The organism is Lysinibacillus sp. ZYM-1 (genome assembly GCF_001308875.1).
Taxonomy (GTDB): Bacteria; Bacillota; Bacilli; order Bacillales_A; family Planococcaceae; genus Lysinibacillus.
The window spans coordinates 1-57,671 of sequence record NZ_KQ465121.1 but is presented as its reverse complement, the minus strand read 5'-3'; the positions used below and the strand labels follow the sequence as shown (position 1 = coordinate 57,671).

Here is a 57,671-nt window from a genome sequence, read left to right as displayed (position 1 = left end):
GAAGCTCGCCAAATTGAAGTATTTGGTAAGATGGCAGAAAAAGGCTATATCTATAAAGGGTTAAAGCCAGTGTATTGGTCACCGTCTTCTGAATCTGCTCTTGCTGAAGCAGAAATTGAATATAAAGATATTAAATCGCCATCCATTTATGTAAGCTTTGCTATTAAAGATGCAAAGGGTGTCGTACCAACAGATGCTAAATTTATCATTTGGACAACAACTCCTTGGACATTACCAGCAAACTTAGGGATCTCATTAAATCCAGAATTTATCTATGTTGTCGTTGCAGTAGCAAATAAAAAATTCATCATTGCAAAAGATTTATTAGAAACAGTGGCAACTGCTCTTGAATGGGAAGCGTTTGAGGTCATTCAAGAAGTGAAGGGTGAGGCATTAGATCGTATTGTCGCTCAGCATCCTTTCTATGATCGTGAATCTCTTGTGATGATAGGGGAACACGTTACTGCTGACGCAGGTACTGGCTGTGTTCACACAGCTCCTGGACACGGGGAAGACGATTATCATATTAGTAAACAATATGGCTTAGATATTCTTAGCCCACTTGATAATAGTGGCTGCTATACGGATGAAGCACCTGGGTTTGAGGGCGTATTTTATAATGATGCCAATAAACTAGTAACAGAAAAGCTAAAAGAAGTAGGCGCATTAGAAAGCCTTGGTTTCATTACGCACTCTTACCCACATGATTGGCGTACAAAAAAACCAGTTATTTATCGTGCAACACCACAATGGTTTGCATCTGTTGAAGCGTTCCGTGGTGAATTACTTGAGGCTGTTAAAGCGACTGCATTCACACCAGCTTGGGGCGAAACACGCCTTTACAATATGATTCGTGACCGTGGAGACTGGGTAATATCTCGTCAACGTGCTTGGGGTGTGCCAATTCCGATTTTCTACGCTGAAAATGGTGAACCAATTATTACACCTGAAACAATTAGCCATATCTCAGCATTATTCCGTGAGCATGGCTCAAATATTTGGTTCCAAAAAACAGCAAAAGAGTTGTTACCAGAAGGCTTTACACATCCGGGTAGCCCGAACGGAGAATTTACAAAAGAAAATGACATTATGGACGTATGGTTTGACTCAGGTTCTTCACACCAAGGTGTACTTGTAGAGCGTGGCATGAAATACCCAGCTGATCTATATTTAGAAGGCTCTGACCAACACCGTGGTTGGTTTAACTCTTCTCTTATTACATCTGTAGCTATTAACGGCTTTGCTCCATACAAAGGGCTTTTAACACATGGTTTCGTTCTTGATGGTGATGGTCGTAAAATGAGTAAATCATTAGGGAATGTAATCATTCCACAAAAGGTAATGGATCAATATGGGGCAGATATTCTTCGTCTATGGGTTGCATCTGTAGACTACACAGCTGATGTGCGAATTTCTATGGATATGTTGAAGCAGGTATCAGAAGTATATCGTAAAATTCGTAATACATTCCGTTTCTTACACGGCAATATTGCTGATTTCGATCCAAAGAAAGATCGAGTAGCCTATGCAGACCTTCGTGAAATGGATCAATATGTGTATATGCGCTTACAGGATGTTTTGAAGACTGTGCGTGCTGCATATGATCGTTATGATTTCGCTGCTGTATACCATGTAGTGAATAATTTTGTAGCAGTAGAGTTATCTTCATTCTATTTAGATATTGCAAAAGATATTGTTTACATCGAAGGTACTGACAATAAAGATCGTCGCGCGATGCAAACTGTCATTTATGATACATTAATGACTTTAGTTAAAATTATGACGCCAATTATCCCTCATACTACAGACGAAATGTGGTCTTACTTACATGCTCAAGGTACTGTAGAGGAAGCTTCTGTTCAATTAACGGACTTCCCAGAGGTAGATGTACAAGCGAATTTTGAAAGTCTTCGTGCAAAATGGGAAAAAATCATTGATGTGCGTGACGATATTTTAAAAGCTTTAGAAGAGGCTCGTAATGCTAAAACGATTGGTAAATCTCTTGAAGCAAAAGTGACAGTGTATGCAAAAGAAGATGTTGTGGCATTATTGAACGATGCGAACATTGACTTTGCACAACTATCCATCGTTTCTGCATTTGAGATAGCTACAATCGAGGAAGCACCAACTAATGCTTTAGTACTTGAACATGTATCTATTGTTGTTGAGAAGGCAACAGGTGAGAAGTGTGATCGTTGTTGGTCCATTTCAGAAACAGTTGGTGCTAATGAGGCACATCCAACAGTTTGTACTCGCTGTGCAGAAGTGGTAGAAAAATATTACATTTAAGTGGAATCAATGAATAATAAGAATCTGCATTCTATGTAGCATATAAGCAAGTCTCCTTTATGGGGCTTGCTTTTTTCATAAGGTTTTTGCAGATTCTTTAAAGATTAGCAACCTATTTAAATAAAATTTCTTTCGTATTACGGTAGTCTGTTGGCGAAATCCCAACATATTTTTTAAAGGTTAGACTGTAGTAATTGGGCGTATTGAACCCACAGGTAGAGGAAATTTTTTCAACTGTATAATCGAACTTTCGTAAAAAGGGTAAAGTTTTGATAATACGCGTAAAGGCAACATAGTCCACAAAATTACGACCCGTCTCTTTTTTAAATAGCCGGCTAAAATGTGTTGGACTAAAGCTTATAGATTTAGCAACATCACTTATTGTAAGTTGTTCATCAAAATGCTCTTCTATAAATTGAATGGCTTTTTGAAGCTGTTGATGTTTGGTTAAATCTTCGTAATAACGTATATGAATGTTATCGATAGGCGGTTTTCTTCGTGCTTTTCGTGCCTGACTATAGGATTCCTTCACTTGCATAGCATCCTGAAATACACCTCCAACTCCCATAAAAAGATGGATACAATGGTCCTTCTTTAGTGTCTCGATGACCTCTAATAAAGATGCTTTGCCTTCTGGCCAATGTTTAAATGAGTTATAGTCATTAGGAATTCGCAGTAGAAGAAGTAAATAGCGTTCAAAATGTAAAAAAGACAATGGCGCTTTATCAGCAAATTTCTGGCGAATAACAGTTGTAATGATACTACATGCATCATGTGGAATAGCTTTCTTTTCATTTACATCAACATAGCCCTGTATTAAGAACACAATATTAGGAATACAGTTTGTTGATAAAAAGGATGCAGATTGTATGATTTCTTGCTCGTCATCGATTTCCCCCCGTATTAGACGTTTTAAAAATGCTTCTCGGAAGGGAGAAGTATGGTGCAGAGATATTTGTTGTGATAGTTCGAGCATTGTAAGTGTACTAGCCTTTTTATCCTGATATGACGTGTACAGCTTTTTTACAATACGTAAAAATTTTGATTTTTGTAATGGTTTTATGAGAAGTGCAGGTAAAACTAATTCAATTGCTATACCAGTCGAGTAGGTGAGGTGTTCTGTAACAATCGGGACAATTATACTATTAGGATAATTTCTTTTTAGTCGATTAATTTTTACCCAATCAAATAACCGATTGACTTCATAGACAATAATGGCCTCATCTATTGGCTTTGGCTCTTTACATTCCTCTAAAGCGTTTGGCAAAACCTCTTCTAACCAATCACTCATTTGTTGCTTGTCAAATGAGCTTTCCATAAACCATACCACCTTTAAAATGCTACCAGCCCCCTAAGAATAAAAAAGATAGAAATATTTTAACTTAAAATAGCAATTTTTTGTACTAATACAGCAATATTTTATATCTATATTGCTGTTGAAATAGAATAGAATAATTGTAGTAAATAATAATTTGAAATTTCAGATAATTATTTACTGATACAGAAAAGGGGGAGTTTGCAATGGCGGAAGTAGGGAGTCATGATTATGAATACGTGGAGGCAGGGACCATTGATGTAAAGGATCTTCCACCTCTAGATGCAGCAACAAATAAAATTATGAAAGATGAATTTACAACAGGTTTAGCTTTATCGGTATTTTACTTTATTTTGATTTTTAGTATCCCTGTTATGAATTGGTTTGCTCCAGCGTTTGCCTTTAAGAAAGTTTGGGGTGGAATAACAGTTACATGGTTTGTGACAACTGTTGTGATGATGGCAATGGCATTTATTATTGCTTATGTGCATACTGCCATGTACGAGAAGCGCCTAAAAAAATACGATATAGCCAATAAGTAGTTGAATCAAAGGGGGAAATGTTGAATGATGGAAGCTCTTTTAGAACCAAAGATGTTAATGACTATTGCATTAATGGGAACGATTGTATACATTACGTATTTAACAAAAAGAAATGCAACAGCATCGGATTTCTTTGTAGGAGGACGAAGCTTTGGCTGGTTTACGAATGGTTCTGCAATTGGTGGGGATTATTTAAGTGCAGCAACATTCCTTGGTATCGCTGGTTTAACATTCCAACTAGGGTATGATGGGGCCTATTATGCTTTTTGTTTCTCAATCGGTTTAACTTTATTAGCTATTTTCGTAGCCGGTCCTTTGAGACGTTTTGGAGCATTTACGGTAGCTGATTTTTTGGCCTATCGATTTCATAGTAAACGAGCACGACTTGTAGCGGTTGCTGTAGTTTTAGCAATCTCAGGCTTTTATGCGGCTCCCCAATTACTAGGTGCTGCTCAAATTTTAAGTATGTTTTTCGGTACTTCCTATGAATTTGGCATTATCTTTACCTGTGTAGTAATGATTTTTTATGTAGGTATTGGTGGAATGAAAGGAACAACCATCAACCAAGCTTTAGAGCTATGGATTCGACTTGGGGCTTTTATTGTAATGTTAGTGGCAGCAGTATATAGTGGCTTGCATTACGATAAAATTCTTGCGGCCATCAATTCCTTTAGCGGTCCTATTACAGGAACTTCACCATATGCATTAGATGGAAATGATGTCAATTTTGATGGTGCGGCATGGACAGGGACAGGCTTTTATTTCCCTACATTCTGGCAAACTATTAGCATGACTATTGGTTTAGCCTTAGGAACTATTGGACTTCCTCATATTTTATTGCGTTTTTATACAAATCCAAGTGCCAAAGCAGCTCGTAAATCTGCCCTGATGGCTATCGGGATCGCTAGTACGTTCTTTTTATTAGCTGTTTATTTAGGGGTTGTTGGTCGATCAATTTTCATCTCAGGAACAGCTAGTGAAGAGGTTATGCGCGATCTAGTGCTTGGCGGGAACAATATGGTGATACCTACTACAGCACTTGCCCTAGGTGGAAAATGGTTACTGGGCTTAGTTATAGCGGGTGCATTTGCTGCTATTTTCTCCAATCTTTCAGGGCTCTTTATTACAAGCTCTGGGGCACTCGCTCATGATTTATATGCTAACATTATGAAGAAGGACATTACGCAAAAACAGCGTGTCATAGCTGGAAAAGTAGCCATTGTATTATTAGGTATTTTATATGGGGCACTTGGACTCCTTGTAAAGGATGCATCCATCGGTCATTTAGTAGCGCTAGCCTTTACAGTAGCAGCAAGTACATTTACGCCAATATTCATTCTAGGTATTTGGTGGAGAGGCATGACAGAGAAGGGTGCCATTGCAGGATTACTTATTGGGCTTGGTGTGTCCATGTGGATGATCTTTTTACCAGGAACTTTACCGAGTTTCTTACAATTTAAAATTCCAGGAATTGTGACTGTTCCTGTAGGCTTCTTATCAGTTATTATTGTGTCTCTATTAGATCGAAAGGTACCTGCTGATGTCAATGAGTTTATGAAGCGGGTCCATTCAAAGGAATCTGAAACAGTATAATACAATAAGTTATGGCTATTTCTATTACTTGAAAAGTGATTGGAATAGCTTTTTTGTATTTGCAAGAGATTTCGAATCCGCCATATTTTGATGAGATATTAGTTATTGTGAATGGTGCTGATATGGTAGAATAGGTTAGATGTTGAGCGAACGGAGGAATGTTTGTGTATAAATATTACGGATTAGCTGCTTTTGTCATATTATTGGATCAATGGACAAAGTGGCTAATTGTGAAAAATATGGAGTATGGTGAACGTATCGCTGTTTTAGACCCATGGTTTGGCATTTTATCTCATCGAAATAGAGGTGCAGCCTGGGGGATGCTAGAGGGGCAAATGTGGTTGTTTAGTATTGTGACGGTTGTCGTCATTTGTGCCATTCTCTATTTTTATCATAAAGAAGCCAAAGGGAAGCCGATTTTTCAAGTGGGCTTAATGCTTTTACTTGGTGGAGCAATAGGGAATTTTATCGATCGTTTATTTAGAGGTGAAGTGGTCGATTTTGTAGATGTTTTGATTCCGATTATTAATTATGATTTCCCGATTTTTAATGTGGCAGATGCTGCATTAACAATTGCTGTTGTTATATTAATGATTGGATTAATTATGGAAGATAAAAAAGAGAAGAAACAGGTGAAACAATGACGCAAGTAACATATACAATCGAAGAACAGCAGCAAGGAGAGCGCATTGATAAAGCACTTTCTAGTTTACAATCAGAGTGGTCACGCTCACAAATTGGTAACTGGATTAGTGAGGGGAATATCAAGGTAAATGGTGATGCTGTGAAAGCAAAATATAAAGTAAAAATTGGGGACATTATTGCTATAGATGTACCTGAAGCCGAACCCCTTGATGTCGTTGCAGAAAATTTAGCGCTTGATATTGTCTATGAGGATGCTGATGTTCTTGTTGTGAATAAACCAAAGGGTATGGTCGTTCATCCGGCACCAGGGCATATGACAGGGACGCTGGTTAATGGGTTGATGTATCAATGTAAAGATTTATCTGGCATCAATGGTATTTTGCGTCCGGGTATTGTCCATCGTATTGATAAAGATACATCAGGCTTATTAATGGTTGCCAAAAACGATGCAGCTCATGAATCGTTAGTGAATCAGTTAGTCAATAAAACGGTTACTCGTAAATATATTGCTCTTGTACACGGGCATATTGCACACGATAAAGGGACTATCGATGCGCCAATCGGTCGTGACCAGAAAGATCGCCAAAAACAGGCTATTGTTGATAAGGGTAAGCATGCTGTTACACACTTCCAAGTGGTAGAGCGCTTCGGTGACTATACGCTTGTAGAGTGTCGCTTAGAAACAGGACGAACACATCAAATTCGTGTTCATATGAATTATATCGGCTTCCCACTTGTAGGGGATCCAAAGTATGGACCGAAAAAGACAATTGATTTTGGTGGACAAGTTCTTCATGCAGCAACGCTTGGCTTCGATCATCCTTCATCAGGTGAATACTTGGAGTTTGAAACACCACTTCCTGCTGATTATGAGCAATTATTAAATGAATTACGAAATAAGCATTGACGGATACGTTAAGAAAGTCTATACTAACGACAGTGAATGAACAACCTAATTAAATATTCACCTTTAATAGCAGTCCAGAGAGGCTGAGAAGGGACATGTGATAATGTTGTAAAAAATTTGTGCTGCAAATTTTTCAACATGCTTTTTAAACACGTATACAACCCTCTCAGGCTATTCGCCTCGAGAGGTTTTTTTATGGACACATGACCACAATAGATGGAAGAGAGGAGGAAACGAATTTGGCACAAAATGAATTATTAGATAGCCCATCAATGGCACGAGCATTAACGCGTATTGCCCATGAAATTATTGAACGCAATAAAGGAATCGATGAATGTATTTTAGTCGGCATTAAAACACGAGGTGCCTTTCTAGCCAAACGCTTAGCACAAAGAATTGAAAAAATCGAAGGCAAACCGATTCGTACAGGGGAGCTTGATATTACTCTTTACCGAGATGATTTAACAACTAAACATGAAAATGAACAAGCACATGTTGAGCAAGTGGATATTGAGTATGTAGTAAAAAACCAAAAAATTATTTTAGTCGATGATGTTCTTTATACAGGACGAACAGTTCGTGCAGCACTTGATGCTATCATGGATTTAGGGAGACCTGCTCAAATTCAACTAGCCGTATTAGTAGATAGAGGCCATCGAGAGTTACCAATCCGAGCAGACTATGTAGGGAAAAACGTTCCGACTTCTGGCTCTGAGCGCATCATTGTCAATTTACAAGATGTAGATGGGGAAGATTGCGTCATTATTTATAAAGAAGACGAACAATAAAGTGAGGAAACAGTATGTCAAATGCAGTTTTAGATATTAAGGATAAACCAACCCCAATTCAGCTAGTGACATTAAGTTTCCAGCATATGTTTGCGATGTTTGGATCAACGATCTTAGTGCCACAGTTAGTAGGTCTTAGTCCGGCGATTGCTCTTTTAACGAGCGGGATTGCTACATTATTCTTCCTATTAATTACGAAATTTCAGGTACCGGCTTACTTAGGATCATCCTTCGCCTTTATTGCTCCAATATTATTGGCAGCTGGCGGTTTAAATCAGGATGGCTCCAGTGTAAACCCAGGAAACGCCATGATTGGCGCCATGGCTGTCGGGATCACGTACGGCATTGTATCTTTAATCATTTGGAAAAGTGGTTATAAGTGGATAATGAAAATTTTACCACCGATCGTAGTTGGACCAGTAATCATGGTTATTGGACTAGGTCTATCGGGTACAGCCGTGAATATGGCGATGAACGTCAATGGAGAGTATAGCTTTTTACATTTCTCAGCAGCTTTAGTCACAGTCTTTACAGCGATTATTTTCACGATTTTCTTTAAAGGAATTTTAAGTACAATGCCAATTTTAATGGGTTTAGTAGTAGGGTACATTTACTCCATGATTGTCGACATTGTTGATTATACACCGATTGCCAAAGCAAATTTCTTCTCTATGCCTGATTTCTTACTACCAGGTGTGCATTATGAGTTTGAAATAACAACAAAAATCCTTCTTATCATGGTGCCAATCGTAATTGTAACGATTTCTGAACATATTGGTCACCAGCTTGTATTAGGGAAAGTAGTCAATCGCGATTACATTAAGGAACCGGGTTTACACCGCTCACTATTAGGTGATGGACTTGGCACATTAGTAAGTGCATTAATCGGAGGTCCTCCAAAAACAACTTACGGTGAAAATATTGGGGTTCTAGCAATTACACGCGTATATAGTGTGTACGTTATTGCAGGTGCTGCAGTTGTAGCCATATTACTATCATTCTTCGGGAAAGCAATGGCAGTGATCGCAACTATCCCAACCGCAGTACTTGGTGGTGTTTCCATCTTGCTCTTCGGTATTATCGCAGCTAGTGGTTTACGTATGCTAGTAGATAATCATATTGATTTTGGGAATAGTCGTAACCTAGTTATAGCTTCAGTGATTTTAGTCATTGGGATCGGCGGGGCAAAATTCGTCATTTCAGAATCATTGAGTATTGAAGGAATGGCACTAGCAGCAATTATCGGTGTCCTATTGAATGCCGTATTGCCAGGTAAGAAAGAAGCCGAAAAACCTGTACCATACAATCAAAATAAAAATTCATAGTAGTACCTTTTAATGAATTGTCCAGAGAGGCAAAAAAAGGGAAGTTGTGGATAAGCTAAGTAGGGATCATTTCCTACTATAGTTTGTCACGCCTCCTTATGCCTCGTTGATGACATCAACGGGGCTTTTACTTTATGAAAAGAACGTCACACATAAATAGACGTTCATGACACACAACCTTATGGAGGTCACATGATGAAGAACTTATTATCGATGGAACATTTAACAACAGAAGAGATTAACCACATCCTAGATCTTGCGCAAGCGTTTGAAAATGGGGAAACATCATCGTTATCTCGGACACACAATGTTGCCAATCTATTTTTTGAACCGAGTACTCGGACAAAATCAAGCTTTGAAATGGCTGAACACAAAATTGGCTGCCATATCATCCCTTTCGATGCTGGATTTTCGAGTGTTACTAAAGGGGAGACATTGTACGATACGGTCAAAACTTTAGAAATGATTGGTTTAGATGCAGTCATTATTCGAGCATCAGAAGATGAATATTATAATGAGCTACTGAACGGTATTAATGTGGCAATCATCAATGCAGGGGACGGTGCAGGTCAGCATCCATCACAATCATTATTGGATCTATATACAATTAAAAAAGAGTTTGGCTATTTTGAAGGGCTGAATATCACGATTGTTGGGGATATTTCACATAGCCGAGTTGCAAAGTCAAATGCCAATGCATTGCAACGCTTAGGGGCTAATGTTCACTTCCTTTGTCCGGAAGAATGGTCAGGAGGGTTTGAAGCGCATCATTCATGGGATGATTTAATCGAAGTAAGTGATGTCATCATGTTACTACGTGTGCAACATGAGCGTCATAAAGTAAATAAAAGCTTTTCGAAAGAAGGCTACCATCAAGAATATGGCTTAACAATTGAACGAGAAAAGCAAATGAAAGAATCAGCTATTATTATGCATCCAGCACCAGTGAATCGTGATGTAGAAATTGCTTCTGAGCTTGTAGAGTGTGAACGCTCTCGGATTTTCGAGCAGGTGCGAAATGGAGTTTACACACGGATGGCAATTGTGGAAACAATTTTAAAGGGGAGAGAATAACATGACAAAAGTACTTCAAAATGTCCAAATGTTAAATGAGCAAGGTGAGCTGCAAACAGTCAATATCGCAATGGCAGAAGGAAAGATTACAGCGATTGGCCAGGATGTAACGGTAGCAGGTGCAGAAATCATTGAAGGTAATGGTTTCATTGTGGCACCAGGTTTTGTCGATGTGCATACACATTTACGTGAGCCAGGCTTTGAGCATAAGGAGACAATTGCAACAGGGTCAGCATCCGCAGCAAAAGGTGGTTTTACAACAATTTGTGCCATGCCAAATACAAAACCGGTACCAGATTCAGTAGAAAACATGCAACTTATTAATGGATTGATTAAAGAAAGTGCTGTTATTCGAGTACTCCCATATGGTTCGCTAACAAAGGATATCTCAGGTGAGGTTCGAACAAACATTGAAGAGCTAAAAGCACATGGAGCTGTAGCATTCTCAGATGATGGCGTAGGCATTCAGCTTGCCTCGACAATGTACGAGCAAATGAAAGAGGCTGCACAACACGATATGGTAGTTGTGGCTCACTGTGAGGATAATTCATTAATTTATGATGGGGTCATGCATGAAGGAAAGCGTAATAAGGAGCTTGGTCTTCCAGGGATCCCTTCCATTTGCGAATCAGTTCAAATTGCACGAGATGTTCTACTAGCTGAAGCAGCCGGTGCCCGCTACCATGTTTGTCACGTATCAACAAAAGAATCTGTTCGTGCCGTAAGAGATGCCAAGGCAGCAGGGATTCGTGTCACAGCAGAAGTTTGTCCCCATCACTTATTACTAGAAGAAATGGATATTCCATCTGATGATGCGAACTGGAAAATGAATCCGCCATTACGTGGGGCTGATGATAAGGATTCACTACATGCCGCACTACTAGATGGAACTATCGATTGTATTGCGACAGACCATGCACCACATACAGTGGAAGAAAAATGCTGCGGTATGGTTGGTGCACCATTCGGCATTGTAGGTTTCGAAACAGCTTTCCCACTGTTATACACACAATTTGTTGAAACAGGAAAATGGACTTTAAAACAATTAATCGACTGGATGTCAGTGAAGGCAGCTGAGATTTTTGATCTACCATATGGCACATTAGAAGTAGGTGCTTCAGCGGATATGAGTTTAATAGATATTCAGAAAGAGCAAACAATAGATGCTGAAGGCTTTGTGTCAAAAGGACGCAATACACCATTCAATGGTTGGGTTGCAAAGGGTTGGCCAGTCCTAACAATTTTTGAAGGAAATATCGTATATCAGGAGGCAGAGTAATGAAAAAACGTTTACTAGTTTTAGAAGATGGCACAGTGTTTACAGGTACAGCATTTGGGAGTGATCGCGCTTCACAAGGTGAGGTCGTATTTACGACAGGTATGACGGGTTATCAAGAAACTATTTCAGACCCTTCATTCTACGGTCAAATTATCACATTGACGTATCCATTGGTAGGAAATTATGGCATTAACCGAGATGATTTTGAATCAATTATGCCGGCTATACGTGGATTTGTTGTACGTGAGCTAGCTAAAACGCCTTCTAACTTCCGTTGCGATTTAACAGTAGATGATTATTTGACATCAAAAGATATCCCAGGTATTGAGGGCATTGATACTCGAAAATTAACGCGTATTATTCGCAGTAAAGGCTCAGTGAAGGCGATTTTGACAGCTGCTGATGAAGAAGTAAATGTGGAAGAGATTGTGGCACAATTGCAAGCGACACCGGCCATTACACATCATGTACGTGAAGTATCGCCAAAAGCAGCCTATCCATCACCTGGACGAGGTAAACGAGTTGTCTTAATTGATTACGGCATGAAACACGGTATCCTTCGAGAATTAAACAAACGTGATTGTGACGTACTAGTAGTCCCTTACAATACGTCAGCTGAGGAAATTTTAGCTTGGCATCCAGATGGCATCATGCTTTCAAACGGGCCAGGGAATCCTGAAGATGTCCAAGAAGGTATAGAAACGGTACGTAACTTAATCGGAAAAGTGCCAATGTTCGGTATTTGCTTAGGGCATCAAATCTTTTCATTAGCGAGTGGAGCAAAATCCTTCAAATTACCGTTTGGACACCGCGGTGGCAATCATCCAGTAAAGGATTTACGCACGGGCCGTACAGATTTAACATCTCAAAATCATGGTTATGCAATTGACATTGAATCATTAAAAGATACTGATTTAGAATTAACACATATCGCATTAAATGACGGTACATGTGAAGGTGTACGTCATAAAAAATATCCGATTTTCACGGTACAATACCACCCAGAAGCATCACCAGGACCAGAAGATTCAAACCACTTATTTGATGAGTTCATCGAAATGATGGAAGTAGAAGCAGGAAAGGGGAAACAACATGCCTAAACGTACAGATATTGAAACAATTTTAGTAATCGGCTCAGGCCCAATCGTCATCGGACAAGCAGCAGAATTTGACTACGCAGGAACACAAGCTTGTTTGTCATTAAAAGAAGAGGGCTACCGTGTTATTTTAATCAACTCAAACCCTGCCACAATCATGACAGATACAGAAATTGCTGACAAAGTTTATATTGAGCCGATTACTCTTGATTTTGTATCTCGTATTCTACGTAAAGAACGTCCAGATGCTATTTTGCCAACACTTGGTGGTCAAACAGGTCTAAATATGGCGATCGAGTTAGACAAATCAGGTATTTTAGATGAGCTTGGTATAGAAATCCTTGGTACAAAACTAGATGCTATTCATAAAGCAGAAGACCGTGATTTATTCCGTAACTTAATGTATGAACTAGGTGCACCAGTTCCAGAATCTGATATTATCCATAACTTAGATGAAGCGAAAAACTTTGTCGCAAAAATCGGTTATCCAGTAATTGTACGTCCTGCATTCACGCTAGGAGGTACAGGCGGCGGTATTTGCTATAATGACCAAGACTTAGAAGAAATTGTGACATCAGGTCTGAAATATTCGCCAGTTACACAATGTTTACTTGAAAAATCAATCGCTGGCTTTAAAGAAATTGAATATGAAGTAATGCGTGATGCGGTAGACAATGCCATCGTTGTTTGTAACATGGAAAATGTGGATCCAGTAGGTATTCATACAGGAGATTCCATTGTAGTAGCACCAACCCAAACACTTTCTGATCGTGAAAACCAAATGCTACGTAATATTTCATTAGATATTATTCGTGCTCTAAAAATTGAAGGTGGCTGTAACGTACAGCTAGCACTAGATCCATATAGCTTTAATTACTATGTGATTGAAGTAAATCCGCGTGTATCACGCTCTTCTGCGTTAGCTTCTAAAGCAACAGGCTATCCTATTGCCAAGCTTGCAGCGAAAATTGCGGTTGGTTTAACATTAGATGAAATTAAAAACCCTGTAACAGGGTCAACATATGCTTGTTTTGAGCCTGCTCTTGACTATATCGTCGCAAAAATCCCACGTTGGCCATTCGATAAATTCGAATCAGCAAAGCGTAATCTTGGCACGCAAATGAAAGCTACTGGTGAAGTTATGGCACTAGGCCGTACATTCGAGGAAGCAATGTTAAAAGCGGTTCGTTCACTTGAGACAGGTCAAGTACACTTAGAGCTAAAACATGCTGAAGAAAACTCCGATTCTTGGATTGAAAAACGTATCCGCAAGGCTGGAGATGAACGCTTATTCTTCATAGGTGAAGCAATACGTCGCGGTGTGACAATTGAGCAAATCCATGAATGGTCAGCCATTGACTTATTTTTCTTAAATAAATTCAAAAACATCGTAGATATGGAACAAACACTTGCTGATCATAAAGATGATAAAGAGGTGCTACGTACGGCAAAACGTTTAGGCTTTGCAGATAAGAAAATAGCTGAGCTTTGGGGCACAACTGAAGAAGCCATCTATGCATATCGTAAAGAGCAGGGAATTATTCCAGTCTATAAAATGGTTGACACATGTGCGGCAGAGTTTGAATCAGAAACCCCATATTTCTATGGCACATATGAGGAAGAAAACGAATCAATTAAGTCAGAAAAACCATCTGTAATAGTACTTGGTTCAGGTCCAATCCGCATCGGTCAAGGGGTAGAATTTGACTATGCCACTGTACACTCAGTATGGGCCATTCAAGAAGCTGGCTATGAAGCAATTATCATCAATTCAAATCCAGAAACGGTGTCTACTGACTTCTCGATTTCAGATAAATTATACTTCGAGCCATTAACAATCGAGGATGTAATGCATATTATCGACTTAGAACAACCAATCGGTGTTGTTGTTCAGTTCGGTGGTCAAACAGCGATTAATCTTGCTGATAAATTAGCTGCAAATGGTGTAAAAATCTTAGGCACTTCTTTAGAGGATATCGACCGCGCTGAAAATCGCGATAAATTTGAGCAAGCTTTACGTGATTTAAACATTCCACAGCCACAGGGTGAAACAGCGGTTTCTACAGATGAAGCAATTGCCATTGGTGAGCGACTAGGCTTCCCAGTTCTTGTTCGTCCTTCTTATGTACTTGGTGGACGTGCAATGGAAATTGTCTATAATCAAGAAGAATTACACCACTATATGGAGAACGCAGTGGAAGCATCACCAGATCATCCGGTATTAGTGGACCGTTATTTAACAGGTCAGGAAATTGAAGTAGATGCTATCTGTGACGGTGAAAGTGTATTAATTCCAGGGATTATGGAGCATATTGAGCGCGCAGGGGTACACTCTGGTGACTCTATCTCGGTTTACCCACCACAAAAATTAACACAGCAACAAAAAGATACATTAGTAGACTATACAACGCGTCTTGCAAAAGGTCTTGGAATCGTTGGCTTAATGAACATTCAATATGTAATTTCTCAAGGCGGGGTATATGTCATTGAGGTGAACCCACGTTCATCACGTACAGTACCATTCTTAAGTAAAATTACAAATATCCCTATGGCAAATATTGCAACGAAAGCAATTCTAGGGAAATCTATTGTAGAGCAAGGCTATCCAACAGGATTAGCACCTGAGCAAAAAGGTGTATTTGTGAAAGTCCCAGTGTTCTCATTTGCCAAACTACGTCGTGTAGATATAACATTAGGCCCTGAAATGAAATCAACTGGAGAAGTAATGGGCAAAGATGCAACATTAGAAAAAGCCCTTTATAAAGGCTTAGTTGCAGCTGGTATGGAAATTCGCACAGAAGGCACAGTATTATTTACAGTATCTGATAAAGATAAAGAAGAAGCGATCGCATTAGCAAAACGTTTCTCAACAGTAGGCTATCGCATTGTAGCGACTGAAGGGACAGCAAAAGCATTTGAAGCTTCAGGAGTGCGCACAGATGTTGTTGGCAAGATTGGTGCGAAGGGACAAACACTGATTGACCTTATCCAAAATGGTGAAGCTCAACTTGTAGTCAACACATTAACAAAAGGTAAGCAACCCGCTCGTGATGGTTTCCGAATTCGTCGTGAGTCTGTAGAAAATGGGGTACCTTGTCTAACATCTTTAGATACGGCAGAAGCAATGGTACGTGTCATTGAATCCATGACATTTACAGCAGAAGAAATGCCAAAAGCGGAGGTAGTACACTAATATGATACGTCAAGAGAAAATGACGGTCGTCTCTCAAAAGCAAATTGCGACAAACATTTTCGAACTGACACTTCATGGTGAACTGGTTCAGGATATGACTCCTGGCCAGTTTGTCCATGTAAAGGTGTCGGATTCATTGGAGCCGCTTTTACGTCGACCAATTAGTATTGCGAATATTGATAAAGACAACAATGAATTTACAATGATTTATCGTGCGGAGGGTCGCGGTACCAAAGTGCTAGCGACAAATCGTGAAGGCCAACAGGTCAATGTCCTTGGACCAATAGGCAATGGCTTCCCTGTAGATGCTATACAAGAGGGGGGCACTGCACTATTAGTAGGCGGTGGAATCGGTGTACCTCCATTACATGAACTAGCCAAACAATTAAATGCTCGTGGAGTGAAAACTATTCATGTATTAGGCTTTCAAACAGAGGATGTCTGCTTCTATGAAGAGGAATTTACTGCACTGGGAGAAACGCATTATGTTACAGTTGATGGCTCGAAAGGAACAAAAGGCTTTGTCACAACTGTATTAGAGTCACGAGCACCTGAATTTGATGTCTTTTATTCCTGTGGCCCATTACCAATGTTAAAAGCATTAGAGGGTTTTTATCCTGAAAAAGAGGGCTATTTATCATTTGAAGAGCGTATGGGCTGCGGTATTGGTGCTTGTTTTGCATGTGTATGCAAAACAACAGATCAAGTAGCAAAAGATTATGTCAAAGTATGCTCTGATGGTCCAGTTTTCCCGAAAGGTACGGTGGCATTATGAGTCGTTTAAACATTCAATTACCAGGTTTAGATTTAAAAAACCCTATTATGCCAGCTTCCGGTTGCTTTGGCTTTGGACGTGAATATGCACAGCTTTATGATCTATCAAAGCTAGGTGCGATTATGATTAAAGCAACGACGGTCGAAACTCGTGCAGGAAATCCAACACCACGAGTGGCTGAAACAGCGGCAGGGATGTTAAATGCAATTGGGTTACAAAATCCTGGCATTGAAAAAGTTATGAATGAGGAATTAAAATTTTTAGAGGGCTATGATGTACCGATCATTGCCAATGTTGCTGGAACAGAGACTGCAGATTATATAGAAGTAGCACGACGTATTTCAACAGCACCAAATGTGAAAGCTTTGGAGCTGAATATTTCATGTCCAAATGTTAAGTGTGGTGGCATTCAATTTGGGACAGATCCAGACACAGCACGTGAGCTTGTCAAGGCGGTAAAAGCAGTATCAACTGTGCCAGTATATGTGAAGCTATCACCAAATGTAACAAATATCGTGGATATTGCTTTAGCTGTGGAAGCTGGCGGAGCAGATGGTATAACAATGATTAACACATTAGTGGGTATGCGTTTAGATGAACGTACAGGGAAGCCCGTCATAGCAAATGGCACAGGTGGCCTATCAGGTCCTGCTGTAAAACCTGTAGCAATCCGTATGGTTTATGAGGTGTACAAGGCTGTCAATATTCCGATAATTGGCATGGGTGGTGTGACAGAAGCACAGGATGTCATCGATTTTATGTCAGCAGGTGCATCAGCTGTAGCAGTAGGAACAGCAAACTTCGTGGATCACTTCGTTTGTCCAAATATTATTGATGAATTACCAGCAAAACTTGACGCATTAGGGGTAGAACAGATAACAGATATTATTGGAAGGAGCCATCGTTGATGAATACTAAACCTATACTAGCATTAGATTTTCCAGGAGAAAAAGAAGTATTCGATTTTTTAAAACACTTCAATGAGCCTCTTTTTGTGAAAATTGGTATGGAATTATATATGCAAGAAGGACCAGATATCGTTCGAAAAGTAAAAGAGTTAGGTCATGATATTTTCCTTGATTTAAAATTGCATGATATCCCAAATACAGTAGGCTCTGCTATGAAGGGTTTAGCAAAACTAGGGGTAAGCCTAGTCAATGTCCATGCAGCAGGCGGTCGTCCAATGATGGAGGCTGCACTAGAAGGGCTAGAAGAGGGAACACCAGCAGGCAAAGAACGTCCAGCATTAATCGCCGTTACACAATTAACATCAACAACAGAAGAACAAATGCAAGCGGAGCAAAAAATTGCTCTATCTTTACAGGAGTCTGTCTTGCATTATGCAACTCTAACAAAACAAGCTGGCTTACAAGGTGTCGTTTGCTCGGTACACGAGGCAAGGGCAATTGCTGAAGTATGTGGAGATGATTTTCTTCGCGTAACACCTGGAATTCGCCTAGCAGGCGGTGCTGCACACGATCAAAAACGTATTGCAACACCCGATGGGGCAAAACGTGATGGTTCATCACTTATCGTAGTTGGACGTGCTGTAACAGGTGCACAGGATCCAGTAGCAGCATATAAAATCGTAAATGAATTATGGGAGGCATAAATTATGACATTACAAAATGAAATTGCACACGCTATGTTAAAGGTTGGTGCTGTAGAATTAAATCCAACAGATTTATTTACATGGGCATCTGGTATTAAATCACCTATATATTGTGACACACGTCTAACAATCTCTGACCCTGTTATTCGTAAACAACTAGCGAATGGCTTAGCAGCTGTTATTAAAGAGAACTTTGGAGCGACAGAAATTGTAGCAGGAACGGCTACAGCAGGTATTCCACATGCAGCATGGGTAAGCGATATTTTGGAATTACCAATGGTTTATGTACGCTCAAAAGCGAAAGAACATGGCCGTGGCAATCAAATCGAAGGAAAATACGCAGCAGGTCAAAAAGTCGTTGTGGTGGAAGACATCGTATCTACAGGTGGTTCTTCGATTACAGCAGTTGAAGCATTGCGTGCAGCAGGTTGTGAAGTACTAGGAGTTGTTTGTGTCTACACTTACAATCTTCCACGAGCTGAACAAGCATTTGATGAGGCTGGCATCCAATATGTATCGTTAACAAACTTCGATTATTTAATTGAAGCAGCAAATGAATCAGGTGCTATCAAAGAAGAAGATATTCCATTCTTAAAAGAGTGGCATGGAAAGTTAAAAGCAGGAGAGCTATAATATTACAGTAATCTTCTTAAAGTAGCCGTGAAAAATAGAGTTACTGGAATATAAAATTAAAAAAATGCATACAAAACAACTATCGATATTTTTGTTGATAGTTGTTTTTTTGTTTTTTTTTACGTCCTGAAAAGAAAATTATATTTGTTAAATGTAAAGAAGTATGGGACGAAGAATAAAGAAATTGTAAAAATAAATTATTTTTTTAATGTAGTATAATGCACTTCATTTATTTAACACTGTAACAGATAAAATTATTCATTAATAATAAATTTGAAAATTTAGAATCATTTTGTTAGTTAGCGAAAAAGATAAAACCCTTTTATATTCATGTTTTCCTAATAAAAGTAAAATTTAGATTGATGCAATAGGAACGTATGTTTATGCTGTTGTTATATTAGTAAAATAAAAAAATGATACTTTAGGTGAATAAAGCTAAAAATGAACAAATGTTCAGTGTAGAAGAAAGAAAAAGAATCAATTTGAATTGGAATAGATGTATGGATTATTTTGTATATAAGATTATAAGAATTGTAAAAATTCACTTGATTAAATGTATTATTTCCAGATAAAATAGCATTACGCCTAATTGTCAGAATATTATATACCAATCCAGTTACTTTTATATTTGGAAAATAGGGTCATTATTATGCGTAAGTAGACAGTCGCTTTAAGATTTAGTGTTTTTTTTACCGAATATAATTTTGAAATAGGTTTAACATCATTTGTCTTTATTTTTCGGAATATTTAATCTTGTGAGAAATCTTAAAGAGCTAATTTCTAGTTACATCTTTTACTTAAAGAATACATTTTAGACATATGATTCTATTACTTACATAAAGGATGTAGTGATTTTTAGTAAAAAAATTAAAGGTGTGATACTAAATGAGCTTAATGTTAGAAGTGAAAAACCTTAAAACCGGATTTGATATAGATGGGGAGATTTATCATGCTGTTGATGATGTTTCTTTTACCGTCAAACCGGGGCAAATTGTGGGGGTAGTCGGTGAATCAGGGTGTGGAAAAAGTGTGATGTCACTTTCAGTCATGCAACTTCTTCCAAAAGGAATTGGTAAAATCACTGGCGGAGAAATAAAATTTCAAGGCAAGAGCATAGAAAAGTATTCAAGTGATGAAATGAATAAGATTAGAGGAAAAGATATTAGTATGATTTTCCAAGAGCCCATGACATCTTTAAATCCAGTTTTTACAATAGGCTCACAAATCGAAGAGATTATTTTAAATCACTCTAATATGTCAAAGGCAGAGGCTAAAAATAGGGCAATTGAATTATTAAAACAAGTCGGTATTCCACGAGCTGATCATATTATCAATGAGTACCCTCACCAATTATCTGGTGGTATGAGACAAAGGGTAATGATTGCTATTGCTATTGCCTGCCACCCTAAATTATTAATTGCTGATGAACCTACAACAGCGCTTGATGTGACGGTACAAGCTCAAATCTTAGAGTTATTGAAAACGATTCAAACAAAAAATGATATGTCCATTGTTCTTATTACACATGATCTAGGTGTTGTAGCAGAAATGTGTGACGAAGTGATCATCATGTATGCTGGGAAAATTGTTGAACGAACAGATGTGGATAGTTTATTCCACAATCCTCAACATCCATATACAAAACTATTAATGGCCTCTATTCCAAGAATCGATGAAGAAGTTGAAAAACTAACAACAATTCAAGGGATTGTGCCTTCTTTAAAAAATATGCCTCAGTTAGGTTGCCGTTTTGTAGACAGATGTCCTTCGGCTATGTCTGAATGCAGCAAGGTAACACCGAAGCTGTCCTTTATAGATGAGGGTCATGAAGTTTCATGTTTACTTTACAAGGGTTGCAATACTAGAGAGGGTGTGAGCTGACAGCATGAATGAAACAGTCGTGAAACAAGACAAAGAAAACTTATTGGAAATTATTGATTTGAAGACATACTACCCCATTAAAGGTGGATTTTTAAGACATACTGTTGGTCATGTAAAGGCAGTTGATAACATCTCTTTTTCGATTAAAAATGGAGAAACGTTAGGGCTAGTGGGTGAATCAGGTTGTGGGAAATCTACAACTGGACGCACTATTTTAAGATTACTAGACGCAACTGATGGGAGAATTATCTTTGATGGTCAAGACATTACAAAACTGAGAGGAAAATCTTTAAGGGATATACGAAAAGATATTCAAATGGTATTTCAGGATCCATATGCATCACTAAACCCGATGCAAATGGTTGGTGATATTGTTGCAGAACCAATTATGAATTTCAGTAACAAATCATTGAAATCATTAAAAGATGAAGTAATAGAGCTATTAAGAAAAGTTGGCTTACCTGAAGATGCTTATTATAAATATGCCCATGAGTTCTCAGGCGGTCAACGTCAGCGTATTGGAATTGCTAGAGCACTAGCACTTAGACCGAAACTTATCATTGCCGATGAACCTGTTTCAGCATTAGATGTATCGGTTCAATCACAAGTTCTGAATCTATTAAAAGAACTACAAGATGAGTTTGATTTAACATTCTTATTTATCGCGCATGATTTAAGCGTGGTCAAGCATATGAGTGATCGAATCGGTGTAATGTATCTAGGAAATATTGTAGAAATAGCAGATAAGGAACATATTTATGATGAGCCATTACATCCTTATACACAGGCATTAATCTCTGCCATACCAGTACCAGATCCAAGAATGAAAAATAGCCGTATTGTTTTAGAGGGAGATATACCAAGTCCTGCTAATCCGCCAAAAGGCTGTCCATTTCACCCAAGATGCCCAAAGGCAATGGCGGAATGTTCATTAACTAAACCAGTCTTAAAGGAGGTGAAGTCAGGGCATAGTGTTGCTTGCCATTTATATTAAGCTAAAAAAGGTGAATATTAGTTCATGACAAAATAAAATTTACGGGGGGATAAGAATGAAGAAATCAGCATTATGGTCATTCATGCTTTTGCTAGTTATGGCATTATTTTTAGCAGCATGTAATAATGACTCATCATCAACAGAAAAAGAAAGTGAAAAGAAACCTAGCGGGGACACAACCGCAACAACAGATACGGCTGCAAAAGGTGGAGTTGTAACATTTGGTACAGATACTGCTCCAGAGGGCGTATATGACCCAGCGTATTCAGGTAGTATTGTAGATAGCTATATTCAAGGTTTTACAATGGAAGGTATTTATGATGTAAATGATGACTTAGAATACGTTCCTAACTTAGCTTCTTGGGAAATCAGTGAGGATAAATTAACGTATACATTTACATTCCAAAAAGGCGTGAAATGGCATAACGGTGAAGAATTAACAGTTGATGACTGGGTATTTGCATTAGAAACTCTTGCGGATCCAGATTATGATGGACCTCGTTACAATTATGCAGAAGGAATTAAAGGTGCAAAAGCTAAAAAAGAAGGTAAGGCTGACAAAATCGAAGGTATTGAAGTTGTTGATCCATACACTGTGAAAATTACGTTTGAACAAGTGAAAATTAATAACTTAGAAAACCTATGGTCAAACCCAATGCCGAAGAAACATTATGAAGGTATTGCTGTAAAAGATTTAGCGGAATCTAAACAGGTTCGTGAAAATCCTGTTGGCTTAGGACCATTTAAAGTGAAAAAGGTTGTAGATGGTGAGTATTCTGAATTAGAGCGTTTTGATGATTACTGGAAAGGCAAACCACAACTAGATGGTGTCATTGTAAAAGTAATTGACCCATCATTAGCAGCAGGTGCGTTCCAAAACGGAGAAATTGACATCATGGCTATTAAACCACAGTCAGTAAAAGAATTAACAGCATTAGATAACGTACGTATTGAAGAAACAAATGGTGTTAGTTATTCATACATTGGTCTTCGTTTTGGTCACCGCGATAAAGCTACGCTAAAAAATGTGGCAGATGTTGATAAATTTAAATCAAAAGAATTACGTCAAGCATTATTATATGCTATTAACCGTCCAGCAATGATCGATGCTTTCTTAGAAGGAAAAGCTGCAGTTGCCAATACAGTGATTCCAACTACTTTCTGGACTGCTGCTCCAGAATCAGATTTAAATCAATATGAATTTAATACTGAAAAAGCAAAAGAGCTATTAACATCTGCAGGCTATGTAGATAAAGATGGTGATGGCTTTGTAGAAGATCCAAATGGTCAACCATTTAAGATTTCATTTGGTCACTATGCTGGTTCAGCAGCATTTGAAGGCCGTTCTCAAGCCATCATCCAATCATGGAATGATATCGGTGTGAAAACAGAACAAGCTACAGGTAGTTTAATTGAGTTTAACTTATACAATGATATGAAAGATAACGATGATGCAGCATTAGAAGCATTCTTCGGGGCATGGAGTACTGGAGCAGATCCAGATCCATCAGGTTTATGGGGCAATGACGCAGAGTGGAACTATGGTCGTTGGGTAGACGCGAAGAACCAAGAATTATTAAATAAAGGCTTAAGTGAAGAAGCATTTGACAAAGACACACGTATGAAAACATATGTTGAATGGCAAAAACATTTCAACGAAGAATTACCTGCCCTTCCATTATGGGAAAACATGGATTTATACGGCATTAATAATCGCTTACAAGGTGTTCATATCAACGCTGTTGGTTTCCAAACAGACGTTTATAAGTGGAATGTCCAAGAATAATTTTTAGACTTATAAAGAAAAGTCTATATTCCTACTACTAAGTCCTCCGTTGAGGACTTAGTTAGTAAATTTGAAGATAAGGAGACGTTACATGCTTCAATATACACTTCGACGACTGCTTGGCATGATCCCATTGTTACTCCTTATTTCGTTGGTGGTATTCTTTTTAGCAAAAATGATGCCAGGAGATGCATTTGCTGGTGAAATTGATCCTTCTAATACGAATCCACAATACATCGAAGAAATGAGAGAAAAATTAGGCTATAACGATCCAATTATCCAGCAATATGGTAGATGGATTGTTAGTTTTGTACAAGGGGATTTTGGCAAATCAACTGTTTATAAAAAACCTGCTGCAGAGATTATTGTACAGCGTATTCCTAATACCATATTCTTAGCATTTACATCATTAGTTATTACCTACATATTTGCATTTATTATGGGCATGTATGCTGGTAGAAAACCTTATACACTTGGTGACAATTTGATTGGAACGTACAATTATCTAGCTTTAGCAATTCCATCATTTGTTGCGGGGATTGTTGCTATTTACTTTTTCTCATTTAAATTGGGATGGTTTCCATTCAATGGTTCTGTAGGTGTGGGTTTAGAGCCAGGAACTTTAGATTACTTTGTAAGTAAACTCCACCATGTTCTCTTACCTGCGCTTATATTGGGATTAATGGGGACAGCTTCCTATACACAATTTTTACGAAATGACATTATCGAAAATAGTAGAAAAGATTTTGTAAGAACTGCAAGAGCAAAGGGAACAAAAGAATCTAAAATTTACAACAAACATATTTTACGTAACTCCATTATTCCACTTATTACGTTCCTTGGTTTTGATATCGCAACATTAATCAGTGGTGCAGTGATAACAGAAACAATCTTTACGTATCCTGGAATAGGTGCTCTCTTCCTAGAATCTGTTGGAAGAAGGGATTATGCAGTCATGATGTCGATCACTATGTTACTTTCGCTTTTGACACTTTTTGGGAATTTGGTTGCGGATTTATTATATGGTGTAGTAGATCCACGAATTAGATTGGATTAAGGAGGGGGAAATATGACATTGGTAACAGATCAAGAAGTTTTAACGCCGAAATCGCCAAAAAAAAGCCCCTCACCATGGGTGATCGCAAGAAGGAAGTTCTTTAAAAATAAATTAGCCATGATTAGTCTTCTATTTTTATTAATTGTAATCATTCTATCGTTCCTTGCACCATACATCACCACGAAAGATATTGTCCGTGTAGATTTTACAAAAATAAGTCAACCGCCATCAAGTGAAAACTGGTTGGGCACAGATACGAATGGACGAGATGTATTTACAAGAATGCTCTATGCTGGTAGATCATCATTAACAGTAGGATTAAGCTGTATGTTATTTATTGTTTTAATTGGAACAACAGTTGGTGCCATTTCAGGGTACTTTGGTGGAAAGATTGACCAAATATTAATGAGATTTACTGACTTTGTATTAATGTTCCCATTTATGGTATTTGTAATTGTATTAAACTCGATTGTGGTTGGAAAAATATCAGGCCTATGGACTTTAATTATTGTTATTTCGCTGTTAGCGTGGGGTGGTGTTGCGAGGGTTGTACGAAGTAGGGTACTTGCTGAAAAGGAAAATGAATATATTTTAGCATCCCAATCAATTGGATGTAAGTCTTCCAAGGTCATTACTAAGCATTTACTACCGAACGTTGCTTCGACGATTATTGTACAAGCAACGTTGATAATGGCAGTAACGATCGTTGCTGAATCTGGTTTAAGCTTCCTAGGATTTGGTGTACCAGCAGATACGCCAAGTTGGGGTAATATGCTGTTCGAAGCTAGAAACTCAGATGTATTAAAGGATAAGCTTTGGATGTGGGTACCGCCTGCCACTGCTATTACGTTAGTGATTTTGTCGATAAACTTTATCGGTGAAGGTTTAAAAGATGCATTAAATCCAAAATCAAGAAGGTAATTGAATATCAAATGAATTGAATGAAGAGACAAGAAAATAGGGCACCTTTAAATGTAAAAATAATTGCATTTAAAGGTGCCGAATTTTATAAAAGTATTATAGTTTAATACATATTAAAGCAGCTAGTTATTCCAGAAAAAATATCAACCCAGAAATATTGTTTGATTAGGTTTAAAATCAATAAAATAAAAGACAGCATTCAGCTGCCTTTTATCAAACATTATGGTCTAATCACACAAGGCTTTGGACTATGACATGGACCTGGATATGCGGACGCAGTTGTTGAACCGATGCTAAATAAAAATATTGTTAAACAACCTGTCGCAAGAATAAGTTTCATATATTTTTTCATTTGAATACACCCCTTTATTCGTATTAACTATATTTTAATATATTCTCTAATATTTTTAAATATATTTTACAAAAATGGTATTTATTTACTATATTTTTCATATAGAATAAAGGAGTGAGGTGAATTCAACGTACCGATAGGTTATGAATTTATTTAGGTTTACATTACTGAGGAACATGGGTAATAAAGAATTAAATTAAAAAACTCCCATCACAGTAATTATACTGTTGATAGGAGTTAAAATTTTTATCGGTTAGAAACCCAAGTTTTTACTAAATCAGCAGTACCATAAACATAGTGTTGATCGCCTACTTCGTGGTAAGAAGCACTTTCATCAACTTCTGTATGCTTGTATTGAATACGTTGACGGCGTTTCTCTGACATTGGATCAGGAAGTGGGATAGCTGATAGTAAAGATTTTGTATACGGATGAACAGGGTGATTGTAAATATCATCTGCTTTACCGATTTCCATGATTTTACCACGGTACATTACAGCAATGCGATCACTGATGTATTTTACCATAGAAAGGTCATGGGCAATGAAAAGATAGGTTAAGCCACGCTCTTTTTGTAATTCTTTTAGTAAGTTAACAACTTGTGCTTGGATAGATACGTCAAGCGCAGAAATTGGCTCATCGGCAATGATAAACTTAGGATCTAAGCTTAGTGCACGGGCAATCCCAATACGTTGACGTTGACCACCAGAGAATTCGTGTGCGTAACGATTCGCGTGCTCTTTGTTTAAACCAACAGCTTCAAGTAACTCTTGAATTTTCTCACGACGTTCCTTTTTATCCTTGTAAAGGCCATGAATATCAAAGGCTTCACCAATGATTTCACCAGCTGTCATACGAGGGTTTAAAGAAGCGTAAGGGTCTTGGAAAATCATTTGCATTTGGCGGTTAAATTTCTTCAAATCGCTTTTTGATTTTTTACCATGGACATTTTCACCGTCGAAAATAATTTCGCCACCTGTAATATCATAAAGACGAATGATCGAGCGACCAGTCGTCGATTTACCACAGCCTGATTCACCAACAAGGCCAAGTGTTTCACCTTCATAGACATCAAAGCTAATGTCGTCAACAGCTTTAATAGGGTTGCTTGGTGAACCGAAATATTGCTTTACGTTTTTAATTTCAAGTATTTTTTTTGCACCCGTTTTAGTCATTGAATTCTGCCTCCTTCGCTAAAAAGCCCTCAATACGTTTAGCAACCGCATCTGGAAGTGGAATTTTTGGCGCGTCAGGATGTAACAACCAAGTTTTTGCAAAATGAGTGTCGCTTACTTGGAACATCGGTGGCTCTTGTTCATAATCAATAGCCATTGCGAACTCGTTACGTGCTGCAAATGCATCACCTTTAGGTGGGTTTGTAAGATCCGGTGGTGAACCAGGAATCGTGCGCAATAACTCATCTGTATCATTATCTAAATCAGGCATTGAACCTAGTAGACCCCATGTGTATGGGTGCTTTGGATTATAGAAAATATCATTGACAGTACCATATTCAACGATTTGACCAGCATACATAACTGCTACACGGTCAGCAACGTTAGCCACAACACCTAAGTCGTGGGTAATGAAGATGATAGATGTTTTCGAACTTTTTTGGATTTCTTTCATTAATTCTAAAATTTGTGCTTGAATCGTAACGTCCAATGCTGTTGTTGGCTCATCGGCAATAAGCAGCTTTGGATCAGCCGCAAGTGCAATGGCGATAACAACGCGTTGACGCATCCCGCCTGAAAATTCATGTGGATATTGTTTATAACGTTTTTCTGGGAAGGGAATGCCTACCTGTGATAAAAGTTCAATTGCACGTTTTTTAGCATCAGCCTTTGAAACTTTTTTATGTTGTAAAATTACTTCGGTTATTTGACGTCCGACCTTCATCGTTGGATTCAAACTTGTCATCGGATCTTGGAAGATCATAGCGATTTCGTTCCCGCGTACTTTTGTCATTTCTTTATCAGTTAGTGGAATTAAATCACGGCCGTTAAATAAAATTTGTCCTGACTCATAAATACCAGGTGGCTGTGGAATTAATTTCATTAAGGCGTTACTCGTAACACTCTTACCAGAACCAGATTCACCCACGATTGCTAGTGTTTCACCTTCTTTTAAATCGAAGTTTACACCACGAACTGCATGGACAAGCCCTGCATATGTTTTAAAGTTAATTTTTAAATCTTTTACTTCTAAAATTGTTTTACTCATTTCGGCCACCTCCTTATTTACGTAGTTTTGGATCTAGTGCGTCACGTAAGCCGTCACCAACTGCGTTAAACGCAAAGATTGTTAGTGAGATAAATACCGCTGGGAAAATCAAGCGCCATGGAGCATTCGCAATGGCTTTATTACCCTCAGAAGCCATTGTACCCCAGGAAGCTGTTGGAGCAGGGACCCCAAGACCAAGGTAACTTAAGAATGATTCAGTGAAAATAGCAGATGGAATTGTTAAAGTCATCGTTACTAAAATGGCACCAAGAGCATTCGGAACTAAGTGTTTAATAATTAAGTGACTTGTACTAGCACCTAATGTACGAGCAGCAAGAACATATTCTTGGTTTTTAATAGATAATACTTCACCACGAACGATACGTGCCATGGTAATCCATCCAGTGATGGACAGGGCAACAATCATAGGGAATAGCCCAGGTTGCATGACAACTAACAGTACGATTACAACTAAAAGGTAAGGTACAGCTGTTAAAACATCGGCAATACGCATCATAATATTATCAACACGACCACCTGATAAACCTGAAATACTTCCCCAAATAACGCCAATAATTAAGTCAATAATCGCTGCAGCAATTCCGATAAATAGGGAAATACGAGCTCCTTCCCAAATACGAACGAAAATATCACGACCTAGATCATCCGTCCCAAACCAAAATTGTGCAGAGGGAGGTGCATTGTAAACACCTAGCTGGTCACTTGATTTATATTGGGAAAACATAGGTGCGAAAATAGCCATTAAAATAACAATGACTAAAATAATTATCCCGATAACGGCCATTTTATTATGAGAGAAACGGAGAAATACTTCTTTCCAAAAGGAGACAGATTTATCAGCTAATTTATCCGTTGCTTCATGATTGCCACCAACAATCTTAAACTTATCTTTTTCAATTTGTTGCTGTGTCATTACTTTTTCGCTCCTTTCAGTTTAATACGCGGATCAATCACACTATATAGAATATCTACGATTAATACTGCAAATAAAAGGATGATGGAATAGAACACCGTCGTACCCATAATTACTGTATAGTCACGGTTTGTAATACTTTGAACGAAGTGTTTGCCAAGTCCTGGAATAGCAAAAATTTGCTCAACAATGAAACTACCTGTTACAACACCAGCAGTTAATGGACCAAGGTACGTTACAACTGGTAGAAGGGCGTTTCGTAATGTATGGCGGAATACGATTGTCCATTTACCAATACCTTTCGCACGAGCCATTTTTACATAATCACTATTGTTTTGCTCAAGCATACTTGAACGTGTTAATTTTGCGATAAAGCCCATGTGCGAGAAAGCGATTGCAAAGGCTGGTAATATACTATAAACAAAGCCCTTCCATCCACCGATAGGGAACCAACCTAGTTTAAAGGCTAAGAAATACTGCATTAAACCTGCCAAAATAAATGAAGGTACTGATATAAATAGCACCGCAAAGGACGTTGCCAAATAATCCGGGAACTTATTATGATATAGCGCGGAAACTACGCCAATTAAAATACCGAATCCAATTGCTAATAGCATAGCTTCAATCCCTAATGTCAAAGAAACAGGGAAACTTTCAGAAATCATATCATTTGTAGAACGCGCTTTATATTTCATTGACTCACCGAAATTGAAAGTGGCCGTATCGATTAAATAATCTTTATATTGTACATACCAAGGGTTATTTAATCCATACGTTTCGTTTAACTTCTCCTCAATTTGAGGTGGGAAATTACGTTCACTCGCAAAAGGACTACCGGGAGCGAGACGCATTAAGAAAAACGTAACCGTTACGATGACGAAAAGCGCGAGAAGTATATACATCAGCCTTTTCAAAATATATTTAATCACATAAAACTCCTCCTTCTATTTGTCAATTTTCAGACAAATATATGCCTTCGTATTTTAAAAAGAGCTGACTCGCGCCGTAGTGGCTACGAGGCAGCTCTTTGCTGTAGAGCTAAAAACCGAAATAAAATAATATGATTAATTATTTTTTTTCTACTACAACCTCTTTAAGTGGAATGTTACCTAGAACATCCGCTTGAATGTTTTTCACGTTATCTTGTACTACAGAAAGATTAGTGTAGTAGTAGATAGGAGCAGCAGGTAATTCATTCATTAGGATTGCCTCTGCTTGTTTTAGAAGATCAAGACGTTTAGCTGGATCTGTTTCTAAATTAGATTGATCTAATAATTTTTTATATTCTGCATTTTCCCAACCAGTATCATTATTACCGTTGTCAGCAGTGTCATAGATTTCTAAGAATGTATATGCGTCGTTATAGTCACCTGTCCAGCCTAGACGTCCAGCTTGGTAATCTAATTGGTTAAGCTTCTCAAGGTAAACTTGCCATTCTGAGTTATCAAGACCTACCTTAATACCAAGGTTTTTTGTCCAGCCCTCTTGTATAAATTGAGCGATTGCAGCATGTCCTTCACTTGTGTTGAAAGAAATGTTAACAGTGATTTCTGATGGATCTTTAATACCAAGTTCTTGCATACCAGCTTCAAGTGCAGCTTTTGCGCCTTCAATATCATTATCCTTATAGTAACCACGGTCCTCTTCAAAACCACTAACAGCGATTGGAACCATACCTAATGCAGGTTTTTGCTCCCCTTTAGTGATATTGTCGATTAAACCTTGACGATTCATTGCTAATGTTAACGCTTTTCGAATGTTAGCGTTTCCAGTAAATTTATCTTTTGTATTTAATTTATAGACATATACAGAAGCTTGGTCAGCAATTTTTAATGAACCATCTGCTTTGAATCCATCAATTACATCAAGTCCAATAGTTTGGTATGGAGCACCAAGATAGTCAATTTCTCCAGCTTTAAACATTGTAGCTGCAGTTGTTTCAGATTCAACCATACCGATATTAACAGTTTCTAAAGAAACTTTATCAGCATCCCAGTATTCTGGGTTTTTCTTTAATACGATTGTATCGTTGTGTCTCCATTCATTTAAAGTGAATGGTCCGTTTGTTACATAGTCATCACCAGCATCAGCGTACCAGTTTTCATTACCCTCAACTACTTTTTGATTTAACGGTGCATATGTTTTGAATGCTGTTAATTCTAAGAAGTAAGGAGTTGGGTTTTCTAAAGTAACTACTAAAGTTTTGTCATCTTCCGCTTTAACACCTACGTCATCAGCAGAACCTTCACCACTGTTGTAAGCAGCAGCGCCTTTAATTGAGTAAAAGATTGAAGCATACTCAGAAAGATTATCTGGGTTTAATGCCCATTTCCATGCGTATTCGAAATCCTTTGCCGTTACTGGATCTCCATTGGACCATTTATTATCACGTAATGTGAACGTGTAAGTTTTTTGGTCATCGCTAATTGTCCAGTCAGAAGCGGCAGCAGCAACTGGTTTAGCATTTTCATCTAGAGATGTTAAATTTTCAAATACGTTTGTAAGAATTGCACTAGAAGTTGTATCTGTTGCTAATCCCGGATGTAATGATGGTGGCTCAGAAGCTACTACTAAGTTTAATTCGCCACCTGATGAAGTTGTTTCAGATGAACCAGCATCTTTACCGTCGTCTTTTGATTTTTCAGACGAATCTCCACCGAAGCCACATGCAGCAAGTACTAATGAAAATACTGCAAGGACTGTTAGTAATAAAAACTTTTTGTTTTTATTCATATGAATCCCCCTTATACAATTTTTAAGCCTTTTGTGAAGCTCCTATTTAATATACCAAAAAAATCATTGTGCACAAAATAAAAAAGATTCAAATTTATATAGTATTATCTGACAGTTAAGAGAATAATAAATTTTTCCGATTTAACACGCTAAAGAAATAGAGCATGTGTATATTAAAAATTTGATAATTACCTATTCTGAATATCAAAAATAGAATAAAAATAAAAAAATGATTTACTATATAGAAAATTCCTATTTTTTAGATAATAATATCAATATTTGAAAAATGATACAAAAGTCATAGATGTAATACCTTGAGGGATTTGCATAGATTTGTAGAAAATCTAAGTAAAACTCAGTGAATTAGTTTCATTTGCAGGTGATTTATTGTAATTAACGATAGCGGAACATGATTATTTCTATCTATTAATGATATATAAGAAACTTGTTTTGTATTTTTCTAGGATTAAACAGTTGTTGATTAGAAAAAGGAATAATAGAGTAAATCTATGAAAAAATGTACCCATACTAAGGAAAAATTGGATTTAATGAAACATCAGTTGTCCCAAATATATTCTTTTGAAATAATTTCCTTGAAATTAGAGTATACATGCATATATGCAAACGTATTAAGTTTTATTCATCAAAGAGCTAGTATATAAAATGCTTGATTCATGTATGTTTTCTTCCAATCTAATCCATTTATTTAGTATTGTTTTTTTGAGGATGTCATTTGTCTTACTGACGAGGATTGATTATGCAAATAATTACTAAAAATCTGATTATTTAACGTTCAAGTCCTGTGCAAATATCTCAATAAAGGGATTTTAATATGTCTTTCAGAAGATCTACATGACAATATGAACAAAAAATAGCGCATTCCCAGTATAGAGAATGCACCATTTGCTTCATTAAAGTTTAAACTGATTAATTTGATGCTGTAAATCTAAGGACTTTTCACTTAGATGTGCGGCAACCTGGTTAACTTGCTGCATCGTGAGTGTTTGTTCTCTGCTAGCTGAGGCTACTATTTGGGTGCTGGTTGAGGTAGTCGAAGCACCGTGAGCAATTTCTGCGACTGAAGCTGCTACTTGTTCTGCGCTAGCTGAAATTTCTTCAGAAGTTGCTGATATATCTTCTATTTGATCTGTCATTGCATTAATGGCTTTTACGATTGCCTCAAATGCTTGACCAGCATGACCAATGATTTTGACACCGTCTGTGACTGAGTGGATGCCATCTAAAACAGCTTTTTCTACATTTTGCGTATCTTCTTGAATCTCCTGCGTTAAGGTAACAATTTGATTAGCAGATTGTTTGGATTCTTCAGCGAGTTTACGGACCTCATCTGCGACAACAGCAAATCCCTTCCCATGCTCTCCAGCACGTGCTGCTTCAATAGCTGCATTGAGTGCCAATAAATTAGTTTGATCGGTGATTGCTGTAATAACAGTAGTAATTTGGCTAATCTCTTCGGATTGTTTACTTAATTTTTGAACAAGGTTGTTGATTATCTGTGTTGAGTCATGGATAACACTCATTTGTTGTTGAGCATCTTCTACTGTGCTGTTCCCATTTGTTGCTAATTTAGAGGTTGTTACAGCATTATGATGAAGTTGTTGTGTTGCTTCGGCTATACGTTGGACGCCAACCGCTGTTTCATCCATTGCATGAGCACTTTCGTTGGCTGCGATTGTAGCAGTTTCAGCTGCAATGGCTGTTTCGTTAATACGCACTGTTATCTCGTCGGCTGAGGCAGTAATATCTTCTGTAGAAGCCGAAAGTTCTTCTACAGAGGCAGTTAAATGCTCAGTATTGTCTTGAATATGTGTCAATAAGGTTTTCAGGTTGCCCTTCATCGAATTAAAGGCCGTTGAAAGTTGACCAATTTCATCTTTAGCATGGTAAGTTACATCTTGATGATATAATTCCCCGTTTGCAATATGGTTTGCCGCATGGACTACCGTTTTTAATGGTCGCGAAATAGTTCGCTGTATATAAACCATTAGGAAAATACCAAGGACGACACCAATAATTATGGCGATAATTGAGATAATTTGAGAGCTAAAAACTGCTTGTTTAGATTCTTGTGTAACCTTTTCAAGTTGTCCCTTTTGATAGTTCGCAATTTTATCTGATACATCTTGGATGGCTTTATTAGCTCGCTGTACTTCACCATTGACCTTTTGTAAAGCTCCTTCCAAGTTACCTGCTTCAAAAAGTGTGAGTGCATCATTAGCCGATTTATTAAAAGCATCATTATACGTATTTAATTCATTTGCATATGTATCCATTTCAGATGAATTTGATTTTTCTTTGATTTCAGCTACATACTTATCAAGTAAATTTGCATGTTCTATGAAGCTCTCTTTATTAGCAGGATTGTCTTCAATGAAAATTGAGCGAATAAAAAGACCTTGCATGGCCATCTCAAATTGAATATCATCTGCTAATTCCACAAGGGCTACGTGACCGTCCAATGCATTTTCAATCTTCTTTTCGATGTGTGAAAATAGCATGAACATAATCATTAATGAAATGATTAACGTGAGAATAATGGTAAAGAATCCGAAACTTAATTTTTTGCCTACAGACATATTGATACGCCCTTTCCAAAATGCTATTCAATCTTTTATATTTTGATTTTGCTTTGCTAAAAGGTAGAAGTCAATAACTGTAGTAAGAAACAGTTCAGATGATTCATATGTTTTTTAATCATTATTATAATAAGGAAGATTGTCTGTAAGAATCAATCAAGATGTGGCTGTTTTCATCGTTTTATAGTACTGATTACGTGCTAACAAATGAAAAAAAGAAAAAACCGAGAAAATCCATCTCGGTTTCTATCTTTACGACTGCTTTTTTAGTTGTAAAATGACAGCTTCATCAGGATCGATATACAAAGTTTTTTGTTCGAAGTAAATCACAAAACCAGGTTTGGCCCCATTTGGTTTCTTGACCTGGCGAATTTCTGTGTAATCCACTGGAACAGAAGAAGAGTCTCTTGCTTTTGAAAAATAGGCAGCTAATGTGGCTGCTTCACGCAAAGTTGTTTCATCAGGTTCACTAGAATGGATCACAACATGGGAACCTGGAATATCCTTCGTGTGTAACCAGATATCTGTACGTTTGGCTATTTTAAATGTCAGCATATCATTTTGCTTGTTGTTCTTGCCTACAGAGATGCCCATTCCTGTAGAGGAAACATAGTGTTCGGGCTCCGGTTTTACGGGCTTTTTCTTTTTCTTTGAATGGCGTAGTTTCAAGTAGCCTTGCTCAGCAAGTTCTTCACGAATTTCTTCAATATCCCCAGGGGAGGCTTGTTGAACTTGTTGTGCCAGCATTTCAAAGTAAGATATTTCTTCTTTTGTTTTTTCAAGTTGTTCTTGCACCATGATTAATGCATTTTTTGCTTTCGTATATTTCGTATAATAGCTTTGAGCATTTTCTATAGGCGTTTTACGCTCACTGACCTGAATGGTAATCTCTTCACTATCTTCACTGTAATAATTTGTGACTGTTACTTCTTTGACCCCTTTTTCAAAAGCATAAATATTGGCCATTAATAGCTCACCATATAGCTGGAATTGATCGAGCTTTGAGGCGCGCTCAAAATCCTTTGTCAGTTTTTTCGTTTTTAAAGACAGTTTATCAATTTCATTTTGTAGCCATCTTTCTAAATCACCTGCTTGCTGCTTGACGCGGTCCCGCTCCGCACGTGCAAAGAATACACGATCAAGAAGTTCATGAACATTCGGATAAACTGTAACATCCCCATGTAAGTGGGTTAACTCTATTGGTGAGAAGTAAGTTTTGTGATTAGCCCATACATACATAGGACTCGTACCGCCATTTGCAAAAGCAGCTATAAAGTCTTTGAAACATTGTACTCGATTCGATGTTGATGACATGCGGTACAATAATTCCTCAGCATGAAGAGGTGAAAAACCAGTAAATTGTGTCACGACTTCTTTGGCAGTTTTGGTTTCCGAAAAAAATGTTGATAACTCTTCGTCTGTAACTAGTAAGGGATTCCATTTATTTTGTGTTGGTGGAGCTAGATAAGGTTGACCAGGTAATACCGTACGAAAACTATTTACAGATGGAGGTAAGTGCTTTAAACTATCAACAATTTTATCTTGCTCTTTATCAATTAAAAGTAGATTACTATGTCTACCCATAATTTCAGCATGCAGTTCTCTGACAATAGGGTCACCAATTTCATTTTTACTTTCGATTTCTACTATTATAATACGATCAAAACCAAGCTGTTTAATGGAGGAAATAAAACCACCCTCTAAATGCTTGCGCAACAGCATACAAAACATAGGAGGTTCTGCAGGGTTATCAATCGTTTGCTCTGTAAGATGCACTCGTGCATAAGAAGAATGAATAGAAAAAAGCAATTTATGATTTTTTCCGTTAGCACGAACTTGGAAAACAACCTCTTGAGCGTTAGGTTGATGTATTTTTGTAATCCGACCTGTCACTAGTTGTTGTAGGTCGGCTGTTATTGAATAAGTAAATAAGCCGTCAAATGCCATATGAATTCCTCTTTCCAATGATAACAAGCATCTTGGTACTTTCGTATTTTTTTCTGAATGCATTTAATTTATGTCAATTAGCTTCTGCAAATGCATTAATTGTATGTTTATCATAGCATTTTTTAGGTGAATATTAAAATATAGCTTCAATTGTGGTAGAATTAGCTTTTATTCGATTCAATTTTTTTTGGAGAGTCGTCATATTCGATTAAAGCTTATGTTATAATATTCCCAGTATGCAAAGAAAGGTGTGACGAACCTTGGTGCGTAGTATGACTGGTTTTGGCAGAGGTGTCACAACAACTAGAGACTTTCAATTAACCGTAGAAATGCGCTCGGTCAACCATCGCTTTTTAGAAATTAATGCTAAATTTCCGAAGGAATGGCTTGAGGCGGAAATTTTTGCAAAGAAACTTATTTCTCAAGCTTTGTCACGCGGCAAAATTGATGTGATGGTATATGTGAAGGACTTAGATAATGTAGAGCAATCTATTGAGATTAATTGGTCATTAATTGAAGCGTATCGTAAGGCAAAAGAGCAATTAGCAAGTAAGGTACCACTAGAAGAAAAATGGACGATGCAGGAGCTTTTATCGTTAGAGCAAGCACTCGTACAGCAAAAACCACAACTGACACCAGAGGATTTGCTTAGTGCCGTTGAACAAGCGATTTCACATGCGATTGAACAACTCGTTCTTATGCGTGAGCGTGAGGGGCAAGAATTGCAGGAAGTTGTTGTACAATATAAGGAACAGTTAAAGGAACAGGTGAATCAAATACGTTCATGCTCATCTCTTGCTGTTGAAAAATATCGTACACGATTAGTAGATCGAATTGCAGAAGTAGCAGATGGAACTTTGTTAGATGACCGTTTACTAGCAGAAGTAGCGATTTTTGCAGAACGTGTTGACATCTCCGAAGAATTAGACAGATTAGATAGTCATTTTAATCAACTGGAAGAAACTTTACTTGAAACGATTTCAGTCGGCCGGAAATTAGACTTTTTAATGCAGGAAATTCATCGAGAGATCAATACAATTGGTTCAAAAAATCAATCTACAGAAGCAGCGGTTGCTGTTGTTCAGGCGAAAACAATTTTAGAAAAGATGCGTGAGCAAGTTCAAAATATCGAATAACTTGCGCGTGTCTGTTATAAATTAAGGGAGATATAGAGAATAAATGATAAAAGAACGTGGATTATTAATTGTTCTGTCTGGCCCATCCGGTGTAGGTAAAGGGACAGTGCGAAAAGAATTATTTTCTCAGCCGAATACGAATTATGAGTATTCCATCTCGATGACGACACGAAATCCTCGCGAAGGTGAAATAGATGGTGTAGACTATTTTTTCAAGACACGTGAAGACTTTGAAACGTTAATTGAACAGGGCGGCTTATTAGAGCATGCTGAATTTGTAGGGAACTACTATGGTACACCACTGGCCTATGTGAATGAAACATTGGATGCAGGTCGTGATGTGTTTTTAGAAATCGAAGTGCAGGGTGCAGCACAAATTCGTAAAAAAGCACCAGATGCCTTATTTATTTTCTTAGCCCCTCCAAGTTTAACTGAATTAAAAGATCGTTTAGTTGGACGTGGGACGGAAACAGAGGACATCATAGCGAAACGCATTGCTACAGCAAGTGAAGAGCTTGAAATGATGAGCTTATATGATTACGTTGTAGAGAATGATGAAGTAACAAATGCCTGCGATCGTATTAATGCGATTATTAAAGCAGAGCATTGCCGTAGAGAACGTGTTGAAAAAAGATATTTGTCAATGTTGAGAGGAGAATAAACAATGTTATACCCATCAGTAGATGCTTTAAAAAAGGAAATCGATTCAAAATATTCATTAGTGAGCCTTGCTTCAAAACGTGCTCGTCAAATGCAAGAAGAGCAAAATACGGAACGTTTACACAAGTATGTTTCCTATAAATATGTAGGAAAAGCACTTGAAGAAGTAGCAGCAGGTGTACTTACAAAAGTAACACAGGATGAGTCAACTGTGTACGAAGACGAAATCTAACTTTAATGTTAGTCAGCAGTAGATTTGATTATACAGTATGCCGAGAGCTCCCAGGGAATCCTCCTTTGGGAGCTTATCATTTGAAGGGAAGACACCTAGCATGAATAAAAATATTTTACTATGTGTTTCAGGCGGGATTGCCGTATATAAAGCTGTTGCTCTTGTTAGCAAGCTATCACAAGCAGGGGCAAACGTAAAAGTTATTATGACTGCCTCTGCTAGACAGTTTGTGAATCCATTAAGCTTTCAAGTGATGTCCAAAAATGATGTTTATTTTGACACGTTTGATGAAAAAGATTCAAGTGTGATTGCCCATATTGACTTAGCGGATTGGGCTGATTTGATTTTAGTTGCCCCTGCAACTGCCAATGTTATTGGAAAAATGGCTAATGGTATTGCAGATGATATGGCAACAACAACCTTACTTGCAACTACTGCTCCTGTATGGATAGCTCCAGCAATGAATGTACACATGTATGACCATCCAGCAGTAAAGCGTAATTTAGATAGATTAGCAGCAGATGGCTATCAATTTATAGAGCCTTCAGAAGGGTTTTTAGCATGTGGTTATGTCGGTAAGGGACGTTTAGAAGAACCAGAAAAAATAACGGCTATTGTTAAGGATTTTTTTTCAGAGAAAACCCAACCACTTACAGATAAAACGGTAGTAGTGACAGTTGGTGGCTTGCATGTACCTTTGGATGAACAGCATATTATTAGTCCACAAGCGAATGGTGTCATTGGACAGGCTTTAGCTAATGAGGCGAGGGCACTAGGAGCACGTGTTATACAAATAGAAAATGGTAGTTTGAATGATTTTATACAGCAGCTTGAAGACTATAAGGATCAAGATCCACAAGTACTCTTGATACATGCAGCGAATGTACCGACAATGGAGAAAACGCCACTTGTTTCGGTAGACGGAATCAAGGCTGTCACATTTGGTCAAAAAGTGCTTGGTGAACCAATGCTCAACATTCAATCGGAACGTTGGATTGACTTCAGTGAGAAAGCACAGCTAAATGGGCAGATAATTGCTACGACTAACCCACAGCAATTTGCCCGAACATTATGGTCTCATATTCTAAAGGGTGAGGAGCAATGAGCTTATTGATAGCGGAAGTCATTGTAGACGTCTCGACTTACCATGTCGACCGTCCTTTCGATTATCAAGTACCTCCTGAATGGGTAAACGTAATAGAAAAGGGCTGTCGTGTAAAAGTTCCGTTTGGTCCTAGAAATGTTTTAGGCTTTGTAGTGGGATTAAAAACCGAAACAGCCGTACCACTCAATAAATTAAAATCAATCACTCAAATTTTAGATATGGAGCCAGTATTAACTGCAGAATTGCTGCAAATGGCGAAGTGGTTGAAGAATCACACGATTTGCTATGAAATAGATGCTTTACAAGTAATGTTACCTTCAGCATTACGTGCAAAATATGAAAAAATTATAAAAATACATGAAGCTCAAGATCTACCGAATGAAGTGCAAGTGATTTTTGGTAAGCGACAACAAATTAATTTTAAAGAATTTGAACGGGCAGATTTACTCCCATTATTAAAGCAATTAGTTGCCGAAAATAAGGTGACCATTGAAAATGTTGTGAAACAACAGGGCCAAGTTAAAGAAATACGTATGGTGAAAATTATAGAAGAGCCTAAAGTGATTGAAAAAGCATTAGAGCAATCAACTAGAGCTGTAAAACAACGTCTACTACTAGAATGGATGGGTCAGCATTTAGGGGAAGTTTTGTCACCACAACAAATTTGTGAGGAAGCAGGAATTTCTTCATCAGTTTTAGAAGGTGTTATTGACAAAGGCGCTGCACAATTTATTCAAGAGGAAGTGTATCGTGATCCATTTACAAAGGAAGTTGCACGTACGCATGCTTTACAATTAACTGATGAGCAGCAGGTTGCTCTACAGGCCATTATTGCAACGATGGAGCAGCAACAAGCGCAAACATTTTTGTTGCATGGTGTAACAGGGAGCGGTAAGACAGAGGTTTATTTACAAGCTATACAAAAGGTACTTGACGAAGGCAAAGAAGCTATTATGCTCGTACCTGAAATCTCTTTAACCCCTCAAATGACAGAGCGTTTCCGCAGTCGTTTTGGCGAGATGGTTGCGGTTATGCATAGCGGACTGTCTGTTGGCGAAAAGTATGATGAATGGCGCAAAATCCAGCAAGGGAAAGTGAGCGTAGTAGTTGGTGCTCGTTCAGCTATTTTTGCACCCTTTACGAATATTGGACTCATAATTTTGGATGAAGAGCATGAATCTACTTATAAACAAGAAGACTCACCACGTTACCATGCAAGAGATGTGGCCATTTGGCGTAGTGAGTATTATAATTGTCCTGTTATTTTGGGCAGTGCTACACCAGGATTAGAATCATTTGCAAGAGCTAAAAAAGGTGTTTATACGCTACTTTCATTAAAGCTGAGAGCATTACATCAATCCTTACCAACCGTTTTTATTGCAGACATGCGTGAAGAGCTTCGACAAGGAAATCGATCCATGTTTTCGCAATCACTTATTGAAGCCATCCGTTTAAGATTAGAGAAAAAAGAGCAAATGGTGTTATTTTTAAATCGGCGTGGCTACTCGTCTTTTGTGCTATGTCGGGATTGTGGGACAGTTGTACAATGTCCCAATTGTGACATCTCTTTAACCTATCATCGCACAACAGAAAAATTGAAATGCCATTATTGCGGTTATGAGGAACATGTTCCTCAAATCTGTCCGCAATGCCAAAGTGATCATATTCGTTATTTTGGTACAGGTACACAAAAAGTAGAGGAAGAATTATTTAAGCTGTTTCCAGAAGCAAGAGTATTGCGTATGGATGTTGATACAACGAAGCATAAAGGGGCACATGAAGAAATTTTAGGGGTTTTTGGAGAGGGACAAGCAGATATTTTACTTGGTACTCAAATGATTGCGAAAGGGCTTGATTTTCCGAATATTACACTTGTAGGTGTACTCAGCGCCGATACCTCCTTACATTTACCAGATTACCGTGCAGCGGAACGTACATTCCAGCTATTAACACAGGTAAGTGGGAGAGCAGGACGACATGATAAACCTGGAGAGGTAATTATTCAGACCTATACACCTGAGCATTACGCAATCGAATTAGCTAAAACGCAGGATTATGAACCATTTTATGAACGAGAGATGTTTCTACGGCGTCGTTCTAGCTATCCTCCCTATTATTATGTGGCACTCGTGCAAATTTCTCATGAAGATGTGATGATGGCTGCGGAATACGCTGGTCGTATGGCAGATTGGTTACGTGGAAATTTATCGAATCAAGTAGCCATTATTGGCCCGACGACTGCAAGTATTGCTCGACTCCAAAATAGATATCGTTATCAATGTTTGATAAAATATAAAATTGAACCAAATCTAATTCCGGTTTTACAGCGTTTGCTTGCTATGTATCGAGCAGATTGGATCAAACAAGGAATATTAATGACGGTAGATTTAGATCCGTCTACCATATAAGATGAGAGCCGTTTTACTAAAAGGGCATATATCAATTAAATAAACGGTATAGCTCTAGCTTAAAGCAGAAATGAGGATATAATAATGGCAATAAAAAAAGTAGTTGAACATCCAGCGCAAGTACTTTCAACACCGTGTTCAGAAGTGACAGAAATTAATGATGAAATTATTACATTACTGGATGATTTGTATGACACAATGGTGGAATATGATGGTGTTGGGATTGCCGCACCTCAAATTAATATAGGTTTACGAGTAGCGATTGTAGAGCTAGGTGAGGAACGCGATATTTTAGAAATGATAAATCCAACTGTTATTGAAACGGACGGAGCTGAAATAGATATTGAAGGTTGCTTGAGTTTCCCAGAATTATATGGTGAGGTAGAACGCCCTAACTATGTGAAAATTGAAGCATGCGACCGTGAAGGACGTGTCTATGAATTAGAAGCTGGAGGCTTTGATGCTCGTGCAATCTTACATGAAATTGATCATTTAGATGGCGTGCTATTTAATTCAAAAATAAAACGTATTGTAACACAAGAAGAACTTGAAGAAATGTACGCTGAAGAGGAGGAATAAAATGACTTCTATTATTTTTATGGGGACACCTGATTTCTCCGCACCCATTTTGCGTATGCTACATGATGAAGGATACGATATTAAAGCAGTCGTTACGCAACCTGATCGACCAGTGGGGCGTAAACGTGTATTGACACCACCACCTGTAAAGGCAGCAGCTTTGGAGCTAGGCTTACCTATTATACAACCAGAAAAACTACGTGGCTCTGAGGAACTACAACAGATTCTTACCTTACAGCCAGATCTAGTCATTACAGCTGCTTTTGGACAAATTTTGCCAAAAGAACTATTAGATGCTCCTGTACTTGGCTGCATTAATGTCCATGCTTCCTTATTACCAAAATATCGTGGAGGCGCTCCTATTCACCAAGCTATTATGGATGGGGAAAAAGAAACGGGCGTAACAATCATGTATATGGAAGAAAAGCTTGATGCAGGTGATATTATTTCTCAAAGAGCTATCCCTATTGAACAAGATGATTATACGGGTAGATTTTTTGATAAGCTAAGTATTGTTGGCCGTGATTTATTAAAAGAGACACTTCCATCTATTATTAATGGAACAAATAGCCGTACAGTGCAAGATGAAGCGCAAGTTACCTTTGCCAGCAATATTTCGAGAGACCAAGAACGTATTGATTGGACAAAGGATGCCACAACTCTTTACAATCAAGTACGCGGGCTTCATCCATGGCCAGTAGCTTATACTACTTTTGAAGATGGTAATTTTAAAGTTTGGTGGGCGACTATTGGCAATAGCAAGCATGATACTATTCCTGGAACTGTTGTAGCGATTGCAAAAGACCATTTTGAAGTAGCGGCAGGCAATGGGACAACACTAGCATTATATGATGTACAACCTGCAGGTAAAAAGCGCATGACAGCTGAGGAATATTTACGTGGTACAGGTTCTAAATTACAGATTGGGGACCAATTTAAATGAGTAAAAAAAGTGTAGTTATTTGGGATGGAAATGTGCGAGACGCTGCATTATCTATTCTGTTAGCAGTTGATAAAAATCAAGCCTATAGCAATTTACTTCTAAATGAAACCATTAAACGACATAAGATAGAGGCGAAGGATCGCGCTTTATTAACAGAATTAACATATGGTACATTGCAACATAAAATGACACTGGATTATTATTTAGAGCCTTTTATCCGTGGTTCTATAGATCATTGGGTTCGATGGTTATTGCGAATATCTTTATATCAAATGCATTATTTAACGCGTATTCCAGCGCATGCTGCTGTTAATGAGGCGGTAGAAATTGCGAAGCGCCGAGGGCATCGTGGTATTGCTTCGACGGTCAATGGTATTTTAAGATCTGTGCTACGTCAAGGTGTTCCTTCTACAAATGACATAGAAAATCCGATAGAGCGTCTTGCTATTGAAACAAGTCATCCAATATGGCTAGTACAACGTTTTGTTGATAACTATGGTCTAGATGTAGCTACAGGAATGTTACATGAAAATAATGTGCCACCTATGCAAACCGTCCGTGTGAATACAACAAAAGTAACTGTTAAGCAAGCGATGGCAGAACTTGAAGCAGAAGGTTTAACAGCAAAACAAAGCGACGTTATGCCAGAATGCTTACACATAACAAATGGTCAGCCTGCCCGTACAAATGCATTTAAAGAGGGGCTTTTTACCATACAAGATGAGAGTTCGATGATACCAGCCAAAGTATTAAATCCATCCCCAGGTATGCGTGTTTTTGATATGTGTGCCGCACCAGGAGGAAAAACAACACATTTAGCTGAAATCATGAAAAATGAAGGCTCTATTTTAGCAACAGACCTTCATCCACATAAATTAGATTTAATCGACCATAATACAGAACGTCTAGGGCTTGATATTATTGAAACTGCCCCGATTGACGGACGTAAAGCACCAGATTTTTTACAAGCAGAGTCATATGATGCAATTTTAGTGGATGCACCTTGTAGTGGACTGGGGGTTATGCGACGTAAGCCAGATATTAAATATACGAAGCGAGAAGAAGATTTAAAAAATCTTCAAACAATCCAACTAGCATTACTGGATGCAGCTACAAAAGTATTGAAAATTGAGGGTAAGCTTGTGTACAGTACATGTACAGTCGATAAACAAGAAAATGAAGGTACAGTAAAAGCCTTTTTAACAGCGCATCCAGAAATGGAAGCAATACAACTAGAATCTTTACCGACAAAATTAGCGGAAAAGCAAGCCAATGGCATGCTTCAAGTCTTTCCACAAGACTTTGGCAGTGACGGTTTCTTCGTTGCCGCCTTTCGTAAAAAAGGAGAATCCAACTAATGGTGGATCAAGAGAAATTTAATGAACGTATCAACGATTTAGTTGATGAAGCAGAAGAAAAACCAGTTCGACGGGTGAAAAAAGAAAAACCAGATTTAAAAGAATCCATTTATTCATTCCAGCCACATCAATTAGAAGATTGGCTAAAGGAAAATGGAGAAAAGCCTTTCCGTGCAGCTCAGATTTTTGACTGGTTATATAATAAAAGAGTTAAAACGTTTGAAGAGATGTCAAACCTTGCAAAGGGATTACGGGACAAGCTGTCTGCAAATTTTGCATTATCGACATTATCAACCATTATCAAGCAAGAGTCTAAAGATGGTACTATTAAATTTTTATTTCAATTGCAAGATGGTTACTCTATAGAAACAGTACTAATGCGCCATGAATACGGCAACTCTGTTTGTGTAACAACACAGGTAGGATGCCGTATTGGATGTACATTTTGTGCCTCAACTTTAGGTGGTTTGAAGCGACATTTATTGGCTGGAGAAATTGTGGAGCAAGTTGTAAAAGTACAGCAAACTTTAGATGAAGTGGGCGAGCGAGTATCACATATTGTTATTATGGGAATTGGAGAGCCTTTCGATAATTATGATGCAATGATGAACTTCTTAAAAGTGATCAATCATGAAAAAGGGTTAAATATTGGTGCTCGACACATCACTGTATCAACATCAGGTATTGTACCTAAAATTTACCAATTTGCTGATGAACAATTACAAATTAACTTTGCGGTGTCTCTTCATGCACCAAATCAAGAGGCTCGTCAAAAGCTTATGCCAATTGCGCGTGCTTATAAATTAGATGAATTAATGGAAGCCGTTCGTTACTATACTAAAAAAACTGGCAGACGTGTGAGTTTTGAGTATGGTTTAATGTCTGGTGAAAATGATTCTGTAGAAATTGCAGAGGAGCTATCTGCTTTAATAAAAGGAATTAAATGTCACGTAAATTTAATTCCTGTAAACTACGTACCAGAACGGGATTATGTTCGTACGTCTCGTAGCCAAATTTTTGCGTTTGAAAAAACGTTAAAGAAAAATGGTATAAACGTAACGATCCGCCGGGAGCAAGGTTCTGACATTGCAGCTGCGTGTGGTCAATTACGTGCGCAAGAGAGATCTGAAGAAACGAGGTGACCAGTGTTGGAATACACAGTCGAAAGTGATATTGGTTTAAAACGATCAATTAATGAAGACCGTGCTGCATTTTTTAAACGTCCTGATGGGCTTGCACTAGCACTTGTAGCGGATGGCATGGGTGGTCATAATGCTGGAGATGTAGCAAGTGATATGGCGATAAAGCAGATGGAAACCTTTTTTTTACAGGCAGACACACATCATTTTGTATCAACAACATCAAAGAAAGAATGGTTATTGCAAACAGTAAAACAATTAAATAAAAATATATATGACTATTCTTTATCACATGAAGACTGTAAAGGAATGGGCACGACGTTTATTGCGGTGTTAATAGAAGAGCAACATTGCTTCATTGCACATGTTGGGGATAGTCGCGTGTATTATTTCTTTGAAGATGGTGCACAACAAATAACAAGAGATCATTCATATGTTAATGTACTTGTTGAAAACGGTGAAATTAGTGAAGAGGAAGCTTTGACGCATCCAAAGAAAAATTTCATCTTAAAAGCTATGGGTACAGAGGAAACAATAGAACCAGATTTTTATGAAGTAGAGTTGGCACCAAAATCGTATTTACTCATTTGTTCAGATGGATTAAGCAATAAATTAACTGTCTATGAAATGGCTTCGATTATTACGTATCCAGATTCTATAGATGAAAAAGGACGTAAACTAGTAGAATTAGCAAATGCAAGCGGGGGAGAAGATAATATCTCCCTCGTGCTACTAACAAAAAAGGATGAGGAGGTGTAAGAATGCTTGTAGGTAAAAGAATTAGTGACCGTTATAAAATTATAGAACTCATTGGTGGCGGTGGTATGTCCAATGTTTATTTAGCTCATGATATGATATTAAATCGAGATGTAGCCATAAAAATATTACGCTATGATTTTTCCAATGAGGATGAATTACATCGACGTTTTCAACGTGAGGCACTGTCTGCCACAAGTCTTACACATCCAAATATTGTTAGTGTTTATGATGTAGGTGACGATGGAGATCTACATTATATTGTGATGGAATTTGTTCAAGGAAAAACTTTAAAGCAGTACATACAAGAATTTGCACCAATTTCTCCTGCTAGAAGTGTGCATATTATGAAGCAATTAACTTCTGCTATTGCTAATGCCCATGAAAACCATATTATTCACCGTGATATTAAACCACAAAATATTTTAATGGATGCAGAGGGTAATGTAAAAATAACAGATTTTGGAATTGCTATGACGTTAAGCGCTACATCATTTACCCAAACGAATTCTGTGCTGGGGACAGTGCATTATTTATCACCAGAGCAAGCTCGAGGCGGTACAGCTACGAATCAATCTGACATTTATGCACTGGGTATTGTTTTGTACGAATTATTGACAGGTGAATTACCATTTTCCGGTGAGTCGGCTGTTTCTATTGCACTTAAGCATTTACAAGCAGAAACGCCTTCTGTTCGTGCTTTTGATGGAACCATCCCACAAAGCTTGGAAAATGTGGTGCTCAAAGCTACTGCCAAAGATGCATCTCATCGCTACAATACAGTAGAAGAAATGTATGATGATTTGGAAACTGTATTATCATCATCTCGAATAAATGAACCAAAATTTGTCATACCTGTGGACAATGATGTAACAAAGGCCATTCCAATCATTAAAGAGGAAGTTCTAAAGAAAGATGAAGATTTAACCAAAACAAGAGTTATTGAACCGATTCTGGAGTTTAAATCACCATCTCAGGCACAGCCTAAAAAAGCAGTAGAAAAACCTGTTCCTGTTAAAACAAAGAAGAAAAAATGGCCAAAGTATGTGGCTGGTTTATTCATTGCAGTAATTATCATCTTCCTATTCTTTTTATTCGCAAAAGATTTATTTAGCCCGAAAAACGTGGCTATACCTGATGTGACAAATTTAACAGTAGTGGACGCTACAAGAAAATTAGAAGCAGAGGGATTTGTTGTTGGTGAGGAGCCCCAGGAGCGAAATCATGAAGACATTGAAAAAGGTAAGGTCATTGAAACGGATCCAGCAAAAAATTCGATGCGAGCAAAAGGCTCTGAGATCGATTTAATTGTTAGCTTGGGTGTAGAGATGACGACCGTTGATAATTATGTAGGACAGAATTATAGTCAGGTCGAAACTTTAATAAAAGGTAAGTATAAAGAAGTAAACAAAGAGGAAGTTCCTTCTCGTGAACCTGAAGGCAGAATTATTGAGCAAAGTATTCCTGCAAATACAGAAGTAGTAGCGAAAGAAGAAACGATCACCTTTAAAGTAAGTCAAGGAGTAAGAATGGTAAGGGTTGAAAATGTTGCAAATTATACGGAAGCAGATATGGATGCTTATGTGAAAAGAGTGGGTCTGAGTTGGCGTGAATCACGTGCAGACTATCATGAGTCGATCCCAGCTGGCAGTGTGATCTCACAATTGACTAAAGCAGGTACTATGGTAGAGGAAGGTTCTGTTATATCGGTTGTCATCAGTAAGGGACCTGCTAAAAAGCCTGATAAACCAATACTCAAACCTGTAGTCATTGAGTATAAACCTACAGAAGAGGGTGTACCTCAAAAAATTCGCATTGAAATTCAAGATAAAAATCATACATTTTCTGATCCAGTTGATGATTTTGAAATTTTAAATGATACACCTTACAATATACAACTTGTTATTGAAGAAGGTAAAGAGGCGAGTTATAGAATTATCCGTGACTCAGAAATAATTTTAGAAGAAAAGGTTAATTATAATGATTTCGATTAAGGAGGGAATTGGATGGCGCAAGGCCAAATAAGAAAAGCATTAAGCGGTTATTATTATGTTTATGATGGTCATCAACTTATTCAATGTCGAGGACGAGGGGTCTTTCGTAATCGTGGAGAATCCCCTCTTGTCGGTGATATTGTAGAATATACAATGGAAATAGAAGGTTCGGATGGCACCATTCAGAAGATTTTAGAACGTCAAAATGAATTGGTTCGCCCACCAATTGCTAATATTGACCAAGGTATTTTGGTGTTTTCTGTAAAAGAACCTAATTTCAATACCATTTTACTCGATCGCTTTTTAGTTGTTTTAGAATCCTTCCATGTACATCCCATTATTTGTCTAACAAAGATGGATTTACTAGAAAATGGTGAACATGATGAATTAAAAAGTTATATAGCGGATTATCAAAATATGGGTTATACGGTTCTTCAAACTTATAAAGATGAAGAAGAATTAGTGGAACGACTGCAGCCTATTTTAAAAGAGAAAACAACTGTTTTGGCGGGCCAATCTGGTGTGGGCAAATCAACCTTGCTAAATACACTGATTCCTGATTTAAACTTAAAAACAGGGATTATTTCGCAAAGTTTGGGTCGCGGAAAACATACGACGCGTCACGTAGAACTTATTGAGGTCTGTGATGGTTTGTTGGCAGATACTCCTGGATTTAGTTCTTTTGATTTTGATGATATCGATAAAGAGGAATTAGGCGCTTGTTTTCCTGAAATGATTAGAGTAGCGGATGATTGTAAATTCAGAGGCTGTTTACACTTGAAAGAGCCAAAATGTGCAGTCAAGGCAGCGGTAGAAACAGGTGAAATTCGTGACTATCGCTACAAGCATTATGAACAATTTATGCAAGAAATTATGGATCGAAAGCCGAGGTATTAATAATGATACAAATAGCCCCATCAATTTTAGCAGCGAATTTTGCAAAATTAGGTGAAGAAGTTAAAGAGGTAGAACAAGCTGGTGCACAACTAATTCATATTGATGTCATGGATGGTCATTTTGTGCCGAATATTTCATTTGGTTCGATTGTATTAGATGCTATTCGTCCATTAACAGATTTACCGTTAGATGTGCATTTAATGATTGAAAATCCTGATCAATACATTGAACAATTTGCACAAGCTGGAGCAGACTATATTACGGTTCATGTTGAAGCATGCCGTCACTTACATCGAACAATTCAATTAATCCGTTCGTATGGTGTAAAAGCGGGCGTCGTATTAAATCCACACACACCTATAGAGTCTATTCAACATGTCTTAGAAGATATCGATATGGTATTACTAATGACTGTCAATCCAGGCTTCGGTGGACAAAAGTTCATTCATTCTGTTGTGCCTAAAATCGAGGCATTATCTACACTGATTAAAGATCTTGGTTTGGATATCGCCATTGAAATAGATGGAGGTATTACAGCAGAAACGATTGTTCCATGTGCACAGGCAGGGGCGACGATCTTTGTAGCGGGTTCAGCCATTTATAGTAAAGAGGATCGAAAAGCGGCACTTCAAGAAATTTTAGCAGCTGGTGAGGCTGCGATTAAAGGATGACAACGGTCGTTGTTTGTGCAGGTGGTCCAAAACAAGAACTTTGTTCGTTCTCATCGTTTCAACAACAACAGGATATTGTGTTTATTGGTGCAGATCGTGGGGCTTTATATTTAATAGAGCATGGGATTACCCCACATGCCATTGTGGGCGATTTTGATTCTTTAACAGAAGAGGAATATCAGCTGGTGATGGCACAGACAAATGATCAGCAACGTTTTCAGGAAGAGAAAAATGAAACAGATACGGATTTAGCATTGCTCAAAGCATTTACTTATGCACCACAAGAAATTATCTTGACAGGTGTTACGGGAGGGCGCTTAGATCATTATGAAGCAGCCGTTCGTTCCATTTACCGATTACAGAAAGAGCACCCACACATTGCGTTGAAGATTATCAATCAAACAAATATGTTGCAATTTTTACTACCAGGTACACATGCTATTTATGCAGATAATCGATACCGATACTTGTCCTTCTTTGCTCATGAAGAGCCCATTAAAGATGTGACATTGAGACAAGTAAAATATGAAACAACGAAAGAAGAAATTTCTTTAGGAACATCTCGATTTACAAGTAATGAAATAATAGGAACTTCAGGGTCTATATCTTTCTCAAGAGGCATATGTTTAATGATAAGAAGCATAGATTAGCGTAAGGGGGAGAGAGTCCTGAAAGTATATACGTTCCAATTGCCGAAATTTGTTAGTAGTATCACGCGCACGTGTATTAACCTATTTAAAAAAGATAAGAAAGTAAAAAAATCCGACTAAAGGTAGTCGGATTTTTTCATTCTTTGTTTTATATCCAAAGAAAAAAATCGATTTGCGCTCAATGCGAAATCGATTTTTTAGAAGCAGCGATTAAACGCGCTCGATTTTACCTGATTTTAATGCACGAGCAGAAACCCATACACGTTTTGGTTTACCGTCAACTAAGATACGAACTTTTTGAAGGTTAGCACCCCAAGTACGTTTGCTAGCGTTCATAGCGTGGGAACGGTTGTTACCAGTACGAGCTTTACGTCCAGTGATTACACATTGTTTTGGCATGTTGTATTCCCTCCTTACTGTTGTAGCTGAAAGATTATTATTTCAGTTCGGTATTTCACATACCATAATAATTTAACATACGATGGCGTTCAGTGCAATAGTTTTCACATAACCTTTCAAGAAAAAAACCTTTACAGGCAAAATCGGTGAACAAAACTAGAGTGAGTTTCTTTAAGTTAATCAACCCCTCTAATTTTTTCCTCGGTAACCAAGTTTAGTTGATACACGTTTACCGGTATCAACTAAACGTTCAATAAGTGTTTGAATATGATCTTGAGAGATATTAAAGTTGACGAAGCCGATGCTTACTGCACCGATTACTTCGCCAAAACCATCCAAGACGGAAACTGCAATGGAGGAGGTACCAGCAGTTCGTTCTCCATGGCTAATCGCATAACCTTGTTGCCGAATTTGACGAAGCTGTTCCTCCAATTCAGACATCTCATCTTTAGTTACTAGTTGTTCTAATATTTCCTTAGATTGAGGGGCAGACATAGAGGCGAGAATAGCTTTATTGGCTGCACCGATATGTAGAGGTATACGAATACCCAGTTGGTCATAAATACGAATCGGATTGGCAGCGCTGTCTATTCTTTCTATAATAATCGTGTCCAAACCTGCTGGCTTACTTAAATAGACACTTTCCTCAACATCTCTTGCTAATCGCTCTAACTCAGGTCGGATTTTACTAATATAATCCATCGTATCATATACTTGCAAACCTAGTTCCATCCATATTGTCCCCAGTCGATAGTGTTTGGTTTGCTCATCTTGCTCAATCATTCCTTGTTTAATCATCGCCTTTAAAATTCTATGTAAAGTACTTAGTGGTAAATCACATTTTGTTGAAAGCTCTGAAATGGACAAGCTACTGTCATTTGCTTCAGAAGCTAAAACCTTCGCAATAGTCATAGCCCGCTCTAATAATTGCATTTGTCCCACCTCCCATTATCCTATTTTATTTTTATTCTCCATCTACGTCTAGTTCCAATATTACCGTGCCTATAAGGATTTATGCAAAGCCATAACTTCATTAAACAGATGTGATTTTGTCCCAATAAGAGAGTGGCTAATATAGAAGATTCGCATCTTTAAAAATCGGGACAAATGCTAACAGGGTGTAATTGAAGATGTTTAAAAAAGAAATTAAAAATAAAAAGTTTTCTAAATATATTGACAGTATAACATAAAACGCATATATTTTTCATATAAACTTTCCTCTAAACGGAAACGTTTTCCACTACACGGAAAAGGGGTGAAGGGAATGCATTATTGTTCATCAATGTATGCACCTTTAAAACACGTAATAGTAAAACATCCAAAAGATGCTTTCCAAAGCCAGAATCATCTTAGTGATGAATGGAAAACTTTTAATTACTTATCTGAACCCAACTTTGAAGAAGCATTAAATGAATATGCAGAATTTGTTGAGATTCTTGAAAAGTATGTTGACACGATTGATTATTTACCAATGTCAGATGTGGTGGGATTAGACTCACTTTATGCACATGATCCAGTGAAATTTACGCCGAATGGTGCCATTTTATTGAAGTCTGGTAAAAAATTAAGACAGCCAGAAGCATCCGTATACAAAGCATTTTTACAGGACAAGGGTATTTCCTTAATCGGAGAACTCACTGGAGATGCCGTAGCAGATGGAGGAGATATTGTTTGGTTGGATGATCGAACTCTTGCTGTAGGTAGGGGCTATCGAACAAACGATGAAGCCATTCGTCAGCTAAAAGAAATGACAGCTGAAATGGTAGATGAGTTTATTGTTGTACAGCTACCACATGATTTAGGTGAAGCTGAATGCTTACATCTAATGTCTTTCATTAGTATCGTGGATAAAGATTTAGCGGTTGTACATTCCCGTTTAATGCCAGTATTTTTCCGCCAACTTCTAATTGAAAAGGGCATTCAGTTATTGGAAGTACCTAAGGATGAATACGATACACTTGGCTGTAATGTGTTAGCGCTTGCACCAAGGGTTTGCGTTATTCCTGAAGGAAACACGACCACAAAGCAACAGCTAATTGATGCTGGAGCAACGGTATTTGAATATAAAGGTGATCAAATTTCTGTAAAAGGAACAGGTGGGCCAACATGCCTGACTTGTCCCGTAGTAAGAACATAAAAGGAGAGAGAAGAATATGTTTAAAAATGTTATTGTTAAAAATCCAGGTACTAGTTTCGTAAACGGTTTAACCACTAGTGATTTAGGAAAACCTATATTAGAAAAATTATTTGAACAGCATGAAAAGTATGTAGAGGCTTTAAAGAAATGTGGAGTTGAGGTGACACAATTACCAGCGAATGAAGCATTTCCTGATTCAACATTTGTAGAGGATACGGCTGTTTTAACATCAGAATTTGCAATCATTTCAAATCCTGGAGCTGCTGCTCGTAATCGTGAAATTGAAGATATCGAACCTGCTGTAAAGCAATTTTACGATAAAATTTATTATATTAAAGGATCTGGAACGCTTGATGGAGGAGATGTATTACAGGCAGAGAAGAAATTTTACGTAGGAATTTCAGACCGTACAAATGAAGAAGGAGCCCAACAATTTAAGGAAATCGTTGAACAAGAGGGGTATGAGGCAACTATTATCCCATTAAAAGAATTCTTCCATTTAAAAACTGGTATTGCATATGTAGGAGATAATCGTATGGTGCTAGCTGGTGAGTTCGTGGATCATCCGGCATTTGAATCCTATGAAAAAATTATTATTCCAAAAGAAAATGAATACTCAGCTAACTGTATTCAAGTAAATGATTATATTATTATTCCAGCAGGATACCCAGAAACCAATCGTAAGTTACTCGACCTAGGCTATCAAACGATTGAACTTGAGATGTCTGAATTCAGAAAACATGATGGTGGCTTAAGCTGCTTATCACTACGCTTTTAGTAAGACTACCGTAACCCAATCAATTTAAAAGAGATAAATTGATTGGGTGCTTTTGTTCTATAAATATCAGAATATTTAGTATTTTTACAATATATGGGAAGTAGGGATGGATGTTGGATAAAGGGGATCAACTTCACAATCAACAATTAAACCGTTCAATGAAAAGTCGTCATTTATTAATGCTTTCTCTTGGCGGGGTTATCGGAACAGGATTATTTTTAAATGTTGGCTATACCATCAATCAAGCTGGTCCAGGTGGTGCGCTTATTGGTTACCTATTTGGTGGCTTAATTTTGTTTATGGTCATGAATTGTCTAGGAGAATTAGCTGTTTACATGCCTGTTACAGGTTCCTTTCAAACATATGCAACACGTTACATTAGCCCTTCAGCCGGATTTTCATTAGGCTGGATGTACTTTGTCGGATCAGCAGCAACTGCAGGTGTTGAATTTACAGCTGCCGGAATCTTAATGCAACATTGGTTTCCAGACGTACCCATTTGGATATGGTGTGCTGTATTTATGGTTCTTTTATTTGTCTTAAATGCTTTAACAACAAAGGGATTTGCTGAAGCAGAATTTTGGTTTGCCAGCATCAAAGTAATTGCAGTAATTGCCTTTATCATCATAGGTGGGGCGGCTATCTTTGGTTTGATTCCGTTAGCAGATCGTCCAACACCTCATATGACAAATTTAGCACCGTCTGGCTTATTCCCAGCAGGTATTTCCATTATTTTTGTCACAATGATGAATGTTATTTTCTCTTATCAGGGATCAGAACTTGTAGGTATTGCAGCTGGTGAAACCGAGAATCCTGAAAAAAATATCCCAAGAGCTATTCGGACAATTCTTTTTAGAATTATCGTTTTTTATATTGCGTCTATTATCGTATTATCAGCCATTTTCCCATCGTCAGAGCTTGGACTAATGGAGAGTCCATTTGTGACGTTGATGAATATAGCGGGTGTACCATATGCGGCAGGCATTATGAATTTTGTTATTTTAACGGCGATATTATCAGTTGGTAATTCATGTCTGTATGCGTCAACTCGTTTATTATTCTCTATGTCACAGGAGGGAATGGCGCCAAAATTATTTGGGCGTCTTACTAAAAATAAAGTTCCTCTAAATGCGCTTATCTTTACGATGGTTTTCTCTCTCTTATCATTATTAACAAGTGTGATGGAAGCAGATGCGGTATTTGTTTTATTAATGTCAGTGGCAGGAATATCCGTCACTATTTCATGGATGGGTATATGTGCTTCTCAATTAATGTTCCGCTATCGTTATATAAAGTCTGGTGGAAATTTGGCTGATCTAAAGTTTAAAACACCGTTATTTCCATTAATTCCTATATTTTGCATTGTCTTTTGTTTATTGATTTTGATTTTTTTAGCATTTGATCCAACACAAAGAATTGGCTTATTATATGGCATTGGCTTCTTTATTGCTTGTATGATTTTTTATCAATTGAAATTAAAAAAAGCGCCTACTGCTACTACAGATAATAAAAGTGAAGAGTCATTAGATATTCGTTAAAAACCTCTAACGAATTAGATTTAAAGGAGAATTTTTATGAATCATTACATGTGGAATACACCAGAAAAACTACGAGCACTACTATGTGAAATTGTCAGCTGGGACAGTAGAACATTGACCGAGGGGGAAAATGAATTTTCCTATAAATTGAAAAATAAATTGTTAGCGCTTCCATATTTTGATAAACGTCCAGAGCTCATTGAATTGCATGATGCAGGTCTTGGAAGAAACGCTGTTACGGCATTATATAAACATCCTACAGCAACAGAAACGGTAGTGTTAATTAGTCATTTTGATACGGTGCATACCGAAGAGTACGGAGAATTAGAACCACTAGCTTTTTTTCCTGAGGAATTGACAAAAAAGCTAATGGAACCTAAATACAAAAAGGATTTACCAGATGCAGCTAGAATTGATTTGGAATCAGGCAATTATTTGTTTGGTCGTGGCACGATGGATATGAAAATGGGACTGGCTTTACACATGCAGCTAATTGAAAAGGCAAGCTTTGAGCAATGGCCAATTAATCTGATTTTAACTGCGGTCCCAGATGAAGAAGTAAATTCAGCGGGGATGAGAGCTGCTGTTGTTGAGCTTGTGAGAATTCGTGAACAACATGATTTAACTTATCAATTATTTTTAAATAGTGAACCGTCCTTTTCGCAAGGGCCATCTGATACCAATGAATATATTTATTCAGGCACAATTGGTAAAATAATGCCTGCTGCGCTGTTTTATGGTAAAGAAACACATGTCGGCGAACCTTTAAAGGGAATGACAGCCAATTTCATTGCTTCTTACATGACACAGCATATGGAGTGGAATCCTCTTTTCCGTGAAACAGACTTGGGAGAAAGCACGCCACTACCTGTATCTTTACAGCTGAAAGATTTAAAAATGGAATATTCTACACAAACACCATATCGTGCTGCTGCTCTTTATAATGTATTTTTATTAAAACGTACTGCTGCAGAAGTAATGGATATATTCGAACAAGTCGCATTACAAGCAATGACTGCTTGTAACGAACAGTATTTGCAAATATGTACACGAGAAAAAGTACAAGGTGTGGGGAAAGTAAGCGTATTACGATACGATGCACTTTTGGAACACGCTATCCAAAAGTTAGGTGTTGAAGAAGTCAATTCCATCAAACATCAAGTACTTCAGCATAGCACTTGGGATGACCGTGAAAAGTCAATACGCATCGTTGATCAACTCATGATACGTTGTCAGGAATTAGCACCTGCAACTGTTTTGTTATATGCACCACCTTATTACCCTGCAATAAATTCGTCCAATCATCCACTTGTAATAAAATCGATTGAATTGATGAAGAAAACGGCACAAACATTTGATATTGAAGTGGAGCAAATACACTATTTTAATGGAATTTGTGATTTAAGTTATGTTAACTATACAGATGAATCAGATGAGTGGTTAGCTTTCGAACGCAACACGCCTGTATGGGGCGATACGTATAGTATTCCATTTAAAGAAATGACCGCATTACAAGGTCCTGTCTTAAATGTAGGACCATTTGGAAAGGATGCGCATCAAAAAACAGAAAGATTACATGTAGATAGTGCTTTTAAAGAAATGCCCGTTATGATTGACACGCTTATAAAAAGTCTAATTTAATTAGATAAATGTTTTCATCTCAAATTGAATACAATATAAAGTTGATACTTTCATAGTATCAACTCAGACTGTAGACAAACTCAAAAAATTTGAGAGTTTGCCTACAGTCTTTTTTCTTTTACAATGAAATAAAGTAAAGCCGTTGATTTCCACTACGGGC

General features: G+C 37.7%; 49 protein-coding genes (1 of these 49 running past the window's edge). 39 read left to right on the top strand and 10 right to left on the bottom strand.

Annotated features, from left to right (window positions below; translation table 11 throughout):
• A protein-coding gene (gene ileS, locus AO843_RS13780) for an isoleucine--tRNA ligase (protein WP_054611674.1) crosses the window boundary here: on the top strand, window positions 1-2,289 show its 3' portion. 480 nt of this gene lie to the left of the window's left edge; 2,289 of the gene's 2,769 nt are visible here — the last part of the coding sequence; its start codon lies beyond the left edge, outside the window; the stop codon is at window positions 2,287-2,289.
• 112 nt (window positions 2,290-2,401) lie between these two features.
• On the opposite strand, the gene AO843_RS13775 is transcribed toward ileS, so the two are convergent.
• Window positions 2,402-3,607, bottom strand: coding sequence for a helix-turn-helix domain-containing protein (locus tag AO843_RS13775; RefSeq protein ID WP_054611673.1), 1,206 nt, complete (start codon window positions 3,605-3,607; stop codon window positions 2,402-2,404).
• Between the two features lie 203 nt (window positions 3,608-3,810).
• Between AO843_RS13775 and AO843_RS13770 the strand changes: the two genes are divergently transcribed.
• The 19 genes from AO843_RS13770 (at window position 3,811) to opp4C (ending at window position 25,706) form a co-directional block, all read left to right on the top strand.
• Window positions 3,811-4,146 carry a hypothetical protein gene (locus AO843_RS13770; protein WP_054611672.1) on the top strand — a complete coding sequence of 112 codons (336 nt, stop codon included), beginning with the start codon at window positions 3,811-3,813 and terminating at the stop codon, window positions 4,144-4,146.
• A 24-nt stretch (window positions 4,147-4,170) separates the two neighbouring features.
• Complete coding sequence (locus AO843_RS13765) at window positions 4,171-5,739, top strand: sodium/solute symporter (RefSeq protein ID WP_054611671.1); 1,569 nt, start codon at window positions 4,171-4,173, stop codon at window positions 5,737-5,739.
• 164 nt (window positions 5,740-5,903) lie between these two features.
• A complete protein-coding gene (gene lspA, locus AO843_RS13760; protein WP_054611670.1) occupies window positions 5,904-6,383 on the top strand; it encodes a signal peptidase II in 480 nt (159 codons plus the stop codon).
• Window positions 6,380-7,291 (top strand): RluA family pseudouridine synthase, encoded by a 912-nt coding sequence (locus AO843_RS13755; RefSeq protein ID WP_054611669.1) that lies wholly within the window; start codon window positions 6,380-6,382, stop codon window positions 7,289-7,291. The genes lspA and AO843_RS13755 overlap by 4 nt, the downstream gene beginning before the upstream one ends.
• Before the next feature lie 239 nt (window positions 7,292-7,530).
• Complete coding sequence (gene pyrR / locus AO843_RS13750; RefSeq protein ID WP_369814423.1) at window positions 7,531-8,079, top strand: bifunctional pyr operon transcriptional regulator/uracil phosphoribosyltransferase PyrR; 549 nt, start codon at window positions 7,531-7,533, stop codon at window positions 8,077-8,079.
• A 14-nt stretch (window positions 8,080-8,093) separates the two neighbouring features.
• Window positions 8,094-9,404 carry a uracil-xanthine permease family protein gene (locus AO843_RS13745; RefSeq protein ID WP_054611667.1) on the top strand — a complete coding sequence of 437 codons (1,311 nt, stop codon included), beginning with the start codon at window positions 8,094-8,096 and terminating at the stop codon, window positions 9,402-9,404.
• A gap of 195 nt (window positions 9,405-9,599) precedes the next feature.
• Window positions 9,600-10,478: an aspartate carbamoyltransferase catalytic subunit gene (locus AO843_RS13740; protein WP_054611666.1), complete on the top strand. Its 879-nt coding sequence runs from the start codon at window positions 9,600-9,602 to the stop codon at window positions 10,476-10,478.
• 1 nt (window position 10,479) lies between these two features.
• Window positions 10,480-11,757 carry a dihydroorotase gene (locus AO843_RS13735; protein WP_054611665.1) on the top strand — a complete coding sequence of 426 codons (1,278 nt, stop codon included), beginning with the start codon at window positions 10,480-10,482 and terminating at the stop codon, window positions 11,755-11,757.
• Window positions 11,757-12,857: a carbamoyl phosphate synthase small subunit gene (locus tag AO843_RS13730; protein WP_054611664.1), complete on the top strand. Its 1,101-nt coding sequence runs from the start codon at window positions 11,757-11,759 to the stop codon at window positions 12,855-12,857. The genes AO843_RS13735 and AO843_RS13730 overlap by 1 nt, the downstream gene beginning before the upstream one ends.
• Window positions 12,850-16,047, top strand: coding sequence for a carbamoyl-phosphate synthase large subunit (carB, locus tag AO843_RS13725; protein ID WP_054611663.1), 3,198 nt, complete (start codon window positions 12,850-12,852; stop codon window positions 16,045-16,047). The genes AO843_RS13730 and carB overlap by 8 nt, the downstream gene beginning before the upstream one ends.
• 1 nt (window position 16,048) lies before the next feature.
• Entirely contained in the window at window positions 16,049-16,822 is a 774-nt protein-coding gene (locus AO843_RS13720; RefSeq protein WP_054611662.1) for a dihydroorotate dehydrogenase electron transfer subunit, read from the top strand.
• Complete coding sequence (locus AO843_RS13715) at window positions 16,819-17,730, top strand: dihydroorotate dehydrogenase (protein ID WP_054611661.1); 912 nt, start codon at window positions 16,819-16,821, stop codon at window positions 17,728-17,730. The genes AO843_RS13720 and AO843_RS13715 overlap by 4 nt, the downstream gene beginning before the upstream one ends.
• Complete coding sequence (pyrF, locus tag AO843_RS13710) at window positions 17,730-18,434, top strand: orotidine-5'-phosphate decarboxylase (protein ID WP_054611660.1); 705 nt, start codon at window positions 17,730-17,732, stop codon at window positions 18,432-18,434. Before AO843_RS13715 ends, pyrF begins: the two co-directional genes overlap by 1 nt.
• A 3-nt stretch (window positions 18,435-18,437) precedes the next feature.
• The gene (gene pyrE / locus AO843_RS13705; protein ID WP_054611659.1) at window positions 18,438-19,067 is read left to right on the top strand and encodes an orotate phosphoribosyltransferase; all 630 of its coding nucleotides are present in this window, start codon (window positions 18,438-18,440) and stop codon (window positions 19,065-19,067) included.
• Window positions 19,068-19,952: 885 nt separating this feature from the next.
• Window positions 19,953-20,948 (top strand): ABC transporter ATP-binding protein, encoded by a 996-nt coding sequence (locus tag AO843_RS13700; RefSeq protein WP_054611658.1) that lies wholly within the window; start codon window positions 19,953-19,955, stop codon window positions 20,946-20,948.
• A 4-nt stretch (window positions 20,949-20,952) separates the two neighbouring features.
• Window positions 20,953-21,942, top strand: a complete 990-nt coding sequence (locus AO843_RS13695; protein WP_054611657.1) for an ABC transporter ATP-binding protein — start codon at window positions 20,953-20,955, stop codon at window positions 21,940-21,942.
• A 55-nt stretch (window positions 21,943-21,997) separates the two neighbouring features.
• Window positions 21,998-23,728, top strand: coding sequence for an oligopeptide ABC transporter substrate-binding protein (gene opp4A / locus AO843_RS13690; protein WP_054611656.1), 1,731 nt, complete (start codon window positions 21,998-22,000; stop codon window positions 23,726-23,728).
• Between the two features lie 91 nt (window positions 23,729-23,819).
• Entirely contained in the window at window positions 23,820-24,785 is a 966-nt protein-coding gene (gene opp4B / locus AO843_RS13685; RefSeq protein WP_054611655.1) for an oligopeptide ABC transporter permease, read from the top strand.
• 12 nt (window positions 24,786-24,797) lie between these two features.
• Window positions 24,798-25,706: an oligopeptide ABC transporter permease gene (gene opp4C, locus AO843_RS13680; RefSeq protein ID WP_054611654.1), complete on the top strand. Its 909-nt coding sequence runs from the start codon at window positions 24,798-24,800 to the stop codon at window positions 25,704-25,706.
• A 598-nt stretch (window positions 25,707-26,304) separates the two neighbouring features.
• On the opposite strand, the gene AO843_RS13675 is transcribed toward opp4C, so the two are convergent.
• The 7 genes from AO843_RS13675 to AO843_RS13645 all read right to left on the bottom strand — a co-directional run bounded on the left by AO843_RS13675 (window position 26,305) and on the right by AO843_RS13645 (window position 36,490).
• Window positions 26,305-27,231, bottom strand: a complete 927-nt coding sequence (locus tag AO843_RS13675; protein ID WP_054611653.1) for an ABC transporter ATP-binding protein — start codon at window positions 27,229-27,231, stop codon at window positions 26,305-26,307.
• Entirely contained in the window at window positions 27,224-28,279 is a 1,056-nt protein-coding gene (locus AO843_RS13670) for an ABC transporter ATP-binding protein (protein ID WP_054611652.1), read from the bottom strand. The genes AO843_RS13675 and AO843_RS13670 overlap by 8 nt, the downstream gene beginning before the upstream one ends.
• A 13-nt stretch (window positions 28,280-28,292) precedes the next feature.
• Window positions 28,293-29,213, bottom strand: a complete 921-nt coding sequence (locus AO843_RS13665; protein WP_054611651.1) for an ABC transporter permease — start codon at window positions 29,211-29,213, stop codon at window positions 28,293-28,295.
• A complete protein-coding gene (locus AO843_RS13660; protein ID WP_054611650.1) occupies window positions 29,213-30,142 on the bottom strand; it encodes an ABC transporter permease in 930 nt (309 codons plus the stop codon). The genes AO843_RS13665 and AO843_RS13660 overlap by 1 nt, the downstream gene beginning before the upstream one ends.
• A 139-nt stretch (window positions 30,143-30,281) precedes the next feature.
• The gene (locus AO843_RS13655; RefSeq protein ID WP_054611649.1) at window positions 30,282-31,946 is read right to left on the bottom strand and encodes a peptide ABC transporter substrate-binding protein; all 1,665 of its coding nucleotides are present in this window, start codon (window positions 31,944-31,946) and stop codon (window positions 30,282-30,284) included.
• 911 nt (window positions 31,947-32,857) lie between these two features.
• Window positions 32,858-34,543, bottom strand: coding sequence for a methyl-accepting chemotaxis protein (locus tag AO843_RS13650; protein WP_054611648.1), 1,686 nt, complete (start codon window positions 34,541-34,543; stop codon window positions 32,858-32,860).
• A gap of 252 nt (window positions 34,544-34,795) precedes the next feature.
• Window positions 34,796-36,490, bottom strand: a complete 1,695-nt coding sequence (locus AO843_RS13645; RefSeq protein WP_054611647.1) for an Rqc2 family fibronectin-binding protein — start codon at window positions 36,488-36,490, stop codon at window positions 34,796-34,798.
• A 260-nt stretch (window positions 36,491-36,750) separates the two neighbouring features.
• On the opposite strand from AO843_RS13645, the gene AO843_RS13640 reads away from it, so the two are divergent.
• From AO843_RS13640 to spoVM, 15 genes are all read left to right on the top strand, one after another.
• Complete coding sequence (locus AO843_RS13640) at window positions 36,751-37,626, top strand: YicC/YloC family endoribonuclease (protein ID WP_054611646.1); 876 nt, start codon at window positions 36,751-36,753, stop codon at window positions 37,624-37,626.
• Between the two features lie 43 nt (window positions 37,627-37,669).
• Window positions 37,670-38,287: a guanylate kinase gene (gene gmk / locus AO843_RS13635; protein WP_054611645.1), complete on the top strand. Its 618-nt coding sequence runs from the start codon at window positions 37,670-37,672 to the stop codon at window positions 38,285-38,287.
• Window positions 38,288-38,290: 3 nt separating this feature from the next.
• Window positions 38,291-38,518 carry a DNA-directed RNA polymerase subunit omega gene (rpoZ, locus tag AO843_RS13630; protein ID WP_054611644.1) on the top strand — a complete coding sequence of 76 codons (228 nt, stop codon included), beginning with the start codon at window positions 38,291-38,293 and terminating at the stop codon, window positions 38,516-38,518.
• A 100-nt stretch (window positions 38,519-38,618) separates the two neighbouring features.
• Complete coding sequence (gene coaBC, locus AO843_RS13625; protein WP_054611643.1) at window positions 38,619-39,623, top strand: bifunctional phosphopantothenoylcysteine decarboxylase/phosphopantothenate--cysteine ligase CoaBC; 1,005 nt, start codon at window positions 38,619-38,621, stop codon at window positions 39,621-39,623.
• A complete protein-coding gene (gene priA, locus AO843_RS13620; RefSeq protein WP_082389473.1) occupies window positions 39,620-42,031 on the top strand; it encodes a primosomal protein N' in 2,412 nt (803 codons plus the stop codon). The genes coaBC and priA overlap by 4 nt, the downstream gene beginning before the upstream one ends.
• Window positions 42,032-42,115: 84 nt before the next feature.
• The gene (gene def, locus AO843_RS13615; RefSeq protein WP_054611642.1) at window positions 42,116-42,610 is read left to right on the top strand and encodes a peptide deformylase; all 495 of its coding nucleotides are present in this window, start codon (window positions 42,116-42,118) and stop codon (window positions 42,608-42,610) included.
• Window position 42,611: 1 nt separating this feature from the next.
• Window positions 42,612-43,553 (top strand): methionyl-tRNA formyltransferase, encoded by a 942-nt coding sequence (fmt, locus tag AO843_RS13610; RefSeq protein ID WP_054611641.1) that lies wholly within the window; start codon window positions 42,612-42,614, stop codon window positions 43,551-43,553.
• The gene (gene rsmB / locus AO843_RS13605; RefSeq protein ID WP_054611640.1) at window positions 43,550-44,911 is read left to right on the top strand and encodes a 16S rRNA (cytosine(967)-C(5))-methyltransferase RsmB; all 1,362 of its coding nucleotides are present in this window, start codon (window positions 43,550-43,552) and stop codon (window positions 44,909-44,911) included. Before fmt ends, rsmB begins: the two co-directional genes overlap by 4 nt.
• Window positions 44,911-46,053: a dual-specificity RNA methyltransferase RlmN gene (gene rlmN / locus AO843_RS13600; protein ID WP_197278924.1), complete on the top strand. Its 1,143-nt coding sequence runs from the start codon at window positions 44,911-44,913 to the stop codon at window positions 46,051-46,053. Before rsmB ends, rlmN begins: the two co-directional genes overlap by 1 nt.
• Before the next feature lie 6 nt (window positions 46,054-46,059).
• Window positions 46,060-46,809: a Stp1/IreP family PP2C-type Ser/Thr phosphatase gene (locus AO843_RS13595; protein ID WP_054611639.1), complete on the top strand. Its 750-nt coding sequence runs from the start codon at window positions 46,060-46,062 to the stop codon at window positions 46,807-46,809.
• 2 nt (window positions 46,810-46,811) lie between these two features.
• A complete protein-coding gene (gene pknB / locus AO843_RS13590) occupies window positions 46,812-48,800 on the top strand; it encodes a Stk1 family PASTA domain-containing Ser/Thr kinase (protein ID WP_054611638.1) in 1,989 nt (662 codons plus the stop codon).
• Window positions 48,801-48,812: 12 nt separating this feature from the next.
• Window positions 48,813-49,697, top strand: a complete 885-nt coding sequence (gene rsgA, locus AO843_RS13585; RefSeq protein WP_054611637.1) for a ribosome small subunit-dependent GTPase A — start codon at window positions 48,813-48,815, stop codon at window positions 49,695-49,697.
• Between the two features lie 2 nt (window positions 49,698-49,699).
• The gene (rpe, locus tag AO843_RS13580; protein WP_054611636.1) at window positions 49,700-50,368 is read left to right on the top strand and encodes a ribulose-phosphate 3-epimerase; all 669 of its coding nucleotides are present in this window, start codon (window positions 49,700-49,702) and stop codon (window positions 50,366-50,368) included.
• Complete coding sequence (locus AO843_RS13575) at window positions 50,365-51,018, top strand: thiamine diphosphokinase (protein ID WP_054611635.1); 654 nt, start codon at window positions 50,365-50,367, stop codon at window positions 51,016-51,018. Before rpe ends, AO843_RS13575 begins: the two co-directional genes overlap by 4 nt.
• Window positions 51,019-51,036: 18 nt before the next feature.
• Complete coding sequence (gene spoVM / locus AO843_RS25595; RefSeq protein ID WP_099805045.1) at window positions 51,037-51,138, top strand: stage V sporulation protein SpoVM; 102 nt, start codon at window positions 51,037-51,039, stop codon at window positions 51,136-51,138.
• A gap of 90 nt (window positions 51,139-51,228) precedes the next feature.
• On the opposite strand, the gene rpmB is transcribed toward spoVM, so the two are convergent.
• Window positions 51,229-51,417, bottom strand: a complete 189-nt coding sequence (gene rpmB / locus AO843_RS13570; protein ID WP_049668398.1) for a 50S ribosomal protein L28 — start codon at window positions 51,415-51,417, stop codon at window positions 51,229-51,231.
• A gap of 189 nt (window positions 51,418-51,606) precedes the next feature.
• A complete protein-coding gene (locus AO843_RS13565) occupies window positions 51,607-52,350 on the bottom strand; it encodes an IclR family transcriptional regulator (protein WP_054611634.1) in 744 nt (247 codons plus the stop codon).
• Between the two features lie 331 nt (window positions 52,351-52,681).
• Between AO843_RS13565 and AO843_RS13560 the strand changes: the two genes are divergently transcribed.
• From AO843_RS13560 to AO843_RS13545, 4 genes are all read left to right on the top strand, one after another.
• The gene (locus AO843_RS13560) at window positions 52,682-53,554 is read left to right on the top strand and encodes a dimethylarginine dimethylaminohydrolase family protein (RefSeq protein WP_054611633.1); all 873 of its coding nucleotides are present in this window, start codon (window positions 52,682-52,684) and stop codon (window positions 53,552-53,554) included.
• Between the two features lie 16 nt (window positions 53,555-53,570).
• A complete protein-coding gene (locus AO843_RS13555; protein WP_054611632.1) occupies window positions 53,571-54,332 on the top strand; it encodes a dimethylarginine dimethylaminohydrolase family protein in 762 nt (253 codons plus the stop codon).
• Window positions 54,333-54,442: 110 nt separating this feature from the next.
• The gene (locus AO843_RS13550) at window positions 54,443-55,870 is read left to right on the top strand and encodes an amino acid permease (protein ID WP_054611631.1); all 1,428 of its coding nucleotides are present in this window, start codon (window positions 54,443-54,445) and stop codon (window positions 55,868-55,870) included.
• 36 nt (window positions 55,871-55,906) lie between these two features.
• Window positions 55,907-57,511, top strand: a complete 1,605-nt coding sequence (locus AO843_RS13545; protein WP_054611630.1) for a M20/M25/M40 family metallo-hydrolase — start codon at window positions 55,907-55,909, stop codon at window positions 57,509-57,511.
• Window positions 57,512-57,671 lie beyond the last annotated feature (160 nt).

Bases quoted from the DNA above. Each gene is read 5' to 3' on its own strand.
- AO843_RS13555 (WP_054611632.1), top strand. From the start codon at position 53,571: ATGTTTAAAAATGTTATTGTTAAAAATCCAGGTACTAGTTTCGTAAAC.
- AO843_RS13740 (WP_054611666.1), top strand. From the start codon at position 9,600: ATGAAGAACTTATTATCGATGGAACATTTAACAACAGAAGAGATTAAC.
- AO843_RS13565 (WP_054611634.1), bottom strand. From the start codon at position 52,350: ATGCAATTATTAGAGCGGGCTATGACTATTGCGAAGGTTTTAGCTTCT.
- AO843_RS13670 (WP_054611652.1), bottom strand. From the start codon at position 28,279: ATGAGTAAAACAATTTTAGAAGTAAAAGATTTAAAAATTAACTTTAAA.
- AO843_RS13650 (WP_054611648.1), bottom strand. From the start codon at position 34,543: ATGTCTGTAGGCAAAAAATTAAGTTTCGGATTCTTTACCATTATTCTC.
- AO843_RS13720 (WP_054611662.1), top strand. From the start codon at position 16,049: ATGATACGTCAAGAGAAAATGACGGTCGTCTCTCAAAAGCAAATTGCG.
- AO843_RS13545 (WP_054611630.1), top strand. From the start codon at position 55,907: ATGAATCATTACATGTGGAATACACCAGAAAAACTACGAGCACTACTA.
- AO843_RS13735 (WP_054611665.1), top strand. From the start codon at position 10,480: ATGACAAAAGTACTTCAAAATGTCCAAATGTTAAATGAGCAAGGTGAG.
- AO843_RS13675 (WP_054611653.1), bottom strand. From the start codon at position 27,231: ATGACTAAAACGGGTGCAAAAAAAATACTTGAAATTAAAAACGTAAAG.
- rlmN (WP_197278924.1), top strand. From the start codon at position 44,911: ATGGTGGATCAAGAGAAATTTAATGAACGTATCAACGATTTAGTTGAT.
- AO843_RS13715 (WP_054611661.1), top strand. From the start codon at position 16,819: ATGAGTCGTTTAAACATTCAATTACCAGGTTTAGATTTAAAAAACCCT.
- priA (WP_082389473.1), top strand. From the start codon at position 39,620: ATGAGCTTATTGATAGCGGAAGTCATTGTAGACGTCTCGACTTACCAT.
- AO843_RS13665 (WP_054611651.1), bottom strand. From the start codon at position 29,213: ATGACACAGCAACAAATTGAAAAAGATAAGTTTAAGATTGTTGGTGGC.
- AO843_RS13775 (WP_054611673.1), bottom strand. From the start codon at position 3,607: ATGGAAAGCTCATTTGACAAGCAACAAATGAGTGATTGGTTAGAAGAG.
- rsmB (WP_054611640.1), top strand. From the start codon at position 43,550: ATGAGTAAAAAAAGTGTAGTTATTTGGGATGGAAATGTGCGAGACGCT.
- AO843_RS13560 (WP_054611633.1), top strand. From the start codon at position 52,682: ATGCATTATTGTTCATCAATGTATGCACCTTTAAAACACGTAATAGTA.
- AO843_RS13730 (WP_054611664.1), top strand. From the start codon at position 11,757: ATGAAAAAACGTTTACTAGTTTTAGAAGATGGCACAGTGTTTACAGGT.
- AO843_RS13700 (WP_054611658.1), top strand. From the start codon at position 19,953: ATGAGCTTAATGTTAGAAGTGAAAAACCTTAAAACCGGATTTGATATA.
- pyrE (WP_054611659.1), top strand. From the start codon at position 18,438: ATGACATTACAAAATGAAATTGCACACGCTATGTTAAAGGTTGGTGCT.
- opp4C (WP_054611654.1), top strand. From the start codon at position 24,798: ATGACATTGGTAACAGATCAAGAAGTTTTAACGCCGAAATCGCCAAAA.
- AO843_RS13770 (WP_054611672.1), top strand. From the start codon at position 3,811: ATGGCGGAAGTAGGGAGTCATGATTATGAATACGTGGAGGCAGGGACC.
- coaBC (WP_054611643.1), top strand. From the start codon at position 38,619: ATGAATAAAAATATTTTACTATGTGTTTCAGGCGGGATTGCCGTATAT.
- gmk (WP_054611645.1), top strand. From the start codon at position 37,670: ATGATAAAAGAACGTGGATTATTAATTGTTCTGTCTGGCCCATCCGGT.
- def (WP_054611642.1), top strand. From the start codon at position 42,116: ATGGCAATAAAAAAAGTAGTTGAACATCCAGCGCAAGTACTTTCAACA.
- opp4A (WP_054611656.1), top strand. From the start codon at position 21,998: ATGAAGAAATCAGCATTATGGTCATTCATGCTTTTGCTAGTTATGGCA.
- rpe (WP_054611636.1), top strand. From the start codon at position 49,700: ATGATACAAATAGCCCCATCAATTTTAGCAGCGAATTTTGCAAAATTA.
- AO843_RS13655 (WP_054611649.1), bottom strand. From the start codon at position 31,946: ATGAATAAAAACAAAAAGTTTTTATTACTAACAGTCCTTGCAGTATTT.
- rpoZ (WP_054611644.1), top strand. From the start codon at position 38,291: ATGTTATACCCATCAGTAGATGCTTTAAAAAAGGAAATCGATTCAAAA.
- carB (WP_054611663.1), top strand. From the start codon at position 12,850: ATGCCTAAACGTACAGATATTGAAACAATTTTAGTAATCGGCTCAGGC.
- AO843_RS13695 (WP_054611657.1), top strand. From the start codon at position 20,953: ATGAATGAAACAGTCGTGAAACAAGACAAAGAAAACTTATTGGAAATT.
- rsgA (WP_054611637.1), top strand. From the start codon at position 48,813: ATGGCGCAAGGCCAAATAAGAAAAGCATTAAGCGGTTATTATTATGTT.
- pyrF (WP_054611660.1), top strand. From the start codon at position 17,730: ATGAATACTAAACCTATACTAGCATTAGATTTTCCAGGAGAAAAAGAA.
- AO843_RS13745 (WP_054611667.1), top strand. From the start codon at position 8,094: ATGTCAAATGCAGTTTTAGATATTAAGGATAAACCAACCCCAATTCAG.
- rpmB (WP_049668398.1), bottom strand. From the start codon at position 51,417: ATGCCAAAACAATGTGTAATCACTGGACGTAAAGCTCGTACTGGTAAC.
- opp4B (WP_054611655.1), top strand. From the start codon at position 23,820: ATGCTTCAATATACACTTCGACGACTGCTTGGCATGATCCCATTGTTA.
- pknB (WP_054611638.1), top strand. From the start codon at position 46,812: ATGCTTGTAGGTAAAAGAATTAGTGACCGTTATAAAATTATAGAACTC.
- AO843_RS13645 (WP_054611647.1), bottom strand. From the start codon at position 36,490: ATGGCATTTGACGGCTTATTTACTTATTCAATAACAGCCGACCTACAA.
- AO843_RS13755 (WP_054611669.1), top strand. From the start codon at position 6,380: ATGACGCAAGTAACATATACAATCGAAGAACAGCAGCAAGGAGAGCGC.
- AO843_RS13550 (WP_054611631.1), top strand. From the start codon at position 54,443: ATGTTGGATAAAGGGGATCAACTTCACAATCAACAATTAAACCGTTCA.
- AO843_RS13575 (WP_054611635.1), top strand. From the start codon at position 50,365: ATGACAACGGTCGTTGTTTGTGCAGGTGGTCCAAAACAAGAACTTTGT.
- fmt (WP_054611641.1), top strand. From the start codon at position 42,612: ATGACTTCTATTATTTTTATGGGGACACCTGATTTCTCCGCACCCATT.
- AO843_RS13765 (WP_054611671.1), top strand. From the start codon at position 4,171: ATGATGGAAGCTCTTTTAGAACCAAAGATGTTAATGACTATTGCATTA.